This window comes from Variovorax sp. EL159 (assembly GCF_900100965.1).
Taxonomy (GTDB): domain Bacteria; phylum Pseudomonadota; class Gammaproteobacteria; order Burkholderiales; family Burkholderiaceae_C; genus Variovorax.
The window spans coordinates 1,184,856-1,241,563 of the sequence record NZ_FMUJ01000002.1 but is presented as its reverse complement, the minus strand read 5'-3'; the positions used below and the strand labels follow the sequence as shown (position 1 = coordinate 1,241,563).

General features: G+C 67.2%; 50 protein-coding genes (2 of these 50 cut by a window edge). 28 read left to right on the top strand and 22 right to left on the bottom strand.

Going from position 1 to position 56,708, the window contains the following annotated elements; genetic code table 11:
• From BLQ28_RS11950 to BLQ28_RS11940, 3 genes are all read right to left on the bottom strand, one after another.
• A protein-coding gene (locus BLQ28_RS11950) for a DMT family transporter (protein ID WP_093239276.1) crosses the window boundary here: on the bottom strand, positions 1-34 show its 5' portion. Its footprint begins 890 nt before the window's first position; only the first 34 of its 924 coding nucleotides appear in the window; its start codon is at positions 32-34; its stop codon lies beyond the left edge, outside the window.
• Between the two features lie 89 nt (positions 35-123).
• Entirely contained in the window at positions 124-1,293 is a 1,170-nt protein-coding gene (locus tag BLQ28_RS11945) for a pyridoxal phosphate-dependent aminotransferase (RefSeq protein WP_093239275.1), read from the bottom strand.
• Between the two features lie 24 nt (positions 1,294-1,317).
• The gene (locus BLQ28_RS11940) at positions 1,318-2,601 is read right to left on the bottom strand and encodes a branched-chain amino acid ABC transporter substrate-binding protein (protein ID WP_093239273.1); all 1,284 of its coding nucleotides are present in this window, start codon (positions 2,599-2,601) and stop codon (positions 1,318-1,320) included.
• A 124-nt stretch (positions 2,602-2,725) separates the two neighbouring features.
• Between BLQ28_RS11940 and BLQ28_RS11935 the strand changes: the two genes are divergently transcribed.
• Both BLQ28_RS11935 and BLQ28_RS11930 read left to right on the top strand, forming a co-directional pair.
• On the top strand, positions 2,726-3,097 hold the full coding sequence (locus BLQ28_RS11935) for an Hsp20/alpha crystallin family protein (protein ID WP_093239272.1): 372 nt from the start codon (positions 2,726-2,728) through the stop codon (positions 3,095-3,097).
• Between the two features lie 188 nt (positions 3,098-3,285).
• Positions 3,286-4,044, top strand: a complete 759-nt coding sequence (locus BLQ28_RS11930) for an alpha/beta hydrolase-fold protein (RefSeq protein ID WP_093239270.1) — start codon at positions 3,286-3,288, stop codon at positions 4,042-4,044.
• On the opposite strand, the gene tsaD is transcribed toward BLQ28_RS11930, so the two are convergent.
• Entirely contained in the window at positions 3,983-5,041 is a 1,059-nt protein-coding gene (gene tsaD / locus BLQ28_RS11925; protein ID WP_093239269.1) for a tRNA (adenosine(37)-N6)-threonylcarbamoyltransferase complex transferase subunit TsaD, read from the bottom strand. The genes BLQ28_RS11930 and tsaD overlap by 62 nt on opposite strands.
• A gap of 113 nt (positions 5,042-5,154) precedes the next feature.
• On the opposite strand from tsaD, the gene BLQ28_RS11920 reads away from it, so the two are divergent.
• From BLQ28_RS11920 to cobA, 10 genes are all read left to right on the top strand, one after another.
• Positions 5,155-6,438, top strand: a complete 1,284-nt coding sequence (locus BLQ28_RS11920; protein ID WP_093239486.1) for a nitrate regulatory protein — start codon at positions 5,155-5,157, stop codon at positions 6,436-6,438.
• A gap of 347 nt (positions 6,439-6,785) precedes the next feature.
• A complete protein-coding gene (locus BLQ28_RS11915) occupies positions 6,786-8,030 on the top strand; it encodes a CmpA/NrtA family ABC transporter substrate-binding protein (protein WP_093239267.1) in 1,245 nt (414 codons plus the stop codon).
• 10 nt (positions 8,031-8,040) lie between these two features.
• Positions 8,041-8,985 carry a nitrate ABC transporter permease gene (gene ntrB, locus BLQ28_RS11910; RefSeq protein ID WP_093239266.1) on the top strand — a complete coding sequence of 315 codons (945 nt, stop codon included), beginning with the start codon at positions 8,041-8,043 and terminating at the stop codon, positions 8,983-8,985.
• Entirely contained in the window at positions 8,982-9,791 is an 810-nt protein-coding gene (locus tag BLQ28_RS11905; protein ID WP_093239264.1) for an ABC transporter ATP-binding protein, read from the top strand. The genes ntrB and BLQ28_RS11905 overlap by 4 nt, the downstream gene beginning before the upstream one ends.
• Before the next feature lie 28 nt (positions 9,792-9,819).
• The gene (gene nirB, locus BLQ28_RS11900; protein WP_256327254.1) at positions 9,820-12,276 is read left to right on the top strand and encodes a nitrite reductase large subunit NirB; all 2,457 of its coding nucleotides are present in this window, start codon (positions 9,820-9,822) and stop codon (positions 12,274-12,276) included.
• 14 nt (positions 12,277-12,290) lie between these two features.
• Positions 12,291-13,070 carry a type IV pili methyl-accepting chemotaxis transducer N-terminal domain-containing protein gene (locus tag BLQ28_RS11895; protein ID WP_093239263.1) on the top strand — a complete coding sequence of 260 codons (780 nt, stop codon included), beginning with the start codon at positions 12,291-12,293 and terminating at the stop codon, positions 13,068-13,070.
• A gap of 9 nt (positions 13,071-13,079) precedes the next feature.
• Positions 13,080-13,484 carry a nitrite reductase small subunit NirD gene (nirD, locus tag BLQ28_RS11890; protein WP_093239261.1) on the top strand — a complete coding sequence of 135 codons (405 nt, stop codon included), beginning with the start codon at positions 13,080-13,082 and terminating at the stop codon, positions 13,482-13,484.
• Positions 13,485-13,577: 93 nt separating this feature from the next.
• On the top strand, positions 13,578-16,388 hold the full coding sequence (locus tag BLQ28_RS11885; RefSeq protein WP_093239260.1) for a nitrate reductase: 2,811 nt from the start codon (positions 13,578-13,580) through the stop codon (positions 16,386-16,388).
• A 176-nt stretch (positions 16,389-16,564) separates the two neighbouring features.
• Positions 16,565-17,470 carry a DNA-binding protein YbiB gene (ybiB, locus tag BLQ28_RS11880; RefSeq protein WP_093239258.1) on the top strand — a complete coding sequence of 302 codons (906 nt, stop codon included), beginning with the start codon at positions 16,565-16,567 and terminating at the stop codon, positions 17,468-17,470.
• A gap of 31 nt (positions 17,471-17,501) precedes the next feature.
• Positions 17,502-18,308 carry a uroporphyrinogen-III C-methyltransferase gene (cobA, locus tag BLQ28_RS11875; protein ID WP_093239257.1) on the top strand — a complete coding sequence of 269 codons (807 nt, stop codon included), beginning with the start codon at positions 17,502-17,504 and terminating at the stop codon, positions 18,306-18,308.
• 22 nt (positions 18,309-18,330) lie between these two features.
• Here the strand turns inward: cobA and BLQ28_RS11870 are convergent, their stop codons facing one another.
• The gene (locus BLQ28_RS11870) at positions 18,331-22,167 is read right to left on the bottom strand and encodes a M48 family metallopeptidase (RefSeq protein ID WP_176801068.1); all 3,837 of its coding nucleotides are present in this window, start codon (positions 22,165-22,167) and stop codon (positions 18,331-18,333) included.
• Positions 22,168-22,304: 137 nt separating this feature from the next.
• Between BLQ28_RS11870 and BLQ28_RS11865 the strand changes: the two genes are divergently transcribed.
• The 6 genes from BLQ28_RS11865 to BLQ28_RS11840 all read left to right on the top strand — a co-directional run bounded on the left by BLQ28_RS11865 (position 22,305) and on the right by BLQ28_RS11840 (position 26,807).
• On the top strand, positions 22,305-23,429 hold the full coding sequence (locus BLQ28_RS11865; RefSeq protein ID WP_093239254.1) for a sterol desaturase family protein: 1,125 nt from the start codon (positions 22,305-22,307) through the stop codon (positions 23,427-23,429).
• The gene (locus tag BLQ28_RS11860; RefSeq protein WP_093239252.1) at positions 23,429-24,217 is read left to right on the top strand and encodes a YaeF family permuted papain-like enzyme; all 789 of its coding nucleotides are present in this window, start codon (positions 23,429-23,431) and stop codon (positions 24,215-24,217) included. The genes BLQ28_RS11865 and BLQ28_RS11860 overlap by 1 nt, the downstream gene beginning before the upstream one ends.
• Entirely contained in the window at positions 24,207-25,451 is a 1,245-nt protein-coding gene (locus tag BLQ28_RS11855; protein ID WP_093239251.1) for a BaiN/RdsA family NAD(P)/FAD-dependent oxidoreductase, read from the top strand. The genes BLQ28_RS11860 and BLQ28_RS11855 overlap by 11 nt, the downstream gene beginning before the upstream one ends.
• Positions 25,452-25,562: 111 nt before the next feature.
• Entirely contained in the window at positions 25,563-25,775 is a 213-nt protein-coding gene (gene rpsU / locus BLQ28_RS11850) for a 30S ribosomal protein S21 (protein ID WP_007833691.1), read from the top strand.
• 109 nt (positions 25,776-25,884) lie between these two features.
• On the top strand, positions 25,885-26,334 hold the full coding sequence (locus BLQ28_RS11845) for a GatB/YqeY domain-containing protein (RefSeq protein ID WP_093239249.1): 450 nt from the start codon (positions 25,885-25,887) through the stop codon (positions 26,332-26,334).
• On the top strand, positions 26,334-26,807 hold the full coding sequence (locus BLQ28_RS11840) for an NUDIX domain-containing protein (RefSeq protein ID WP_093239247.1): 474 nt from the start codon (positions 26,334-26,336) through the stop codon (positions 26,805-26,807). The genes BLQ28_RS11845 and BLQ28_RS11840 overlap by 1 nt, the downstream gene beginning before the upstream one ends.
• Positions 26,808-26,820: 13 nt before the next feature.
• Here the strand turns inward: BLQ28_RS11840 and BLQ28_RS11835 are convergent, their stop codons facing one another.
• Entirely contained in the window at positions 26,821-27,576 is a 756-nt protein-coding gene (locus BLQ28_RS11835) for a sulfite exporter TauE/SafE family protein (RefSeq protein ID WP_093239246.1), read from the bottom strand.
• A 101-nt stretch (positions 27,577-27,677) separates the two neighbouring features.
• Here BLQ28_RS11835 and BLQ28_RS11830 point away from each other — a divergent pair, with 101 nt between their 5' ends.
• Positions 27,678-28,586: a LysR family transcriptional regulator gene (locus BLQ28_RS11830; RefSeq protein WP_093239483.1), complete on the top strand. Its 909-nt coding sequence runs from the start codon at positions 27,678-27,680 to the stop codon at positions 28,584-28,586.
• A 62-nt stretch (positions 28,587-28,648) separates the two neighbouring features.
• Here BLQ28_RS11830 and BLQ28_RS11825 read toward each other — a convergent pair whose 3' ends face one another.
• The 5 genes from BLQ28_RS11825 to BLQ28_RS11805 are packed head-to-tail and all read right to left on the bottom strand — an operon-like array spanning position 28,649 to position 33,893.
• Positions 28,649-29,701 carry an NAD(P)-dependent alcohol dehydrogenase gene (locus tag BLQ28_RS11825; RefSeq protein ID WP_093239244.1) on the bottom strand — a complete coding sequence of 351 codons (1,053 nt, stop codon included), beginning with the start codon at positions 29,699-29,701 and terminating at the stop codon, positions 28,649-28,651.
• 40 nt (positions 29,702-29,741) lie between these two features.
• Positions 29,742-30,857: an ABC transporter ATP-binding protein gene (locus tag BLQ28_RS11820; protein WP_093239243.1), complete on the bottom strand. Its 1,116-nt coding sequence runs from the start codon at positions 30,855-30,857 to the stop codon at positions 29,742-29,744.
• A 32-nt stretch (positions 30,858-30,889) separates the two neighbouring features.
• Positions 30,890-31,732, bottom strand: a complete 843-nt coding sequence (locus tag BLQ28_RS11815; RefSeq protein ID WP_093239481.1) for a carbohydrate ABC transporter permease — start codon at positions 31,730-31,732, stop codon at positions 30,890-30,892.
• Positions 31,729-32,607, bottom strand: a complete 879-nt coding sequence (locus tag BLQ28_RS11810) for a carbohydrate ABC transporter permease (protein ID WP_093239241.1) — start codon at positions 32,605-32,607, stop codon at positions 31,729-31,731. The genes BLQ28_RS11815 and BLQ28_RS11810 overlap by 4 nt, the downstream gene beginning before the upstream one ends.
• Positions 32,607-33,893, bottom strand: a complete 1,287-nt coding sequence (locus tag BLQ28_RS11805; protein ID WP_371126622.1) for an ABC transporter substrate-binding protein — start codon at positions 33,891-33,893, stop codon at positions 32,607-32,609. The genes BLQ28_RS11810 and BLQ28_RS11805 overlap by 1 nt, the downstream gene beginning before the upstream one ends.
• A gap of 430 nt (positions 33,894-34,323) precedes the next feature.
• Here BLQ28_RS11805 and BLQ28_RS11800 point away from each other — a divergent pair, with 430 nt between their 5' ends.
• The 3 genes from BLQ28_RS11800 (at position 34,324) to BLQ28_RS11790 (ending at position 38,355) form a co-directional block, all read left to right on the top strand.
• Entirely contained in the window at positions 34,324-36,054 is a 1,731-nt protein-coding gene (locus BLQ28_RS11800; protein WP_093239238.1) for a M4 family metallopeptidase, read from the top strand.
• A 181-nt stretch (positions 36,055-36,235) separates the two neighbouring features.
• Entirely contained in the window at positions 36,236-37,099 is an 864-nt protein-coding gene (locus tag BLQ28_RS11795; RefSeq protein WP_093239236.1) for an alpha/beta fold hydrolase, read from the top strand.
• A gap of 26 nt (positions 37,100-37,125) precedes the next feature.
• A complete protein-coding gene (locus BLQ28_RS11790) occupies positions 37,126-38,355 on the top strand; it encodes an MFS transporter (protein ID WP_093239235.1) in 1,230 nt (409 codons plus the stop codon).
• A gap of 23 nt (positions 38,356-38,378) precedes the next feature.
• On the opposite strand, the gene BLQ28_RS11785 is transcribed toward BLQ28_RS11790, so the two are convergent.
• Both BLQ28_RS11785 and pmbA read right to left on the bottom strand, forming a co-directional pair.
• Positions 38,379-39,329, bottom strand: a complete 951-nt coding sequence (locus BLQ28_RS11785; protein ID WP_093239233.1) for a helix-turn-helix domain-containing protein — start codon at positions 39,327-39,329, stop codon at positions 38,379-38,381.
• 76 nt (positions 39,330-39,405) lie between these two features.
• Entirely contained in the window at positions 39,406-40,776 is a 1,371-nt protein-coding gene (gene pmbA, locus BLQ28_RS11780; protein WP_093239232.1) for a metalloprotease PmbA, read from the bottom strand.
• A 96-nt stretch (positions 40,777-40,872) separates the two neighbouring features.
• Here pmbA and yjgA point away from each other — a divergent pair, with 96 nt between their 5' ends.
• Both yjgA and mog read left to right on the top strand, forming a co-directional pair.
• Complete coding sequence (gene yjgA / locus BLQ28_RS11775) at positions 40,873-41,529, top strand: ribosome biogenesis factor YjgA (RefSeq protein ID WP_093239230.1); 657 nt, start codon at positions 40,873-40,875, stop codon at positions 41,527-41,529.
• Between the two features lie 160 nt (positions 41,530-41,689).
• Positions 41,690-42,253, top strand: a complete 564-nt coding sequence (gene mog, locus BLQ28_RS11770; protein ID WP_371126635.1) for a molybdopterin adenylyltransferase — start codon at positions 41,690-41,692, stop codon at positions 42,251-42,253.
• 51 nt (positions 42,254-42,304) lie between these two features.
• Here the strand turns inward: mog and BLQ28_RS11765 are convergent, their stop codons facing one another.
• The 6 genes from BLQ28_RS11765 to BLQ28_RS11740 form a co-directional block, all read right to left on the bottom strand.
• Positions 42,305-42,685 (bottom strand): hypothetical protein, encoded by a 381-nt coding sequence (locus BLQ28_RS11765; protein WP_143012473.1) that lies wholly within the window; start codon positions 42,683-42,685, stop codon positions 42,305-42,307.
• Positions 42,686-42,834: 149 nt separating this feature from the next.
• Entirely contained in the window at positions 42,835-43,746 is a 912-nt protein-coding gene (locus tag BLQ28_RS11760) for a cation diffusion facilitator family transporter (RefSeq protein WP_093239225.1), read from the bottom strand.
• On the bottom strand, positions 43,736-46,948 hold the full coding sequence (locus BLQ28_RS11755) for a CusA/CzcA family heavy metal efflux RND transporter (RefSeq protein ID WP_093239224.1): 3,213 nt from the start codon (positions 46,946-46,948) through the stop codon (positions 43,736-43,738). Before BLQ28_RS11755 ends, BLQ28_RS11760 begins: the two co-directional genes overlap by 11 nt.
• 10 nt (positions 46,949-46,958) lie before the next feature.
• On the bottom strand, positions 46,959-48,365 hold the full coding sequence (locus tag BLQ28_RS11750; RefSeq protein WP_093239222.1) for an efflux RND transporter periplasmic adaptor subunit: 1,407 nt from the start codon (positions 48,363-48,365) through the stop codon (positions 46,959-46,961).
• A gap of 21 nt (positions 48,366-48,386) precedes the next feature.
• Complete coding sequence (locus BLQ28_RS11745; RefSeq protein ID WP_093239221.1) at positions 48,387-49,766, bottom strand: TolC family protein; 1,380 nt, start codon at positions 49,764-49,766, stop codon at positions 48,387-48,389.
• A gap of 96 nt (positions 49,767-49,862) precedes the next feature.
• The gene (locus BLQ28_RS11740) at positions 49,863-50,237 is read right to left on the bottom strand and encodes a hypothetical protein (protein ID WP_093239219.1); all 375 of its coding nucleotides are present in this window, start codon (positions 50,235-50,237) and stop codon (positions 49,863-49,865) included.
• A 161-nt stretch (positions 50,238-50,398) separates the two neighbouring features.
• Here BLQ28_RS11740 and BLQ28_RS11735 point away from each other — a divergent pair, with 161 nt between their 5' ends.
• Together BLQ28_RS11735 and BLQ28_RS11730 are read left to right on the top strand one after the other, a co-directional pair.
• Positions 50,399-51,076, top strand: coding sequence for a heavy metal response regulator transcription factor (locus BLQ28_RS11735; RefSeq protein ID WP_093239218.1), 678 nt, complete (start codon positions 50,399-50,401; stop codon positions 51,074-51,076).
• A complete protein-coding gene (locus tag BLQ28_RS11730; protein WP_093239216.1) occupies positions 51,073-52,398 on the top strand; it encodes a heavy metal sensor histidine kinase in 1,326 nt (441 codons plus the stop codon). The genes BLQ28_RS11735 and BLQ28_RS11730 overlap by 4 nt, the downstream gene beginning before the upstream one ends.
• 33 nt (positions 52,399-52,431) lie before the next feature.
• On the opposite strand, the gene BLQ28_RS11725 is transcribed toward BLQ28_RS11730, so the two are convergent.
• Both BLQ28_RS11725 and BLQ28_RS11720 read right to left on the bottom strand, forming a co-directional pair.
• The gene (locus BLQ28_RS11725) at positions 52,432-53,697 is read right to left on the bottom strand and encodes a cation:proton antiporter (protein ID WP_093239215.1); all 1,266 of its coding nucleotides are present in this window, start codon (positions 53,695-53,697) and stop codon (positions 52,432-52,434) included.
• 38 nt (positions 53,698-53,735) lie between these two features.
• On the bottom strand, positions 53,736-54,074 hold the full coding sequence (locus tag BLQ28_RS11720) for a winged helix-turn-helix transcriptional regulator (protein ID WP_093239214.1): 339 nt from the start codon (positions 54,072-54,074) through the stop codon (positions 53,736-53,738).
• 122 nt (positions 54,075-54,196) lie between these two features.
• On the opposite strand from BLQ28_RS11720, the gene BLQ28_RS11715 reads away from it, so the two are divergent.
• On the top strand, positions 54,197-54,784 hold the full coding sequence (locus BLQ28_RS11715; protein WP_256327252.1) for a carboxymuconolactone decarboxylase family protein: 588 nt from the start codon (positions 54,197-54,199) through the stop codon (positions 54,782-54,784).
• A gap of 249 nt (positions 54,785-55,033) precedes the next feature.
• Entirely contained in the window at positions 55,034-56,413 is a 1,380-nt protein-coding gene (gene cysS, locus BLQ28_RS11710; protein ID WP_093239212.1) for a cysteine--tRNA ligase, read from the top strand.
• Positions 56,414-56,434: 21 nt separating this feature from the next.
• Here the strand turns inward: cysS and BLQ28_RS11705 are convergent, their stop codons facing one another.
• Positions 56,435-56,708, bottom strand: the final stretch of a protein-coding gene (locus BLQ28_RS11705) for a heavy metal translocating P-type ATPase (RefSeq protein WP_093239211.1). The gene runs 2,066 nt beyond the window's last position; 274 of the gene's 2,340 nt are visible here — the last part of the coding sequence; the start codon falls outside the window, past its right edge; its stop codon occupies positions 56,435-56,437.

Sequence of the window (56,708 nt, the reverse complement as noted above, 5' to 3'; positions counted from 1 at the left end):
CGCACAGCGCCATTCCCTTGAGCCGTTCCGACATGCATGACCTTTCGCTCTCGATGAAAGAAAGGTCGAGCTTCGCGGGCCGCTCGCGCCGCGTATTGAACGAAATTGCAGCAGACGGCCGGATCAGGCCTTGCGCGGCTGCGCCGCCAGCCAGTGGCGCAGGCGCTCCACGCCTTGCACCAGCCGCTGCGGGTCTTTGGAGGCGAAGCACCAGCGCAGCCAGCCCTGCGCCTCGGGTGCGAAGGCATTGCCCGGCGCGAGGCCCAGCCCTGCCTCGACCACCAGCCGCTTGGCGACGTCGAGCGAGTCGCCAAACCCTTCGAGCCGGAAGAAGGCGTACATGCCGCCCTTGGCCGATGCCACCTGCACGCCCGGCACGGCCGCCAGCAAGGGCACCAGCGTGTCGCGGCACAGCTTCAGGTGCGCCACCACGCGCGGCGTAATCTCGCCGGTGTGCGCGATGGCCGCGATGGCTGCACGCTGCGTGAACACGCTGGCGCACGAGGTGTTGAACTCGATCAGCTTGCCGATGCCCTCGACCATGGCGGGCGGCAGCACCAGCCAGCCAAGTCGCCAGCCGGTCATGAGGAAGCTCTTCGAGAAGCTGTGCGTGACGACCAGCCGATCGTCAGGCTTCGAAATGTCGAGGAAGCTCGGCGCGCAGCCATTGGGCGTCGGCTCGAAGTAGAGGCGCTCGTACACCTCGTCGGCCAGGATCCACGTGCCGGTCTGGCGGCAATGATCGAGCACGGCCTGCTGCTCGTCGCGCGTCATGGTCCAGCCGGTCGGGTTGTTGGGCGCATTGACGATCAGCAGCTTGGTCTTCGAGGTGACTGCGGCGCGCAACGCGGCCAGGTCGAGCGTCCATTGCCCCGCCACCGGCACCAGCGGCACGGTGCGCACATGCGCCCCCATGATCGCGGGCTGCGCCGTGAGGTTGGGCCACACCGGCGTCACGGCGACCACGTCGTCGCCCGCATCGACCAGCGCCTGCACCGCCAGCATCAACGCGCTCACGCCGCCCGAAGTCACGGCGATGCGCGAGGCATCGACCGCCGGGTGCAGTGCGCTGGTGTAGCGCGCGATCGCCTCGCGCAGCTCGGGCAGGCCGAGGTTGTGTGCATAGAAGGTTTCGCCGCGCTGCAGCGACTCGATGGCCGCCTGCCGAATCACCTCGGGCGTGACCTCGTCGCTTTCGCCGAACCAGAAGGCCAGCACGTCGTCGCGGCCCATGCCGGCATTGGCGACTTCGCGAATCTTCGATGCTTCGAGGTTGTGGATGGCTTCACGCATGTCTTGTCGTCCTGTTCTTCGTCATCAAGGTCTCTTCATCTTGCACGAGGTGGGCAGTTCGGCGCGTTCGGGGGCGATGGTCTTGATCACGCGAAAGCCGTAGCCCGAGCCTTCGACATCGAACTGCACGCCCGGCTTGCCCTGCCTGTCCATCACGCCCACCACGAGCTGCTGCTGGAATTGATGGTCCGTCGCGCGCATGCGGCCGCGCTGGCCATACAGGCTGACATCGGCCTGCTCCAGCGCACGCGCCACCGCCACGGTGTCGACGCTGCCCGCACGCTCGATGGCCTGCACCAGCGACTCGATGAGCAATTGCAGCCGCATGTGCACGTAGTCGTCGGCGGGCTTCGGAAAGCGCGAGCGGAAGGCACGATAGAAAGCCTCCGACTGCGATGTCTGCACATTGGGCAGCCAGTCGGCCACCGCCACCACGCGGCCGATGCCCGCATCGCCGATGGCCGCGGGCGCACCGAGTGCATTGCCGTAGAAGGTATAGAAGCTACCGTTGAAACCCGCCTCGCGCGCGGCCTTCACGAGCAGCGTGAGGTCGTTGCCCCAGTTGCCGGTGATCACGGCCTGCGCACCGCTGGCGATGATCTTCGTGGCGTAGGGCGCGAAGTCTTTCACCTTGCCCATCGGATGCAGTTCGTCGCCGACGATCTCGACGTCGGGCCGCTGCACGCCGAGCTGTCGGCGCGACTCGCGCAGCACCGCCTGGCCGAAGCTGTAGTCCTGTCCGATCAGGTAGACGCGCTTGAGCGCCGCATCGTCTTTCAGCACGTCCATCAGCGCGGCCACGCGCATGTCGGCATGCGCGTCGAAGCGGAAGTGCCAGAAGCTGCAGCGCTCGTTGGTGAGCACCGGATCGACCGCCGCGTAGTTCAGGAAGATCACGCGCCGCGCGGGGTCGCGCTCGTTGTTCTTGTCGATGGCATCGACCAGCGCCGCGGCAGTGGCCGACGAGTTGCCCTGCAGCACGATGCGCGCGCCGTCGTCCATGGCGGCGCGCAGCGCGGAAAGCGCTTCCTCGTTCTGCCCCTTGCTGTCGTAGCGGTCCAGTTGCAGGGGCCGCGCACCGCCGGGCAGCTTCACGCCGCCGCGCGCGTTCACGCGCTCCACCGCCCACAGCAGATTGCGGAACACCGCCTCGCCCGTGTTGGCAAACGGACCGCTCATGCTTTCGATCAACGCGAGGCGGATGGGCGCCGCCTGCGGTGCCTGTGCGAGCGCCGCGAAAGGCCTCGCGCATAGCGCCAGCGCCGCGAATTTCAAGGCCTGGCGGCGCCAAATAAAGGGGGGATTCATTGTCTTGAAACGCTTGCCGATGCGCCTAGATGAGGTGTCAAGCGGCACTCACGATTGAACGGCCGCGCAGTGTAAGGGACACACATTCCTTGTCCCCATTGTGTTCATCCAGGAGCTTTTCATCATGTTCTTCGCACCCACGCTTCGCACCGCCCGCTTCACGCCCCGCGCGCATGACCACGCCTTCGAGCGCTTCGTGAACGACGCCTTCGCCGGTGCCCGCCGCTCCCCGCTCGTCGAGCAGGACGACAAGAGCTGGACCCTCTCGCTCGACGTGCCGGGCCTCTCGCGCGAAGACCTGTCGATCAGCATCGAAGGCGCCGTAATCCGCATCGACAGCAAGGTCGAAGCCAAGCGGCAGTTCAAGGCCGCCTACGAGCTGCCGCAGGACATCGACGTGGCCACGAGCAACGCCAAGATCGAGAACGGCGTGCTCACGCTCAAGCTCGGAAAACTGGTGCCGGCAAGCCAAGCCTCTCAGTTGCAAATTGACTAACTTTGCGGATGCCCACAAGAGGAAAATGTTAGTAGCGGCTTGTTTTTGACATTAAACAAGCACCCTATTCACAATAGCGCCGGATAACGTCACATGATGTGACGTTTTCTTAGTACTTTCTTCTTCGTGGGCGTCTCGTAAACGCATCGAGTTCCCGACGGTGCGGATCGGGTGCCCCCAAAGGCACCATGAAAACGCACTTTCAGCCAGCCAACGACCACCATCGTTCCGACACGCTCCTGATCTTTCTGCCTGGCGCGTACCTCAAGCCCGAAGAGTTCGAGCGCGAAGGCTTCATCAGCGCCGTGCGGGAGCGCCACCTTGCAGCCGACTCGCTGCTGGTCGACGCGGACGTTTCCTACTACTACGACCAGACGCTCAGCGAGCGCCTGCATGCGGACGTCATCGAGCCGCAACGTGCCAAGGGCTACACCTCGATCTGGCTCGTGGGCATTTCCATCGGCGGCTTCGGCGCATTGATCCACGAACTGGCGCGGCCGGGCTCGGTCGACGGCATCGTGGCGCTGGCCCCGTACCTGGGCCGCCGTGTGCTCGGCGCGGAGATCAAGAAGGCCGGCGGCCTGCGCACCTGGCAGGCGCCCACCGGGCCGCAGCCCGACGAAGAACCCGACCGCAAGCTCTGGCCCTTCTTCCAGCAGTACCTGGAGCCGCAGCCTTCCAAGGACCTGCCTCAGCTCTACCTGGGTTTCGGCCTGGCCGACCGCTTTGCCAGCAACCACAAGCTGCTGGCGGACGCCCTGCCCCCGGGGCGCGTGTTCACCACCGAAGGCGGCCACGACTGGCCCGAGTGGCGCCAGCTCTGGCGCAATGTGCTCGACGTGCTGCCGCTGCCTTCTTCGCGCGGCCGCATACGCAACCAGTCGGTTACGCGCTTTCCGGTAGCGACGCCTCGGCCGTCAGCGATGCCATCGGCCATCGCGGCCTGACGTCGAAGGCATAGCGCTCGGTGGCCTGCGACAGGCCCGACTGCAGCCGCATGGCAGCGGCCATGGCGATCATGGCGCCGTTGTCGGTGCACAGGTGCAGCTCGGGGTAGTGCACGCGCACCTTGCGCTTTGCACACGCGGCATTCAGCTGTTCGCGCAGGTTCTTGTTCGCCCCCACGCCACCGGCCACGACGAGCCGCTTGAGCCCCGTCTGGTCGAGCGCGGCGAGCGATTTCTTCAACAGCACCTCGACGATGGCGGCCTGCGTGGACGCCGCCAGGTCGGCCTTGTTCGCTTCGAGCTGATCGCCCAGCTTTTTCGCCTGCGTGAGCACGGCCGTCTTCAGGCCTGCAAAAGAAAAATCGAGATCGCCGCTGTGCAGCAATGGCCGCGGCAGCTTGAAGGCGGTGGCGCTGCCGCCTTCTGCCAGCTTCGCGAGCCAGGGGCCGCCCGGATACGGCAGGCCCATGAGCTTGGCGCTCTTGTCGAAGGCCTCGCCGGCCGCGTCGTCGATGGTTTCGCCGAGCAGTTCGTAGCGGCCCACGCCATCGACCCGCATCAATTGCGTATGACCACCCGAAACCAGCAGCGCGACGAACGGAAACTCCGGCGGATCGGCGCTCAGGAACGGCGACAGCAGATGCCCTTCGAGGTGATGCACGCCCAGCACCGGCTTGCCCAGCGCCACGCCCAGCGCGCAGGCCACGCCCGCGCCCACGAGCAACGCGCCCGCCAGGCCCGGGCCGCGCGTGTAGGCCACCACGTCGATCTCGCCCAGCGAACGGCCCGCCTCGGCCATGACGGCCTCGGTCAATGGCAGCACGCGGCGGATGTGATCGCGGCTGGCCAGCTCGGGCACCACGCCGCCGTAGGCCTGGTGCATGGCGATCTGGCTGTGCAGCGCGTGCGAACGCAGCAGCGGCAGCGCGTTGCCGTGCGACTCGACCAACGCCACGCCGGTTTCATCGCAGGATGATTCGATTCCCAACAAAAGCATGGCGCCGAGTGTAGGTGGCGCCTGCCGGGCGCGCCCGCCAAGGGACAAGCGGCGCCCGAGGCACGGATGTTGCAGTGACGCTGTGCCCCCTGCCCTTCGCGCGCTTCCCCACCATGAAATCCGGACTGAACTTTCTGATCGCCGCCCGCCGCTGCGAAATCGACGAGCTGGACCAGCTCGCCCGCACCAGCGACCTGGTCGGCGTGATCGGCCGGTTGGTCCACGCGCTGCAGCGCGAACGCGGCATGTCGAACGTGTTCCTGGCTTCGCGCGGCGGCCGCCTCGCCGACCAACGCGATCCGCAGATTGCCGAATGCCTGTCGCTCGAACAGGAAGTGCGCGCCGGTTTCGACCAGCTCGAAACCGAGGCCCGGCACCGCGCCGGCCCCGGCAACGGTGCCCGCCTCTTCAGCCGCATCGCCTGGGTGCTGCCGGGGCTGGACGCGCTGCCCGCATTGCGCCGCCGCATCGGCGCGCTCGAACTGAAGCCGGCGCAAGCCACCGCCGCCTTTGCCAAGCTCATCGCGGGCCTGCTGTCGGTGGTGTTCGAAGCGGCCGACGGCGCGACCGACCCCGAAATCTCCCGCCTGCTGGTGGCCATGTTCAATTTCATGCAGGGCAAGGAGTTCGCGGGCCAGGAGCGCGCCTTCGGCGCCGCCGCGCTGGCGGAAGGCCGCAGCGACGAGGCACAGCGCCTGCAATGGCTGCACTTGATCGAATCGCAGGAGCGCTGCTTTCAGGTCTTTACCGATTTCTCGGACGCGGCACTGCTGGTGCTCTGGCGCGAGAGCCAGTCCGATGCCACGCTGGCCGAGCTGGAACGCATGCGCCGCATGGGCGCCACGTCCGCGCCGGCAACTCCTGCGGGCATCGCCGGCACCCAGTTGAGCCAGGCATGGTTCGACTGCTGCACCCGCCGCATCGACGCCATGAAGACCGTCGAAGACCGCCTGGCCGCCGACCTGCGCGCGCTGTGCGGCCACAAGACCGCGCAGGCGCGCAGCGAGCTGCAGAAGTACCAGGAAGTGCTCGGCACCCTGGCACCGCAGGCCGACAACAGCGCCATGTTCTTCGACGACGCCGACGCGCAGGCCGCCGCGCCCGCCCAGTTCGGCCGCCACCTGGAACGCTCGGTGCTCGACATGGTCCAGGAGCAGTCGCACCGGCTGCAAGCCATGGGCGACGAACTCGAAACCGTGCGTGCCTCGCTCAACGAACGCAAGATCGTTGAACGCGCCAAGGGCCTGCTGATGGCGCACCGGCGCCTGAGCGAAGAAGAGGCGCACAAGATGCTGCGCCAGACCGCGATGAACCAGAACCGTCGCCTGGTCGACGTGGCCGAGTCGGTGCTGGCGATGGCCGACTACCTGCCGCTCGACACACAGCCCCCGCACTGAAGGCCGAAGGCGGTTCGAGTTGGTGCAGTGCACAACAAGCGTGCATCTCACATCTCAACGGGCCTCAGACCCATGTCGCCCGCAACGGCCTTGCACCGCCAGCTACCCTTTTCATAGCAAATCAGGCATCCGTCAGCTTGGCACACAGCTTGCAACACTGAAGCCATAGACCACCAGGTCTTCAGGCAGGCGACACCCAATGGCGGGTGTCACCCACCGAACCGGACAAAGGCGTCCTTATCCGCGGGGCTCGTTTTCGAGCAGCCCCGCGCGGTGAGGACGCCTTTCTTGTTTTTCGCTTTGCTTTTTCTTTGTCATCTGTCCCGCCTTCAACCGGAGCCCGCCCCATGACCGACCTGCTCAAAACCCGCCTCAGCCGACGCCGCGTCCTGCAAGCCGCCGCCATCGGCGCCGTGGGCATCGACCCCGCGCTGCGCGCCGCCGTCTGGGCCCAGGGCTCGGACAAGCCCGAAAAGGAAGAAGTGAAGATCGGCTTCATCCCGCTGACCGACTGCGCCAGCGTGGTCATGGCCTCGGTGCTGGGCATCGACAAGAAGTACGGCGTGAAGATCGTCCCCAGCAAGGAAGCGAGCTGGGCCGGCGTGCGCGACAAGCTGGCCAACGGCGACCTCGACATGGCGCACGTGCTCTATGGCCTGGTCTACGGCATGCACCTGGGCCTGAGCGGCCCGAAGAAGGACATGGCCGTGCTCATGACCCTCAACAACAACGGCCAGGCCATCACGCTGTCGAAGAAGCTGGCCGACAAGGGCGCGGTCGATGCCGCCTCGCTCGCCAAGCTCATCGCCAGCGAGAAGCGCGAATACACCTTCGCCCAGACCTTCCCCACCGGCACGCACGCCATGTGGCTCTACTACTGGCTCGCCTCGGCCGGCATCGACCCGTTCAAGGACGTGAAGAACATCACCGTGCCGCCGCCGCAGATGGTGGCCAACATGCGCGTGGGCAACATGGACGGCTACTGCGTCGGCGAACCCTGGGGCCAGCGCGCGATCATGGACGGCATCGGCATCACGGCCATCACCACGCAGGACATCTGGAAGGACCATCCCGAGAAGGTGCTCGGCTGCACCGCCGACTTCACGAAGAAGTACCCCAACACCGCGCGCGCCGTGACCGCCGCCATCCTCGAAGCCGGCAAGTGGATCGACGCCGGCCTGCAGAACAAGAACAAGATGGCCGAGACCATCGCCGACAAGAGCTACGTCAACACCAGCGTCGATGCCATCAACCAGCGCATCCTGGGCCGCTACACCAACGGCCTGGGCAAGAGCTGGGACGACCCCAACCACATGAAGTTCTACAACGGCGGCGCCGTGAACTTTCCGTACCTGTCGGACGGCATGTGGTTCCTCACGCAGCACAAGCGCTGGGGCCTGCTGAAGGACCACCCCGACTACCTGAAGGTGGCCACCGAGATCAACCGCATCGACATCTACAAGCAGGCCGCCGCCGCCACGCAAACACCGGTGCCCAAGGACGCGATGCGCACCAGCAAGCTGTTCGACGGCTCGGTGTGGGACGGCAAGGACCCGAAGAAATACGCCGATTCGTTCAAGCTCCATGCATAGGGAGAACAACATGGTCAGTGCCGTCTTTCATTCGCCCCTGGATACGTCCCTGGCGCCCCCTCTTCCGCGTACGGGAGAGGGCCGGAGCGAGGGTGTGCCCCGCGCCGAGGCCGCCCCTCACCCCAACCCCCTCCCAAAGAAGGAGAGGGAACAGAAGCAACGCGCGCCGCTCGACCTGCGTGCCTTCTGGATGCGCGTGCTGCCGCCGCTCGCCGGCTTCGGCCTGCTGGTGCTGATCTGGGAGCTGGTGGCCATGAACAGTACCACCGGCTTTCCCACGCCGTATGCCACCTGGCAACAGGCGCTCACGGTGTTCAGCGATCCGTTCTACAGCAAGGGCCCGAACGACCAGGGCGTGGGCTGGAACGTGCTGTCCTCGCTGCAGCGCGTGGCGCTGGGCTTCGGCCTGGCGGCGCTGATCGGCATTCCGGCGGGCTTTGCCATTGGGCGCTTCGAGTTTCTCTCGCGCATGTTCAACCCGCTGATCAGCCTGCTGCGCCCGGTGTCGCCGCTGGCCTGGCTGCCCATCGGCCTGCTGGTGTTCAAGGGCGCCAACCCGGCTGCCATCTGGACCATCTTCATCTGCTCGATCTGGCCGATGGTCATCAACACCGCCGTGGGCGTGCAGCGCGTGCCCAGCGACTACATGAACGTGGCAAAGGTGCTGAACCTGAGCGAATGGAAGATCCTTACCAAGATCCTCTTTCCTGCCGTGCTGCCCTACATGCTGACCGGCGTGCGGCTTGCAGTGGGCACCGCATGGCTGGTGATCGTGGCGGCCGAGATGCTGACCGGCGGCGTCGGCATCGGCTTCTGGGTGTGGGACGAGTGGAACAACCTCAACGTCGCCAACATCATCATCGCGATCTTCGTGATCGGCATCGTCGGATTGGTGCTGGAGTTCGCGCTCATCAAGCTGGCTACCGCGTTCACGTTTGAAGAGGTGAAGTCATGAACGACGACTCCAAGTACATCGAGATCCACGGCGTCGAGCAGGCATTCAAGACGCCCAAGGGCCGCTTCCTCGCACTGCGCGACATTCACCTGAACGTGGCCAAGGGCGAGTTCATCACGCTGATCGGCCACTCGGGCTGCGGCAAGTCGACGCTGCTGAACCTGATCGCCGGGCTCACCACGCCCACCGAGGGCGTGCTGCTGTGCGCCAACCGCGAGATCAAGGGCCCCGGCCCCGAGCGCGCGGTGGTGTTCCAGAACCATTCGCTGCTGCCCTGGCTGACCTGCTTCGAGAACGTGTACCTCGCCGTCGAGCGCGTGTTCGCGGCCTCGGAAACCAAGGCCCAGTTGCGCGAGCGCACCGATGCCGCGCTCGCGCTGGTCGGCCTCACGCCCGCCGCACAGAAGCGCCCCGGCGAAATCTCCGGCGGCATGAAGCAGCGCGTGGGCATTGCGCGCGCGCTGTCGATGGAGCCCAAGGTGCTGCTGATGGACGAGCCCTTCGGCGCGCTCGACGCCCTCACCCGCGCCAAGCTGCAAGACGAGCTGCTGGCCATCGTGCAGAAGACGCAGAGCACCGTCGTCATGGTCACGCACGACGTCGACGAGGCCGTGCTGCTGAGCGACCGCATCGTGATGCTCACCAACGGCCCGGCCGCCACCATCGGCGACGCGCTCTCGGTGGACATCGCCCGCCCGCGCAACCGCGTGGCGCTGGCCGAAGACCCGGCCTACGTCCATGCCCGCAAGGCCGTGATCGACTTTCTCTACACGCGCCAGGCGCATGTGGAAAAGACCGCCGCCTGAAGCCGTCCGCCCGCAGGAGCACAACACCATGGACATGCGCGTGAAGAAACAGAAGCTCGTGATGGTCGGCAATGGCATGGCCGGCGTGCGCACCATCGAGGAGCTGCTGAAGGTCGAGCCCGACCTCTACGACATCACCGTGTTCGGCGCCGAGCCGCACCCGAACTACAACCGCATCCTGCTGTCGCCCGTGCTGGCCGGCGAGCAGACGGTGGACGAGATCATCCTCAACCCCTGGAGCTGGTACGAAGAGAACGGCATCACGCTGCATGCCGGCAAGAAGGTGGCGTCGGTCGATCGCGTCAGGCGCATCGTGCGCGCCGAGGACGGCACCGAGGCCGCCTACGACCGCCTGCTGTTGTGCACCGGCTCCAACCCCTTCATGCTGCCGGTGCCGGGCGCGAAGCTCGACGGCGTGATCGCCTACCGCGACATCGCCGACACCAACCTGATGATCGAGACCGCAAAGACGCACAGGCATGCGGTGGTCATCGGCGGCGGCCTGCTCGGGCTCGAAGCCGCCAACGGTTTGATGAAGCGCGGCATGCAGGTCACGGTGGTGCACGTCATGCCCTGGCTCATGGAGCGCCAGCTCGACGAAGTGGCGGGCAAGCTGCTGCAGAAGTCGCTGGAAGACCGCGGCATGAAGTTCCTGATGGGCGCGCAGACGCAGGAACTCGTTGGCGACGCGGAAGAAGGCAAGGCCGGCCGCGTCAAGGCGATCCGCTTCAAGGACGGCACCGAAGTCCCGACCGACCTCGTCGTGATGGCCGTGGGCATCCGCCCCAACACCACGCTGGCCGAGAGCATGCGGCTGCACGTCAACCGCGGCATCGTGGTGACCGACACCATGCAGACCGTGACCGATGCGCGCATCTACTCGGTGGGCGAATGCGCGGCGCACCGGGGCATCGCCTACGGCCTCGTGGCGCCGCTGTTCGAGCAGGCCAAGGTGGCGGCCAACCACCTGGCGCTGTTCGGCATCGGCCGCTACACGGGCTCGCTCACATCGACCAAGCTCAAGGTCACGGGCATCGACCTGTTCAGCGCGGGCGACTTCCAGGGCGGTGAAGGCAGCGAAGAGATCGTGATGAGCGACCCCTTCGGCGGCGTCTACAAGAAGCTGGTCATCAAGGACGACAAGCTGGTCGGCGCCTGCCTCTACGGCGACACGGTGGACGGCAGCTGGTACTTCAAGCTGCTGCGCGACGGCCGCAGCGTGCACGACATCCGCGACAAGCTGATGTTCGGCGAATCGAACATCGGCGACACCGGCCACGAGGGCCACAGCAAGGCCGCGAGCATGCCCGACGATGCCGAGGTCTGCGGCTGCAACGGCGTGAACAAGGGCACCATCTGCAAGGCCATCAAGGACAAGGGTCTGTTCACGCTCGACGAGGTGAAGAAGCACACCAAGGCCAGCGCGAGCTGCGGCTCGTGCACCGGCCTGGTCGAGCAGATCCTGATGTTCACCGCCGGTGGCGACTACTCCGCCACGCCCAAGAAGAAGGCCGTGTGCGGCTGCACCGACGTGAGCCACCAGGACGTGCGCGACGCGATCCGCAAGGAGCACTACCTGACGCACGACGAGGTGTACCGCAACCTCGGCTGGCGCACGCCCAACGGCTGCGCCACCTGCCGCCCGGCCATCAACTACTACCTGATCAGCACCTGGCCCAAGGAGGCAAAGGACGATCCGCAGAGCCGCTTCGTCAACGAGCGCAGCCACGCCAACATCCAGAAGGACGGCACCTACTCGGTCATCCCGCGCATGTGGGGCGGCCACACCACGCCCGACGAGTTGCGGCGCATTGCCGATGCGGCGGACAAGTACAAGATCCCGACCGTCAAGGTCACGGGCGGCCAGCGCATCGACCTGCTGGGCGTGAAGAAGGAAGACCTCGAAGGCGTGTGGAAGGACATCGGCATGCCCAGCGGCTTTGCCTACGCCAAGTCGCTGCGCACGGTGAAGACCTGCGTGGGCAGCGAGTGGTGCCGCTTCGGCACGCAAGACTCCACGCAGATGGGCAAGGACCTGGAGCGCGCGCTGTGGGCCATGTACTCGCCGCACAAGGTCAAGCTGGCCGTGTCGGGCTGCCCGCGCAACTGCGCCGAAGCCGGCATCAAGGACGTGGGCGTGATCGGCGTCGATTCGGGCTGGGAGCTGTACGTGGGCGGCAATGGCGGCATCAAGACCGAAGTGGCGCAGTTCCTCGTGAAGGTGAAGACCAGCGAGGAAGTGATGGAGTACGCCGGCGCCTTCCTGCAGCTGTACCGCGAGGAAGGCTGGTACCTGGAGCGCACGGTGCACTACATCGGCCGCGTGGGGCTCGACTATGTGAAGAAGAAGATCCTCGAAGACGCCGAAGGCCGCAAGGCGCTGTGGGAGCGGCTGCAGTTCGCGCTCGACGGCGAACCCGATCCGTGGTTCGAGTCGGCGCAGGCGTCAGTCGACGTGCGGCAGTTCACGCCGATCGCGGCATGAGTGGAGTGCGTGGTTTGAAAAGACGTGTCTTCATCGCTTCCGCGGCACTGGCCAGCGTGGGGGTCCGCGCGCAGGTGGCGGACCTCAACGACGCCATCAACAGGGCGGGCCGCCAGCGCATGCTGTCGCAGCGCGCGAGCAAGGCCTATCTGGCACTGGTGCAGAACGTCGAGTCGCGCAATGCGCAGCAGGTGCTGGACCGGTCGATCGTGCTGTTCGAGCGCCAGTTGGCCGAGCTCAAGACCTTCGCGCCCAGCCCCGCCATTCGCGGCACCTACGACGCGCTCGGCGGCGCATGGAACGACTTCAAGCGCGAGCTGACCGGCACCGCACCGAGCCGCGACGAAGCCGCACAGGTCGTCAAGCTCGACGCCGCCGTGCTCGCACTCGCACACCAGGGCACCACGCAGTACGAGGCGGCCTCGGGCAAGCCGGTGGGCCGCCTGGTCAACATCGCAGGCCGCCAGCGCATGCTGTCGCAACGCATGGCCAAGTTCTACCTGGCTGGCGCCATGCGCATCGACCCGGCCGGTAGCGCGGTCGAGATCGGCAAGGCGCGCACCGAGTTCGTTGCCGCGCTCGAGCTGCTGCGCAACGCACCCGAAGCCACCGCGCAGATCAAGGAAGAACTGGTGCTGGCGGATGCGCAATGGATGTTCTTCAACCGTGGCCTGCAGCGCCTGGAAGGCGCCGGCACGTCGCCCGGCCTGATGTCCGACGTGTTCGTCACCAGCGAGAACCTGCTGGCGATCATGGACCGCGTGACCGGCCTGTACGCCGACCTCAAGACCTAAGGAGGCCCCATGAGCGAATGGAAAGTCATCTGTCGCATCGACGACATCCCGGTGCTCGGCGCACGCCGCGTGGCACGGCCCGCTGGCGTGGACGTGGCGGTGTTCCGCAATGCTGAAAACGAGGTCTTCGCGCTGCTCGACCGCTGCCCGCACAAGGGCGGCCCGTTGAGCCAGGGCATCGTGTTCGGCAACAGCGTGGCCTGCCCGCTGCACAACTGGGCGATCGGGCTGGACGACGGCTGCGCGAAGTCGCCCGACGAAGGCTGCACGCCGCGCTTTGCGGTGAAGCTGGAAGACGGCATGGTGCATCTCGATGCCTGCGAGCTGGCGACGCACGCGGTCGACCTGCCGCGCCCTGTCGCCGGGCCGAAGGCTTTCGCGGTCTTGTCCCCTCTCCCTCTGGGAGAGGGCTAGGGTGAGGGCCGCGGCGTGAGCACGGGCAACAGCGTGTCCTTGGGGCACGCCGCGAGCCCCCACCCCAACCCTCCCCCGGGAGTGGAGGGAGCGATGCGAGAGACCCGCTCCACCTGCCCTTACTGCGGCGTGGGCTGCGGCGTCATCATCGAATCGAGCGGCGACGAGATCACCGGCGTGCGCGGCGACCCCGATCACCCCGCCAACTTCGGCCGCCTCTGCACCAAGGGCTCGACGCTGCACCTCACGGCCAGCGCCACGGTCACGCGCCAGACGCGCCTGCTGCAGCCCATGCAGCGCACCGCGCGCGGCGACGCGCCGATGGTGATCTCGTGGGACACCGCACTCGACAACGCCGCCGGCAAGTTCGCGCAGGTGATTCACGACCACGGCCCCGACGCGGTCGGCTTCTACGTTTCGGGCCAGCTGCTGACCGAGGACTACTACGTCTTCAACAAGCTCGCCAAGGGGCTGGTCGGCACCAACAACATCGACACCAACTCGCGCCTGTGCATGAGCAGCGCGGTTGCCGGCTACAAGCAGACGCTGGGCGCCGATGCGCCGCCGGCCTGCTACGACGACCTGAAGCACGCGCAGTGCCTCTTCATCGTGGGCAGCAACACGGCGTGGGCGCACCCGATTCTGTTTCGCCGCATCGAGGACGCGAAGGCCGCGAACCCGGCACTCAAGATCATCGTGGCCGACCCGCGCCGCACCGACACGGTCGAGATCGCCGACCTGTTCCTGCCGATCCAGCCCGGCACCGACGTGATGCTCTTCAATGGCATGCTGCACCTGATGCTGTGGGAAGGCTGGATCGACACGGCCTACATCGCGGCCCACACCAGCGGCTTCGATGCACTGAAGGCGACGGTGCGCGAATGCACGCCCGACAAGGTGGCGCAGGTGTGCGGCATCGGCAAGGACGAGCTGCTCGAGGCGGCGCGCCTCTTCGCCACCTCGCCCGCCACGCTGAGCCTGTATTGCCAGGGCCTGAACCAGTCGTCGAGCGGCACCGCGAAGAACGCGGCGCTGATCAACCTGCACCTGGCGACCGCGCAGATCGGCAAGCCGGGCGCCGGCCCGTTCTCGCTGACGGGCCAGCCCAACGCGATGGGCGGGCGTGAAGTCGGCGGCCTTGCCAACCTGCTGAGCGCGCACCGCGACCTGGCCAACCCGCAGCATCGCGCCGAGGTTGCGGCGCTGTGGGGCGTGCCCTCGGTGCCCGAGAAGCCCGGCAAGACGGCGGTAGAAATGTTCCAGGCCGCCGCCGACGGCGAGATCCGCGCGCTGTGGATCGCCTGCACCAACCCCGCCCAGTCGATGCCCGACCAGGCCACCGTGCGCCGCGCGCTCGAACGCGCCGAATTCGTCGTGGTGCAGGAGGCCTTTGCCACCACCGCCACCTGCGCCTTCGCCGACCTGCTGCTGCCCGCCACCACCTGGGGCGAGAAGGAAGGCACCGTGACCAACAGCGAGCGCCGCGTCTCGCGCGTGCGCCCGGCCGTCGCGGCACCGGGCGCGGCGCGCAACGACTGGTCGATCGCGGTGAGCTTCGCGCGGCGGCTCGAAGTGCTGCTGGGCCTTCGCAAGCCCACGCTGTTTCCGTACGAAACCGCCGAATCGGTCTGGAACGAACACCGCGAATCCACGCGCGGGCGCGACCTCGACATCACCGGCATGAGCTACGCCATTCTGGAGGCCACCGGCCCGCAGCAGTGGCCGCTGAAGGAAGGCGAAAGCACCGGCCGCGCGCGCCTCTACGAAGACGGCGTGTTCCCCACGCCCGATGGCCGCGCCCGCTTCGCCGACACCGTCTACAAGCCGGTGGCCGAAGCGCGTGAGGCCCGCTACCCCTTCTCGCTCAATACCGGCCGCCTGCGCGACCAGTGGCACGGCATGAGCCGCACAGGCACGGCCGGCCGCCTGTTCGGACATGTGTCCGAGCCGGTGGTGCAGATGCATGCGCAGGACATGGCGCGGCGCCAGCTCAAGGAAGGCGAGCTGGTGCACGTGACGTCCAAACGCGGCTCGATCCTGCTGCCCGCACGCGCCAGCGCCGAGGTGGGCCTGAACCAGGCCTTCATCGCGATGCACTGGGGCGAGGAATACCTGAGCGGCTGTTCGTCCAGCGGCACGCGGCTGGCCGGCATCAATGCGCTGACAACGCCGGCCTACTGCCCCACGTCGAAGCAGCCCGAGCTGAAGCACACGCCGGTGAAGATCCTCAAGGCGGAGCTTCCGTGGTCGTTGCTGGGCATGGCCTGGCTGCCCGCCGACAGCGCGCTGAGCGCACACCGCGCACTGCAGCCGCTGATGGCGTTGTTTCCGTTCGCGACCTGCGTGCCGTTCTCGGGCAACACGCCGGGCGCGGAACGCAGCGGCATCCTGTTCCGCGCCTCTGCGCACGATGCGCCGGCCGATGCGCTGCTGGTGCAGATCGAAGCCCTGCTCGGCCTGCAAAGCTTCGACACCCTGCGCTACGCCGACCGCCGCCGCGGCCAGCGCCGTTCGGTGCGGCTCGTGCGCCGCAGCGACGACAGCGCGGGCCTCGAAGCCTTCCTGCTCGCTGGTGACACCAGCGCCGAAGCCTGGATCGCCACGCTGCTGCGCGAGGAACTGCCGGCACAGAGCTACGGGCGCCTGCTGCTGTCGCCCGGCGCGCGCGCGCCGCTGGCGGTGCAGTCGCGCGGCAAGCCGGTGTGCACCTGCTTCAACGTGACTGACCTGGCCATCGAGGCGGAGCTCGGCCGGTGCGGCGGCACGCCCGATGAACGGCTGGCGGCGCTGCAGGGGGCGCTGAAATGCGGCACGAACTGCGGGTCGTGTATTCCGGAACTCAAGCGGATGGTGCGGGCGACGCCGGCAAAGGCCGAAGCCGGAGCCATGGCGGTGGCGCCATGACCCCATGTCTTGCTCCCTCCCCTCCCGGGGGAGGGCCGGGGTGGGGGCAGGCGGCGCATCCATCGCGCGCCCTGCCCGCCCCCATCCCGACCTTCCGCCAAAGGGGGAAGGGGCAAGACAGAGGCATAAGCCGACTCACATTCCGGCATAAGCGTTGCAGGACAATCCGCACACCCATGGGAATCAGCCAATACATCAAGGAAATCGGCCGCGGCGCGCGAGGCGCCAAGCCGCTCACGCGCGAACAGGCCGCCGACCTGTTCGGCCAGGTGCTGGACGGCACCGTCACCGATCTGGAGATCGGCGGCTTCTGCCTGGCCATGCGCATCAAGGGCGAGACGCCGGAAGAAATGGCCGGCTTCCTCGACGCCACGCATGCGCGGCTGCACCTTATTCCCGCCACCGACCGCCCGCTGATCGTGCTGCCCAGCTACAACGGCGCGCGCAAGCTGCCGGTGCTCACCCCGCTGCTGGCGCTGCTGCTGGCGCGCGAAGGGCTGCCGGTGCTGGTGCACGGCAGCGCGAGCGAAACCTCGCGCGTGCTGGCGTCGAACGTGCTCGCGGCGATGGACATCCCGCCGCTCACGGCCATCCGCCCCATCGCACCTGGCGAAGTGGCCTTCGCCCCCACCGAACTGCTGAACCCCGCGTTGAAGCGCCTGCTCGACGTGCGCCGCGTGGTCGGCCTGCGCAACCCGGGCCACAGCGTGGTCAAGCTGATGCAGCCCACAACCGGCCCCTGCGTGGTGGTCGCGAGCTACACGCACCCCGAATACGCCCGCACCATGGGCGAGACCTTCGAGCTGATGGGCATGACCGCCCTGCTCTCGCGCGGCCTCGAAGGCGAGGTGGTGTCCGACCCGCGGCGCACCGCGCAGATCGACGGCTTCGTGCGAGGCACGCGCACCGAGTTGCAGGCACAGGCCAGCGGCACCGCCGCCGACGTGCCGGGCCTGCCGAGAGAAATCGACGTTGCCACCACGGCCGGCTACACGCGCCGCGTGCTGGGCGGCGAGCTCCCCGTGCCCGAGGCCATCGCCACGCAGGTCAGGCACATCGCGCAACTGGCATCCCACGCATGAGCACCACGGTGCGGCACACGAAGGCTATCCAATGAACACCTCTTCCGCCCTCATCACCGGACGCTGCACGCTGGTGGGCGCCGGCCCCGGCGACCCGGAACTGCTGACCCTGAAAGCCGTCAAGGCGATCCAGGCGGCCACGGTGCTGCTGGTGGACGACCTCGTGAACGACGAGATCCTGGCTTACGCGCGGCCCGGCGCGCGCATCGTGCACGTGGGCAAGCGCGGCGGCTGCAAGAGCACGCCGCAGGCCTTCATCGAGCGGCTGATGATCACCGCGGTGCGCGAAGGCGAGACCGTGGTGCGGCTCAAGGGCGGCGACCCGTTCATCTTCGGCCGCGGCGGCGAAGAGGTGACGCACCTGCGCGAAGCCGGCATCGAATGCGCGGTTATCAACGGCATCACCGCCGGCCTGGCCGCCGTGACCTCGCTGGGCGTGCCGCTCACGCACCGCGACCACGCGCAGGGCGTGGTGTTCGTCACCGGCCACGCCAAGACCGGCGCCGGTGCCGCCGAAGACCCGACCGACTGGCGCGCCCTGGCCTCGACCGCGTACAACGCGCGGCTCACGCTGGTGATCTACATGGGCGTGGCGGGTGCCGGCCACATCGAACGCGAACTGCTGCAGGGCCTGCCCGGCGACACGCCGGTGGCGGTGATCCAGCATGCGAGCCTGCCGCACCAGCGGCACATCGCGACCACGCTCGACAAGCTGCAAAGCGGCATCGCCGACGCCGGCCTTGCAAGCCCGGCGGTGATCGTGGTGGGCGACGTGCTGCGCGGGCTGGCCGCCGCGGCGCTGCCGGTGCCGCAAGCGGCGGACCGCTTCGGCACCTGACGGCGTCGGCGCGCGGCGCCGCTCAGCCGAAGTACGGGTGCTCCGCCGGAAACAACGCCCGCTTGACGAACCTGCGCCACTGCGCAGGTGCGCGATCACCCAGCACGATCAGCCCCGCGCTGTAGGCCTGGGCCCGGTACTGCACCGTCAGGCCCGCGATCGCCTCTTCGGCACGACGCGCGTCCTGCGTGGTCTTGAGCACAGTCACGAATTCACGCACCTTGCGCGCGTCTTCGGGCGACATGTACTTGAGCAACTCCATCGGCTTGTCGGCAGACCGCCCGTGCTTGATCGCCAGCCCGATGGCGGGAAGCAGCGCGTCGAAGTCGTTGACCGTGATCGAGGGAGAGGCCTCCAGCGCCTTGGCCACCTGTTTCTGGTTCGCACCGTCGGATGCGCCGATGAGCACCAGCAGCCGAACCGGCGGTTGCGTTCCCGACGTGGCGAGTCCGAAGGCCTTGTCCAACTGCCCCTTGCTCATGGCGATGTAGCCGAACGCGGAGCTGTCCGGCGGAATGTCCTTGCCGGTCTCCAGGATCTGCTGGATCTGCAGGAAGCTCGACTTGCCCCGGAGGTCGTCGAGCGATGCCGACTCACCCTGTTCGACACGCCGGATGCGCGCGAGGTCGTCAGTGGTGACGGTACTGAGGAACGGCGCCTTGGCGCCAGCGCGTTCATAGGCCCGCCGCGCTTCGGGCCAGGCCTGCTCGCCAGCCCACGCATGCCCCGCGGCATAGGCAAACCAAGCGCTGTCGGGATGCTCGGCGGCACCCTTCTTGAACGCGACGTCCTTGGCGGCTTGGTCGCTCATGCAGCGCACCACCAGGTAGCCCAGGTCGATCACGCCCGGGTTCGCCCGCGCCAACGCGCGATGCTGTTCGCAGATGCTTTCGCGCGCTTCGGGCGAGCTCGCAAGGTTCTGCTGCTCGCGCAGCGAGACAACCTCCAGCGGCGCACGCGCCACGCGCTCGGCGACGATCTGCGCATAACTCTCGGGTGCCTGCTGTTCGGCCGCCGCCAGCCATTCGAGCAGGTAGGCCGACTGGCCCGAATCCCACTTGCCGTGCGCCTCGATCAGCGCCTTGCGGTCGCTCTCGGCATCCACCATGTTCAGGTTGTTGTTGGCTGAGCGGGTTTCCGGGCCGCTGACGACCGAGCGCGTACCGCCACCACTGCCCTTGCTGGTGGTGATCTGCCGGGGCGGCGGTTCGAACAGCGCATCCGCGGACTGCGTCGACCAGCGAGGCGCGCCGAGCTTTCTCTCGGGCGGCTGGGTTGCCTGCCCATACACCGCTGTCCACGCGACCATCGGCGCAGCCCCGGCCACGTTGTAGACATAGCGCACCCCGATCAGCTCCGGGTTGGCCGAGAACGATTCGATCTCCTGCCCCTCGACCGTGCGCGCGCCCAGCGTGATCTTCTTGTCGGCCTCCACCTCGAAGGTGCGCTTGCCGCCCGGAGGCAGCGTCGCGCTGCTGCCGCCAACGCGCACCTTCACCTCGCGATCGAGCCCGTTGTAGGCAACCACGCTGGCGCTGCCCAGCGTGGTGCTGATACCCATGAGGCTCGCGATCACGCCACCGGCCACGGCCAGCCGCGCGGCGCCGGCCCACCAGCCATCGGCCGTCTGGAAGCGCGACCAGGCATCGAGCTTCTTCTGGCGCGGGCGTTCCTGCCCGTTCGTCAACGTGGCGTAGGTGCCCGGCAACACCGGCGCGGGCGGCACCTCGCCGGCTGGCGCCTGTGACAGGGCCACGTCGCCCAGCCGCGCCTCGGTGCGCAGCAGCTGGTCGAGTGCCGCGCGCCGCAGGCTGCCGAGCGCGCGCACCATCGGCCTGACCCAGCTGTCCGAGGCCTTGAGCCACTCGTTGATGTTCTCGCGCGTGGGGTAGCCGAAGTTGAATTCGCCCACCATCGCCGACCAGCTCTCGTGCCCCATGAGGGCCAGCGCGTCGGGGCCGGCCTCGATGCCGGGTGCGTCTTTCGCGATTTCGGCCATGCCGGTGAAGAGCGCGCTCGCGTTCGCCACCACGCGCTGGGCCTCGGCCTCGTTGGTCTTGCGCTTGGCGGTGACCATGGCCAGCGTGTTGAGCATGGCCGACTGCAGGTCGGTCAGGTTCGCTTCGACGTGCTCGGCGTAGTTCAGCAGCCGCAGCTGGGCCAGCCAGCCGGCCTCCCATTCGGGCCCGAGCACCGCGGCCAGCGCGCGTGCGGTGGAGCGGCAGAGGCGATCGTGCGTTTCGAGTTCGCGCTCGGCCTCGGTGATGTCGCGCGCCACTTCGTCGATGGCGCCCGCCAGCTCGCGCTTCTTGATGGCCTTGCCGCGATGCTCCAGGCGCGGCCCTTCGCTGCGGGCGATGCCGTCCTGCACCGCCACCAGCGCGGCCCGCTCGTGCAGCAGCGCATCGAGCCGTTCGAGCGCGCCCGACAGCGACTCCGGATAGAGCCCCGGCAGCGCAGCCGCGGCTTGCGATGCGCCGATGCGGTCGAAGAGCTGTTCGGCCGTGTGCTGCGAACGGGTGACGGCCCGCCCGAGGTACACGCCGCGGTAGCGCCGCTTGTACGACTCGCGGTTGTATTCGGCGTCGAGCGCCTCCTGCATGGCTTCGCGCGTGGCGGTCTCTGGCGGCGGAACGACGTGGCTGATGAGCTCGCGGCAGTTCCGCTCGCGAAAGGCCTGGGCTTCGTCGAACAGCGCCCAGGCGGAGTCTTCGCAGGCCTCGGCCGCCAGGTAGACCTTCTTCGCGTTGTCCTCGCGCTCGTGGCTGGCCGGGTGCGTGGCCCACATGCGCGACACCGACACCCGGTCGCGCTTGAAGATGCGATGCGCCGCGGGGCCGTCCGCCGGCACGGGTGGCGGCACGCCGTAGCCAGGGTCGTCGTAGATCACCCGCAGCTTCTGCAGGATGGTCGACTGGAGGTCGTAGAGGTCTGGCGCCGCGCGGCCCTTGTGCAACTGCTGGTTGGCGAATTCGAGGGTCCGGTCCCAGGCGGTGTCGGCGGCCTGCATCTTGTAGAGCGCATCGATCAGCGCATCGCTGCCCGCCAGGCTCACCGACACGCGGTCGGCCTGGAACTCCATCTCGCGCGACAGGGCGCGGTCGGCCAGCACCACGACGCGGAACAGGCTGTCGACCACCGAGCGGATCGACCACACCAGCAGCGAGAACAGCCAGCCGATCCAGGCAATGCGCACGTCGGTGCGCGAAAGGCCTTCGAGAAAACGATCAAGCCCGTCGCGCTTGGCCACGATGTGCGCCGCGATCTGCTGCGCCAGGTACACCCAGCGGCCGACCGCCATGCTGCGCTGCGCGAAGTGCCCGAACTCGTGTGCCAGCACCGCCTTGAACTCGGAGACGGTCAGCACGTTCACCAGCGGCAGGCCGATCTCGAGGTTCTTCTTCGACGGAAGAAAGAAGTTGAGCAGCGAGAGGTCGTAGAACACCGCCGCATTGACCCGCGACGACACGTACACCTTGGCGGGCCGCGGTGCGCGGGCTTCGTCGGCGAGCCGGTGGAGGAAGGCAAAGAGCCGGGGCTGCTCGGCCGCCGTGATCTCGGTCAGGCCGCCCATCTGTCCGCGCCGCACGAACACCAGCGCCTTCAGCATGAACACCGCGAGGAACGCCGCGCCCAGGCCCACGAGCGTCAGAAGCATTCCGTCGCGCGAGCCGTAGATCGAGGCACGTATGGAAAAGTACGCTTTCCAGGCCAGCCAGCCCGAGAACAGAAGATAGGCCAGCACGAACGCCAGCAGCGCCACCATCGCAAACCAGGCATGCCGCCGGTAGGCGGGCGATGCTTTGGCGAGCTGATTCCCTGCGTCGGCGGGGCCCGCCGGATAAAGCTGATCCACCATGTGTTTTCCCTCTTCCTCGCACAACAAATCGTCGTTCTTCGGACCTGTGGATCGCATCGCTGGTCCATGCCACCGATAATTCCACTTCGCTGTGTGCGGATTCTTACATCCGCAAAAGAAACAAATAGAGGGGAAAAGTGCTCGAGAAACTCAATGAATTCACGGAAAGCCACGGCGAACTGCGCCGCGGCCAGGGGCTGGTCACAGGAACGATTGCGCTGAGCCTGGGCATCCTGTGTTTTCTGGGTGTACTGGCCTTCCACTTTCCGCAGTACCTGACCACGCCGGAGTTGCGCAAGAGCTACAACGTCGACGTCATGCGCTACATCCTGCTGGTGGCCCTGGTGATCTCGGGCGGGCTGTCGCTGGTCAACATCATCTTCAACCGGTCGCGCTGGCTCTCGTCGGCGGCCTTCCTGCTGGTGGCGTCCTCGGCGCTGCTGGGCGGGCACAAGGTGCCGGTGCACGACTTCGCAGACCACACGCCGTACATCGGCCTGGACTGGTTCATCCTCGACCTGCTGGGCTCGTCGCTGATCTTCATCTTCATCGAGAAGCTGTTTGCGCTGCGCAAAGACCAGCCGGTGTTCCGCGAGGAGTGGCAGACCGACTTCCATCACTTCGTGGTGAACCACATGATCGTGGGCTTCGTGCTGCTGGCCACCAACCTGCTGGTGCACAAGCTCTTCGGCTGGGCCGCCAACGACGGCATCCGCGGCTGGATCGGCAACCTGCCGTTCTGGGCCGGCCTGCTGTCGATCATCCTGGTGGCCGATCTCGTGCAGTACTGGACGCACCGCGCGTACCACGAGGTGCCGGTGCTGTGGCGCCTGCACGCGGTACACCACAGCGTCAAAAGCATGGACTGGATGGCGGGCTCGCGCCAGCACATCCTCGAGCTGCTGATCACGCGCACGCTGGTGCTCGCGCCCATCTACGTGCTGGGCTTCAGCAAGGAAGTGATCGACGCCTACATCGTGGTGGTCGGCTTCCAGGCCGTGTTCAACCACTGCAACGTGAGCGTGCGGCTCGGGCCGCTGCGCTACATCATCGTCACGCCCAACTTCCACCACTGGCACCACAGCCAGGACCAGGAAGCGCTCGACAAGAACTACGCGGCGCACTACGCCTTTCTCGACTATCTCTTCGGCACCGCCGTCAAGAGCACCAAGCTCTGGCCCGAAAAGTACGGCGTGCTGGGCGACTACGTGCCCAACGGCTTCTTCAAGCAGCTGAAGTTTCCGTTCGTCTGGAAGGGATGATGCGCGCCGCTCTCAAGACCGCCGCGGTCGTCCTCGCCGCGGGCGCCGCCCTGCTGCTCACGGCCTGCGCCACACGCCTCGAACTGCCCACCAAGGACGCCGGCCTGCGCCTGCGGGTGCAAAGCTCGGTCATCGCGCCGGGCAACGGCGGCGAGCTCATCGCAGCCGATGCACTCGAGCCCGGCGACATCCTGCTGACCTCGATCGCCACGGTCAATTCCTTCGGCATCCGGCTGGGCACCTTCTCGCCGGTGAGCCATGCAGTGCTCTATCTGGGCGACGGGCAGATCGCCGAAGCCGTGGGCACGGGCGTGCGCGCGCGGCCGCTGGCCGAGGTGGTGGACGAAGAACAGATGGTCGTGGCCTTTCGCGTGCCCGGCGTCGATGCCGACAGCGCGGCGCGCATGCGTGCCTGGGCACTGTCGCAGGTCGGCGCGCGCTACAACACCGTGGGCGTGCTGCTCAATGCACCGTTCGTGCTGAACCGCCGCCTGTGCGAGTTGCCGCTGGTGCCGGCCTCGGTCAGCAGTTTCTGCATGAGCGGCATGGCCATGGTGCAGCTGGGCGCGAGCCGCAACGACCAGTTCTTCTGCTCGCAGTTCGTGCTCGAGGCCTACAGGCAGGCCGGCCTGCCGATCACCAGCGCCGATCCGCGCTGGGTGAGCCCGGCCGACCTGCTACACATGCGCGAAGGCGACGTGCCCTCGATTGCCGCGACACAGCCGCTGCGCTACATCGGCCACCTGAAGTACAACCCGCCGCCGGTGCTGGCGTCGGATGGTCCCTGACTTGAGCGCGCCCGTTCAATTCGACGTCGTCGTGATCGGCGCCGGCGCCGCCGGGCTGTTCTGCGCCGGCGTGGCCGGCCAGCGCGGGCTCAAGGTGTTGCTGGTCGATCACAGCGAAAAGGTGGGCGAGAAGATCCGCATCTCGGGCGGTGGCCGCGCCAACTTCACCAACCGCGATCTCGACGTGCGCGCGCCGCAGCGGCATTTCATCGGCGACAACCCGAATTTCTGCCGCTCCGCCCTGTCGCGCTACGCGCCCCAGCAGTTCATCGATCTGGTGCAGAAGCACGGCATCGCCTTCCACGAAAAGCACAAGGGGCAGCTGTTCTGCGACGGCTCCTCGCAGCAGATCGTCGACATGCTGTTGGCCGAATGCGACGCCGGTGGCGTCGAGCGCTGGCAGCCGTGCAAATTGGGGAAGATCGCGTTTTCTGCCCCATCCGCTGATGGAACGGTCGCCGGAAGCTATCAAATAGATAGCAATCAAGGCCTCATCGAGACCCCGAAGATCGTGGTCGCCACCGGCGGCCTGTCGATTCCGCAGATCGGCGCCAGCGACTTCGGCTACCGCATCGCCGAGCAGTTCGGCCTGCGCGTCGTCACACCCCGGCCGGCGCTGGTGCCGCTGACTTTCGGCGGCGACGCCTGGGCGCCGTACGCCGAACTGGCCGGCCTGGCCCTGCCGGTGCGGATCGAGACCGGTGCGAAGAAGGAAAAGATGGCCTTCCTCGAAGACCTGCTCTTCACCCACCGGGGCCTCTCGGGTCCGGCGGTGCTGCAGATTTCGAGCTACTGGAAGCCCGGAACCCCCTTGACCCTCGATTTCGCACCCGGCGTGGACGTGGCCGAAGCCCTGGGCGAGGCCAAGCTGCGCTCGAAGAAACGCATCGCCAACGAACTCGCCACGCTGGTGCCCTCCCGGCTGGCGGACGCCTGGGTCGGGCAAGACCCGGCCCTGCAGCGCCCCGTCAACGAGGCGGCCGACAAGGCGCTGGCGGCGCTTTCCGAGCGGATCGCCCGCTGGCAGATCACCCCGAGCGGCACCGAGGGCTACAAGAAGGCCGAAGTCACCGCCGGTGGCGTCGACACCCGCGACCTGTCTTCCCAGACGATGGAATCGAAGCAGCCGGGCCTGTTTTTCATCGGCGAAGTGGTCGATGTGACGGGTTGGTTGGGCGGATACAACTTTCAATGGGCATGGGCTAGCGCCCATGCGTGCGCAACCGCGCTATAATCGCGGGCTAACTTTTGGCCTTCCCTCAACGGCCGCAAAAATTTTTCAGTTGAGGAACCCCGGCTTTGGGCCTCGATCTCCCTGAGCCAACTTCAGTTCAACGAATCATCAATGACCACCATCCGCGTTAAAGAAAACGAGCCCTTCGACGTCGCTCTGCGTCGCTTCAAGCGCACCATCGAAAAGCTCGGCCTGCTGACCGACCTGCGCGCCCGCGAGTTCTACGAAAAGCCGACGGCCGAGCGCAAGCGCAAGAAGGCAGCCGCCGTCAAGCGCCACTACAAGCGCGTGCGGAGCATGCAGCTCCCCAAGAAGCTGTACTGAGCAAGCCCCAAGGCAGCTGGCCTTTGACGCAAGTCACCGCCAGCGCCCGGTTGCTACGGCCGCGCCAGGGAAACCTGCCGCGGCTTTTGTTTTTTCCAAAGGATCCCCAATGACCCTCAAAGAACAGATCACCGAAGACATGAAGACCGCGATGCGGGCCAAGGACTCCGAACGCCTGGGCACCATCCGCCTGCTGCTGGCCGCGCTGAAGCAAAAGGAAGTCGACGAGCGCGTCGAGCTCGACGACGCCATGGTCATCGCCATCGTCGACAAGATGGTCAAGCAGCGCAAGGACTCGATCGCCGCGTTCACTACCGGTGGCCGTGCCGACCTGGCCGACAAGGAAAGCGCCGAGATCAAGGTGCTCGAGGTCTACCTGCCCCAGCGCATGAGCGCCGAAGAAGTCGCCACCGAAGTGAAGGCCATCGTGGCCGAACTGGGCGCCTCGGGCCCCGGCGACATGGGCAAGGTGATGGGCGCGGTCAAGACCCGCCTGGCCGGCAAGGCCGACATGGGCCAGGTCAGCGCTGCGGTCAAGGCCGCTCTGTCGGGCGCCTGATGAGCGACAGCAGCAACCCCTCGGTCACGATCCCCAAGGCCTGCGCCTGCCTGGTCGACGCCAGGGGCCGGCTGCTGGTCTTTCGCCACCCCGAAGACGGCAACATGCAGTTGCCCAAGGGCACCATCGAGCCCGGCGAATCGCCCGAGGTGGCAGTGCGCCGCGAGCTGCTCGAAGAATCGGGCATTGCCTACACCGGCGCGCTGCATTCGCTCGGTACGCTCGATCGCGAATGCGAAGCCGGTGTCGAAGGCAACACGCACCGCCATCCGCAGCTGTGGCACCTGTTCCTGATGCGCGCCGACAGCGCACTGCCCGAAACCTTCGAGCACACGGCCACCGGCAGCCCTGAAGAAGAAGGCCTGGTGTTCCTGTTCAGCTGGCTCAACGCCGGCGACTCCATCGAGGACTTCGCCCTGCCTTACCGCCAGACCATCGCGCGCGTTCGCGCCGCCCTGCTCCAGGCGGCCTGAACCCCGGGGCTGCTCAGGCCATGGCGCGAACCGCCATGTACAGCCCCAGCAGCGCCAGCCCGATCAGGAAGCAGCGCCGGAACACCGCCACCGACAGCCGCTGCCGCAGCCAGGTCCCGAACACCATGCCGACGATGGCCGGCACCAGCATCGCGACCGACCCGCCCACCGCCGACGCCGGATAGCTCCCGTTGCCCGCCAGCCCGATGGCCAGCACCACGGTCGAGGTGGTGAATGAAATCCCCATTGCCTGGATCAGCGAATCGCGCTGGAACCCCAGCGCCTGCAGATACGGCACCGCCGGCACCACGAACACGCCGGTCACCGCCGTCACCAGGCCCGTCGCGGCGCCCACCAATGGCCCCATCCAGCGTTCATGCGCCGGCGGCACATGCAATTGCCGCCCGGCCAGTCCCCAGAGCGCGTAAGCCACCAGCGCCGCCCCGAGCGCCACCGAAGCCCACGCCCCAGCCGGCACGCCGAGCCACAGCGCGCCACCCAGCGTCCCCACCACGATCCCGACCTGCATGCCGCCGATGCGCCGAAGCACCGGCATGAAGGTCGCCCGCGGCCCGGTCTGCCAGATGTTCGTGACCAGCGACGGCACGATCAGCAGCGCCGCCGCGCGCACCGGCGCCATCCACAGCGCGAGCAGCGCCATCGACACCGTCGGCAGCCCCAGTCCGATCACGCCCTTGATCACGCCAGCCAGCAGAAAGACGGCGGCGGCCGCGGCCCAGTGGCTCATCCATTCGTTTGAAATCGTCATTTCCGGGAAGTCTGCCGACCGGCGCCGCGCCTGAAAATGCGGAACTCGCACAGCCAGCCTCAGGCACAGACTGAGGCTGCCGTGCTACCTTGCGGCCCATCATGCGATTCGATCTCACCGACCTGCGGCTCTTCCTCCACGTCGTCGAGGCCGGCAGCCTGACTGCCGGCGCACAGCGCTCGCACATGACGCTCGCCTCGGCCAGCCAGCGGGTGCGTGGCATGGAAGACGCGCTCGGCACGCCGCTGCTCACCCGCCACGCACAGGGCGTGCGCCCCACCGAGGCCGGCCGCACGCTGCTGCACCATGCGCGCGTCGTGCTGCAGCAGATGGAGCGGCTGCGCGGTGAACTCGGCGAGTACGGCCAGGGCCTGAAGGGCCACGTGCGCTTCATGTGCGGCACCTCGGCGCTGACCGAGCACCTGCCCGAGGTGCTGAGCCGCTTTCTCGCGGAGCACCCGCGCATTTCGGTCGACCTCGAAGAACGCGCCAGCCCCGACACCGTGGAAGCGCTGCGAGGCGGCCTGTGCGACATCGGCATCGTCTCCGACGCCATCGACAGCGAAGGCCTCGAATGCCACCCCTTCCGCCGCGACGACCTCGTGCTGGTCATGCCACGCGGCCACGCGCTGGCCGCGCGCCGGCGCGTGCAACTGGCCGATGTGGTCGACTGCGAATTCGTGGGCCTGCCCGCCGACAGTGCGCTGCAGCAGTTGATCACGCAGCACGTGCGTGCGCTCGGCAAGCATCTGGCCTACCGCGTGCGGGTTCGCAACTTCGAGGCCGTGTGCCGCATGGTCGAGTACGGCATCGGCGTGGGCATCGTGCCGCAGACCGCGGCCGAACGCTGCGCCCGTTCGATGAAGATCGCGCGGGCCTCGCTCACCGATGCCTGGGCCGAACGCACGCTGATGGCCTGCGTGCGCTCGTCGGAGGACCTGCCGCTCAATGCCCGGCGCATGCTGGAGCACCTGATCGCGGCGCCTCCGGAAGTCATCACGAAGAAGTGACAGGCCTCCCGGGTGCACCGCGCCTTGCGCGAGGTGCACACGTTGAACGGACGCTGAAGAAATCAGGCCGCCACCGGCTCTTCCGGAAACTCGATCTGGATCTTCACATCGGTCGCCCGCCCCGCGGCCGCCTCCTCGAAGGCCCGAACACCATCGTCGAACGCGAAGGTGCGCGAGATGAACGGCTTCACATCGACCTGCCCCGACGCAATGAGCGCCAGCGCTCGCGGGAAGATGTTGGCGTAGCGGAACACCGACTCGATGCGCACCTCTTTCGCCTGGATCGCCACGATGTCGAAAGGCACCTTGGTGGCGGGGATGCCCACCATCACGAGGCAACCGCCCGGGCACAGCAGGTCGAAGATGTTGTCGAAGGCGCGTGCGCTGCCACTGGCCTCGAACACCACGTTGGCGCCCCAGCCATCGGTCAGGGCCTTCACGGTTTCGGCGAGGTTCGCGTCGCGCACGTTGACCGTGGTCACGGCCGGGTTGCCGGCGAACAGCGCCAGCTTCTCGGTCACGAGGTCCGCCAGGATCACGCGCGCCGCGCCACCCGCAAGTGCGGCCAACGCGGTCATCGCGCCGATGGTGCCGGCGCCGATGACGACCGCCACGTCGCCAGGCTTCAGCGCCGCCTTCTTCGCGGCCTGCAGGCCGATGGCCAGCGGCTCGACGATGGCACCCTCGCCGAAGCTCACGTTGTCGGGCATGCGGAAGGTGAAGGCTGCCGGGTGCACCACGAAGGGCGTGAGGCAACCATGGATGGGCGGGGTGGCCCAGAAGCGCACCGCCGGGTCGAGGTTGTAGATGCCTTCAAGGGTGGCGCGCGAATCCATCTGCGGAATGCCCGGCTCCATGCACACGCGGTCGCCGGGCTTCAGGTGCGTGACCTCGGCGCCCACTTCCGTCACCACACCCGAGGCCTCGTGGCCCAGGATCATGGGCGCGTCCACGACGTAGGGGCCGATGCCGCCGTGCTGGTAGTAGTGCACGTCGCTGCCGCACACGCCCACGGTGTGCATGCGGATCTTCACGTCGCGCGGGCCCACGTGCAGGGGCACGTCGATGTCGCGCAGCGCGAGCTCGTGCGCCTTTTCCAGAACCAGTGCTTTCATTTCCATCTTTCCGTTGTCCTTGGGATTGGTGTGTGGTGCGTCAATGCAAAGCGGCGTCGCTGCGCAGCAGCGAGGCGCCGGTGTCGATGTCGAACAGGTGCACCTGCGCCGGATCGGCGACAAAGCCCACGCGGTCGCGCACGCGCGGGCATTGCGCGGACGGCATCAGCGCGGCGATCTCGTCAACCTCCTTGTCCTGGCCGGGGCCAAAGCTCACCAGCACTTCGTTGCCGAGGTATTCGATGAGCTGCATCTCGCCGAAGAAGCCGCCGCCCCGGCCACCTTCGGTGTCGACCCGCAGGTGCGCGGGCCGCACGCCCAGCGTGACGCGCTCGCGGCCCGCGAGCGCGAAGCGGCGTGCGTCCACGTGCACCGTGCCCCCTGCGCCCGCCAGCTCGAAATGCCCGCCCACGTCGCGCACCGACATCTCGACCAGGTTCATCGGCGGCGTGCCGATGAAGCCGGCCACGAAGGCCGAGCACGGCCGCTCGTAGATCTCGCGCGGAGAGCCGACCTGCTCGATGCGCCCGTCGCGCAGCAGCACGATGCGGTCGGCCAGCGTCATGGCCTCGTGCTGGTCGTGCGTCACGTACACGGTGGTGGTCTTCAGCGACTGGTGCAGCTTGGCGATCTCGATGCGCATGTGGTTGCGCAGCTTGGCGTCGAGGTTCGACAGCGGCTCGTCGAACAGGAACACCTTCGGCGTCTTGATCATGGCGCGCGCAATGGCCACGCGCTGCTGCTGGCCGCCCGACAGCTCGGTGGGCTTGCGCTGCAGGTAGCGCTCCAGGCCCAGCGTGTCCGACACCTCCTTGATGCGCAGGTCGATCTCGGGCTTGGGCACCTTCAGGCGCTTGAGCCCGAATGCGATGTTGTCGCGCACGCTCATGTGCGGATACAGCGCGTAGTTCTGGAACACCATGGCGATGCCGCGCTCCTGCGGCGGCAGGTCGTTCACGCGCTGGCCGCCGATCAGCAGGTCGCCACCCGAGATGTCTTCCAGGCCCGCGAGCATGCGCAGGATGGTCGACTTGCCGCAGCCCGAAGGGCCCAGGAACACGACGAACTCGTTGTCGGCCACGTCGAGGTCGAAGGGGTGGACGACCTGCGTGTCGCCATAGCGCTTGATGATGTTGTGACAGCTGATTGCGGACATGTTGTTCTTTGAAGAAAAAGGAATCGCCTGGCTCAGGCCGCGTCGCGCTTGCGCTTGAAGGCCGCATTGAGGAAGCCGCTGAGCACGCCGACCATCAGGAGCGGCGGCAGCGACAGCAGAATGACCGAGGCGTTCAAGATGCCCCAGGGCACGTCGCGCCCGAGCTGGCTCAGCTCCGAGGCCACGATGGGCAGCGTCTTCGCGTCCGACGTGGTGAGCATCAGCGCGATGAGGAACTCGTTCCACACCAGCACGAAGCCGAAGGCGATGGCCCCGAGCAGCGAGCGCGCGGCAATGGGCAGCGCCACCTTGAAGAAGATCGCGTAGGGCCCGTAGCCGTCGACCCGGCCCGCCTCTTCGACCTCCTTCGGCACGGCCTTGAAGGCGGGAATGGCGAGCCAGATCACCGTCGAGAGCGTGAGCAGCGTGTAGGTGACGATCAGCGCGAAGCGGGTGTCGTACAGCTCCAGCTGCAGCCAGATGACCATGAGCGGGATCGCCACCGCCACCGGCGGCAGGAAGCGCATCGACAGCACGAAGAACTGGATGTCGTTGGCCCAGCGCAGCGGGTAGCGTGCCAGTGCGTAGGCGGCGGGCAGCCCGAGCACCGCACCGGCAACCACGGCCGCACCGACCACGACGATCGAGTTGAGCAAGCCCTGCGCCACCGCTTCGCGGCTCAGCACGTAGACGTAGTTTTCCAGTGTCGGCGTGAAGATGAACTTCGGCACGGCCGAGACGATGTCGACCCGGTTCTTGAACGAGTTGAGGAAGGTCCAGAGCACCGGCACCAGCGCGGAGAGCCCGGCGCCGACGAGCACCAGCCGCGCGAGCAGCGTGCCGAAAGAGAACGGTTTTTTTCTCGAGATGGTCATGAGGGCCGCGTCCATTTCCAGATGTAGGTGAACGCCACGGTCGAGGCGACCATCATCAGCACCGCCATGCTCGATGCATACGAGATGCGGCCCGACTCGATGAAGCCCTGCGAGAAGGCGTACATGTCCAGCGTTTCGGTCGAGATGCCAGGGCCGCCGCGCGTCATGACATAGATCAGGTCGAAGGCCCGCAGCGACTCGACCATCTTCACGAAGGTCAGGCTGATGAGTGGCGCCTTCAGCATCGGCAGCGCGACATAGGCATAGACCTCCCATGTCTTCGCGTGGTCCATGCGCGCGGCCTCGAAAGGCTGTGGCGGCAGTGTTTCGAGCAGCTTCAACACGATGACCGCGAAGAACAGGCCCCACTGCCACACGTCCACGAAGGCCACCGTCAGCAGCGCGGTGAGCGGGTTGGCCAGGAGGTCGAGCGGCTCGCCCGTGATGGCCTTGTACGGCCAGGTGAGCAGGCCGAACAACGGGTGAAAGGCGAACTTCCACACGAAGGCGGCCGACACGCGCGGCAGCAGCACCGGCACGATGAACAGCATGCACAGCAGGTTGCGCCAACGCGCCGTGGTGCACTGGAACAGCAACACGCCCAGCAGCACCGCCAGCACCATCGTCGCGCTGACCGTCACCACCTCCCAGGTGAGCGACACGCCCACCGAGTTGATGAAGCGCCGGTCGGAAAACAACTGGATGTAGTTGGCGAACCAGACCCAGCCCGAATCGGCCTGGCCCAGTTCGCGGTCCTGCAGCGAGATGCCGATCGCGAACAGCGTCGGCACCAGCGCCAGGACCGCCAGCACCAGCAGGCCCGGCCCGATGAAGACGACCGGCAGCCTTGTTTTTCTTCTCTCCCTTGCAGCCATTACTTCTTGCGCCGTGCGATCAGCTGCTTGGCGTAGGCGTCGAGTTCGTCGAGCCCGCCCTGGATGTCGGTACGCGAGCCGGTGATGAGTTCTTCCAGGATGATCCCCCAGCGGTCGCCGAGGTCGGGCCATGCGGCGTCCTGCCAGAAGTTCACGGCCGTGACCTTGCCGGTGTCGGCCAATGCCTTGCCCAAGTCAGCGCCGTAGCGCTTGGCGAACTCGGGGCTGCCCAGCACGCTGGTGCGGTTGAGTTCACCGAACTGGCCTTCGGCAAGGCGGCGCTGCTCCTGCTTCTTCGAAGTGGCCCAGGCGATGAAGAGACCGGCGCACTGCTTCGCCTCTTCGGTCTTGTTGGCCTTGGTGCCGATGGCCAGGCCGTGGCCGTAGCCGCCGCCGGTCAGCGGCGTGGGTGGCGGCAGGTAGGCGACCTTGCCGATCACGGTCGACATCTTGGGGTCGAGCGCATTGCCTGCCAGCGGCGTCGACTCGACCAGCATCGCGACCTTGCCCGCCAGGAAGGCACCGGTGGATTCGTCCCAGCCGCCGGTCTTGGTGCCGGGCGCCGAGTACTTGAACAGTTCGAGGTAGGTCTGCGTGGCCTTCACCGCGGCGGGCGAGTTGAAGACCGGCTTGTCGCCGTCGAACCATTGGCCGCCATAGCCGCGAAAGAACGGCATCCAGCGCCACACGTTGGCGCCCGAGCCGCGCTGGCCGCGCAGGGCCACGCCGTAGACGCCGTTGGCAGGGTCGTTGAGCTTCTTCGCGGCGGCGACGAATTCGTCGAGCGTGGTCGGCGGCTTCACGCCGGCCTTCTCGAGCAGGTCCTTGCGGTAGACCAGCAGGTCGCCGCCACCGGTGAGCGGCGCAAACCACGCCTGGCCGGCGAAGGTCGCGACCTTCTGGCGGCCCGGGTCGAAGTCGGCGTAGTCGTAGTCCGCCGGGTAGTACTTGGCCAGCGGCACGATCCACTTGGACTGCGCGAACAGCGGCACGTTGGCCTCGTCGACGTAGTACACGTTGTACTTGCCGACGGTCGAGGCGTCGGCGCGCGTCTTGGTGCGGCGGTCGTTCTCGTTGAGGTTGTCGATGTTGAACGAGACGCCGCTCAGGGCCTTGAACTCGTCCTTGTACTTCTCGAGCAGAGTCAGCCCGTCACGGGGCTGGGACAGGACGCGCACGTCCTCCTTGCAGACCTGTTGGGCCTGGGCCGCGCCGCCCCATGCGGCCAGTGCCGCGATCAGCATCGCGCAGCCCACCATCCGGTGCCGGTTTTCTTGAACAGCCATCGCTTCGTCTCCTTTGAGCCTGTCGTGGATTGCCGGCAAATCGCGGCAGGAACAGGTGGCACGAAGCGTAGGCACCGGCAGCGCGGCGCCGCGTACACGCGAGCCGGAGCGCTGGTATTTTCATGACCACCCGGCTCGGGGTTTTGCCGGAGGCAGATGCGTATCGGTCGCCTCGCGGCGCGGGCCAACCGCATAGGGTTTGCCCAATGCAGTTCCCTTCCATCGCGCCTGTACCTCCTTCGTATCGATAGCAAAACGAAGGTGTGAAAGCCGCACGCGCGCACGCAGAAAACCTGCGGTATCGACTACTTCCCGCGTATCGACGCTCCATGGCATCCCGGCTGTAATGCACGCGGCCAATGACCGCTGTCACAAGCGGCGGTCGGGCCGGTATGTGTCTACCCCTTACATCACCTTTTGTGGAATGCCTATGAAAACCAGACTCAGAGTTCTCGTTGTCGCCCTGCTGACCGTGGCGGGTCATGTCGCCTTCGCCGCCGAGGCGGACCGACAGGCGGCCGTCGACCGTGCACTGGCGTTGATCCAGAGCAACCCGTCGAGCTTCAACGTCGCGGCGCCCCCTGCGGCCTCTCCGTCACCCTCGGGCCGGTCGATGGCATCCGGCGCAGCCGCCAAGCCGGCACTGCCTGGCAGTGGCGATCAGTTCAAGGCACGCGACGTGATCGTGGACAAGGACGGCACCGAGCACGTGCGCTTCGACCGCTATCACGACGGCCTGCGCGTGATCGGCGGCGACGTGATCGTGCATTCGAGCCAGGGCCGGCTGCTCCAGTCCGACCTGACGCAAAAGAGCGCCATCCGCCTGCCCGAGACGCTGGGCAAGGTCGGCGGGCGCACCGTGATCCAGAACGCGCCCGACATCGGCGCCGAGCGCGCAAAGAGCATTGCCGCGCAGAGCTTTGCCAGCGCGGTGATGCGCTACGGCACGCCCGAGCTCGTCGTCTTCGCGCGCGACGAGACACCGGTGCTTGCCTATGCGGTGCGCGTGTACGGCAGGGCCACCGCGGCGCACGGAAGCGCCGTCGTCTACTACGTCGACGCGCGCGACGGCAAGCTGCTGGACGCCGAAGACCTCGTGCACACCGCGGCTGCGATGGGGACCGGCAAGTCGCTGTACTACGGCGACCTGCAGATCGCCACCGACCAGACCGGCAACAACGCCTATCGCATGGTCGACCCGACGCGCGGCGGCGGCGAAGTGATCGACGGGCGCGACGCGGTGTACACCGACCTTGCGGACTCGCCCGACCTGGCGCCGTTCACCAGCCCCGACAACAAGTGGGGCAACGGCACCACCACCGACCGCAAGACCGTCGCGGTCGACATCAACTACGGCCTGGCCAAGACCTGGGACTACTACAAGGACACCCACGGCCGCAACGGCATCTTCAACGACGGCAAGGGCGTGCAGAGCTACGCGCACGTGCTGTTCCTCAACCAGGACGGCTCCACCACGGGCGCGAATGCCGCATGGCTGAGCGAGGGCCGCATGATGGCCTACGGCGACGGCGAGGCAGGCACCTCGCTGCCGAAGCCGGTGGTGTCCATCGACGTCGCCGGGCACGAGATGAGCCACGGCGTGAACCAGGCCACCGCGAACCTGGCCTACTCGCGCGACGCCGGCGGCCTGAACGAAGCGAACTCCGACATCTTCGGCACCCTCGTCAAGTTCTACGCGAACAACGCGAACGATCCGGGCAACTACGTCATTGGCGCAAGAATCCTGGCCGGCGGCCTGCGCAAGATGTACAAGCAGGACGTCGACGGGCGCTCGTACGTCTGCTATCCGCAGGGCGGCTTCAAGAGCACGCAGGTGAATCCCCGGCACGACCCGCACCTCACGTCCGGCGTGGGCAACCGCTTCTTCTACCTCCTGGCCGAAGGCGCGGTGGTGCCCACGGGCGAAAGCAGGCTGACCAAGAGCGACCTGGTGTGCAACGGCGACACGAGCCTTGCGGGCATCGGGCGCGACAAGGCCGGCAGGATCTGGTACCGCGCGCTGACCGTGTACCTCAACTCCAGCTCGACCTACCCGAATGCCCGCGCGGCATCGATCCGCGCGGCCACCGACCTGTACGGTGCCAACTCGGCAGAGCAGGCGGCCGTCGCCCGCGCGTGGAGCGCGGTGTCGGTGCAATGACCTCCTGATGTGATGCGATGAAGCGAAAGCCGGCGCGGCATTGCGCCGGCTTTCGTCGGAACGCGTGTGCGACGCATGCCTGCGGCATGGCTTTGCCCTCATTGGTTGCAATATAAAACTAGATCACTAAAATCAATCTGGTCTTTTTTTGCAACCACAACCGGCCACCGCCGCACGTTCCATGACCCACTACCGCACCACCACCATCGACGGCCTGAAGATCTTCTACCGCGAGGCAGGCGACCCCGCGCTGCCGGCCCTGCTCCTGCTGCACGGCTTTCCGGCCTCGTCCTTCATGTACCGGGAGCTGATCGAGCGACTGGCCCACCGCTTCCACGTCATCGCACCGGACTACCCCGGCTTCGGGCACAGCGAGGCGCCGTCGGTCGCGGAGTTCAGCTACACCTTCGACAACCTCGCGGACGTCGTCGGCAAGCTCGTCGACCAACTCGGCCTCAAGAGCTACGGCCTCTACATGCAGGACTTCGGCGGCCCCGTCGGATTCCGGCTGGCCACGCGCCGGCCGGACAGGATCGACTTTCTGGTGGTGCAGAACGCCAATGCCTACGAGGAAGGCCTGCCGGACGATTTCTGGGGGCTGGCCCGCGCGTTGTGGAAAGACCCGTCGACGGCCAACTACGCCAGGGTCCGCGAAGCCGCCATGTCGGACGAAGCCCTGGCATGGAACTACACCCACGGCGTGAAGGACGTGGAACGCATCGACCCCGACAACTGGCTGCTGCAGCGCGCCCTGCTGGCACGCCCCGGCAACAAGGACGCAATGGCCGCGCTGCTGTACGACTACAAGAACAACCTGCCGCTCTACCCCGTCTGGCAGGCCTACTTCCGGCAGCACCAGCCGCCGACGCTGGTCGTCTGGGGCGCCAATGACGCGATCTTTCCGCCATCGGGTGCCTACCCTTACCAACGCGACCTCAAGCGGGTCGACTTCAAGCTGCTCGACACCGGCCACTTCGCGCTCGAAGAGCTCGGGGAAGCCATCGCCGTTCACATCGCGCGTTTCCACGATGCGCTGAGCGCCTGAAGTCCACGCCTCCAGGAAACATCGCCATGGACTTGAACGTCGACTCGGCAACGGCCGGGGCCCATCGCTGCCCCGCGCCATCGATATCGGGTGCGCTCGCGCTGCTGTTCGCAATCGCCTGCGGACTCGCGGTGGCCAACGTCTACTACGCCCAGCCGCTGCTGGACACGCTGGCCGACACCTTCGGCATCCGGCCCGCCACGGTCGGCGCGGTCGTCACCATCACCCAGGTCGGTTATGGCCTGGGGCTCCTGCTGGTCGTGCCGCTGGGCGACCTGATCGACCGGCGGCGATTGATCGTCGGACAGTTGCTACTGTCGGTGGTCGCATTGCTGTGCGTCGCGCTGGCGCCGCGCGCGGCGATTCTGTTGCCGGCCATGGCCACCGTGGGCGTGCTGGCGGTCGTGACGCAGGTGCTGGTGGCCTACGCGGCCAGCATGGCCCCACCGGGCGAGCGCGGGCGCATGGTCAGCACCGTGACCAGCGGCATCATCCTCGGCATCCTGCTGGCGCGTGCCGTCTCGGGCAGCCTGTCGGATCTCTTCGGCTGGCGCGCGGTGTACCTCGCGTCCGCGGCGGCCACGCTGGTGGTGTCCGGGCTGCTGTGGATGGCGCTTCCGAGGCACGCGCGGCCGGCCACGGGCATGTCGTACCTGCAGCTGATCCGCTCGGTGTTCACGCTCTTCGCGCAGGAGCCGGTGCTGCGGGTCCGCTCGGTGCTCGCGATGCTGATCTTCATGGCCATCACGATGATGCTCACGCCGATGGTGCTGCCGCTGACGGCGCCGCCGTTCTCGCTCTCGCACACGCAGGTGGGCCTGTTCGGCCTGGCGGGCGTTGCCGGCGTCCTGGGTGCCGCGCGAGCGGGCCGTCAGTCGGACCGCGGACGCGCGCAGCGCATCACCGGCATCGGGCTTACGGCGATGCTGCTGTCGTGGGCGCTCATCGCCTTGTTGCCGTGGTCCATCTGGGCGATGGTGGCCGGCGTCGTCATGATCGACTTCGGGCTGCAGTCGGTGCACGTGGCCAACCAGAGCCTGATCTATCGCGTGCGCCCGGAAGCCCAGAGCCGGCTGACCGGCGGCTACATGATCTTCTATTCCATCGGCTCGGCCACCGGGTCGATGGCCTCGACGATGGTGTACGCCCATGCGGGCTGGAACGGCGTCTGCGCAGCGGGGGCGCTCGTCAGTGGGCTCGCGCTGGTGTTCTGGACGGTGACCCGGCACCTGACGCCGCAGGATTCAGAGCCCTGAGGCCGCTGCTACGGCGGCGCGGTTCAGGCCGTGGTGGCAAGCGGCGTGTTCTGCGCCGTGCGCAAGCCGAAGCGGTCCTGCGCCTGGTGCCGGTAGGCCGAGGGTGTCATGCCCTTGAGCTGCAGAAAGCGCCGGTTGAAATTCGCCAGGTTCGAGAAGCCCACCTCGTAGCAGATGTCGCTCACCAGCTGGTCGGACACCTGCAGCATCTCGCAGGCCTTGGCGATGCGCAGCCGCGTGACGAAGTCGGTGAAAGTGGCGCCCATGTGCTTGTGGAAGTAGCGCGAGAAGCTGCTTTCGGCCATGTTGGCCACGGCGCACACGGCCGGCAGCGAAAGCTCTTCCGTCAGGTGCTGGTCGAGGTAGTCGAGCACGCGGCGCATGCGGGTATTGGCGCTCGGGTCTTCGCCCGCCGGCTCGGCGGCGCTGGAAATCTGGCGCCAGTCGGGCCAGTTGGCCAGTTCGTGCAGCAGGCCGATGAACTCGGAGAGCCGCGCCATGCCCTCCTGCGCCTGCACGCGCCGGAAGCGCTCGCGCACCAGGTCGCCGATGCCGAAGAACTCGACGCCGAGCCGGGCCCGGTCGAGCAGCGGCACCACCGCCTCCAGTTCGGAGAACAGGCCCACGCCCTTGCGCAGCGGCTCGTCACGAAAGTGGATGACCATGCTGCGCTCGGCAATGCCCTCGGGCGGCACGTCGTGCGAGATCCAGGTGTGCGGCAGCCGCGCGCCCACCAGTGCCACGTAGCCCGGCTCGAAACGGCCGATGTGGTTGCCGACGAAGGCATCGCCGCTGCTGCGGTTGATGCATTGCAGCTCGTACTCGTCGTGGTAGTGCCAGCAGTCGAAGGGCCAGGGCACACCGTGGTGCAGGCACCGCACCGAACCGCCGCGTGCCGGCTCGAAGCCCAGCCGCGGGTCGCGCAGAAGCTCGTGCTCGAGTTCGGGTTTGCGTGCGGCGTGGTGTCTGCTCATCCTGAATGTCCCTGCCTGAAACGAAGCCGGGGTCTTTCGGGTCAGCGCCGCAATCGCAGTGGGCTGTGGCGCCGGCTCAGGCGCCGGCCACCTTCATGCGGTTCACCAGCACCGACCCCGTGGTCTTGGCACCGAAAGTGTAGGCATCCGCGCCGATGGCTTCAATGCCCATCAGCATGTCCTTGAGGTTGCCGGCAATGGTGATCTCCTGCACCGGGAAGGCGATCTTGCCCTTCTCGACCCAGAAGCCGCTGGCACCGCGCGAGTAGTCGCCGGTCACGTAGTTCACGCCCTGCCCCATCAGCTCGATCACGAAGAGGCCAGTGCCCAGCTTGGCGAGCATCGCGTCGAGGTCGTCGGTGTGCTTCGTCAGGCGCGAGCTGAGCGTCAGGTTGTGCGAGCCGCCGGCGTTGCCGGTGGTCTTCATGCCCAGCTTGCGGGCCGAGTACGTCGAGAGGAAGTAGCCTTCGAGCCGGCCGGCATCGACCACCTTGCGCGCGCGGGTGACCACGCCTTCGTCGTCGAAGGGCGAGCTGCCCTTGCCGCGCAGGATGTGCGGGTCTTCGGCGATGTCGATGTGCTTGGGCAGCACGGGCTTGCCCAGCGAATCGAGCAGGAAGGTGCTCTTGCGGTAGAGCGCGCCGCCGCTCACGGCCTGCACCAGCCCGCCCAGCAGGCCCACGGCCAGGGGCGACTCGAACAGCACCGGGCATTCGGTGGTCTTGATCTTGCGCGACTTCAGGCGGCTCAGTGCCCGTTCGGCGGCGTAGCGGCCCACGGCCTGCGGGCTGGCCAGTTCGTCGGCGGCGCGCATCGAGCTGTACCAGGCGTCGCGCTGCATGCCGTCGCCCTTGCCGGCGATGGGCGCCACCGAGATCGAATGCCGCGAGCTGGCGTAGCCGCCGCGAAAGCCGTGCGTATGGGCGCTGAAGAAATGGCTCTGCTGGGCCGAGACGCCCGCGCCTTCGCTGTTGGTGATGCGCTTGTCGGTCGACAGCGCGGCTTCTTCGCACTCCAGCGCCAGCCTGGCGGCCTGCTCGCTCGTCACGTCCCAGGGGTGGAACAGGTCGAGCTCGGGGTAATCCTTGGCGATGTCTTCCTCGTCGGGCAGGCCGCTCACCGGGTCTTCGGCCGTGAAGCGGGCGATGTCGTAGGCCGCTTGCACGGTCTGCTTGATCGCGGCTTCGGAGAAGTCGGAGGTGCTGGCGTTGCCGCGGCGATGGCCCACGTAGACCGTGATGCCGAGCGACTTGTCGCGGTTGCGCTCGACGTTCTCCAGCTCGCCCTTGCGCACCGACACGCTCAGGCCGCAGCCCTCGGAGGCCTCGGCCCCGGCGTCGGTGGCACCGAGCTTCTTGGCATGCGCCAAGGCGGTGTCGACCAGGTTTTCGAAGAAGGAGCGGCTGTAGGCGAAGCCGGAATCGGCGCGCGAGGAGGATGTCGTCATGTGGTGGCTATGATACTTGCGCCTCCTATTTCTCGTTTTCCCACTGTCTGTTGCGCACATTGCAACGCCGCACGGTGCGGCCCAGAATCCAACTCCATGTCCCGCAAACCCAAAAAAGGCTATTTCGTCCGTGGCCAGTTCGTTGCCGAAGGCAGCGAACTCGACCTTGAACTCAAGCGCGAGCTCAAGGGCACCGACGATGCCAGCCGCACCGACCTCAAGCGCGAGAGCGACGAACTGCAAAAGCTCGGCACCGAGCTGCTCACCCTGCGCGCCGCCCTGTTCGATGCCCTTCCGCTGGACGAAAAGCTGGTCGACGCCATTGCCGAGGCCAAGCGCATCACCAATTTCGAGGGCAAGCGCCGCCAGATGCAGTTCATCGGCAAGCTGATGCGCAAGCTCGAACCCGAAGTGCTGGAAGCCGTCAAGCTCGCCCTGACCGAGCAGAACACCGTGCCGGCCGCCGAAACTGCCGCGCTGCACGAAGCCGAGCGCTGGCGCGACCGCCTGATTGCCGACGACGACGCACTCGGCGGCTGGATCGAAACCCACCCCGCCACCGATTCCCAGCAGCTGCGCGCGCTGGTGCGCCAGGCCCGCAAGGACATGAAGACCGGCCCCGCCGGCGAAGCGCCGCGCCAGGGCAAGGCCTACCGCGAGATCTTCCAGCTGGTGCGTGCGCAACTGGCGGTGCATGGCGGCGCCGACCATGCGGCCGCAGCCGCCGCGCAAGACCGGGAAGAAGACGCATGAGCCCCCTGTCTTTCTCCCTCCCCTTCCGGGGGAGGGCCGGGGTGGGGGCACGACGGCCTCTGATCGTGCGCAGTGCTTCATCGAAGGCCGAGTGCCCCCGTCCCCACCTTCCCCCGGAAGGGGAAGGCGCAAGACCATGAGCGCGTTCGACCCCGTCCGCATCGGCATCGTCTCGATCAGCGACCGCGCCTCAAGCGGCACCTACGAAGACAAGGGCCTGCCCTCGCTGAAGGAATGGCTCGGCCGGGCGCTGAAGAACCCGATCGAATTCGAGCCCCGCCTGATTCCCGACGAGGCCGCTGGCATCAGCGCCGCGCTGATCGAGCTGGTCGACGCCGGCTGCTCGCTGGTGCTCACCACCGGCGGCACCGGCCCCGCCCTGCGGGACGTGACGCCCGAAGCCACGCTGGCCGTCGCCCACAAGGAAATGCCCGGCTTCGGCGAGCAGATGCGCCAGATCAGCCTGCGCTTCGTGCCGACCGCGATCCTGTCGCGCCAGGTGGCGGTGATCCGCGACAAGAGCCTGATCATCAACCTGCCGGGGCAGCCCAAGTCGATCGCGGAAACGCTCGAAGGGCTGAAGGATGCGGACGGTACGCAGCTCGTGCCGGGCATCTTCGCGGCGGTGCCGTATTGCATCGACCTGATCGGCGGGCCGTACATGGAAACCGACGACGCGGTCTGCAAGGCCTTCAGGCCGAAGTCGGCGATCCGCTCACGCTGAGGCGAACGGCCTCCGGCGAAGACAAGAGATGGGGGCGAACGCCCCCTTTTTTCATGGCGCCGGAGCGCTCCGGGCCTCGACGTCCTTCAGGCAGGCGTTGATCGCTGCGTTCGACGTCTGCTCATAGCAATGCGCGGCGGCCGCCCGCATGGCTTTCTCCTGCACGCGGCGCGCTTCCGCGCTGTCGATCTGGTAGCTCATGAGCCACTTCATGGCAAACGCCAGGACGATGCCCATGCCGATGGCCGCGCCGACCAGCGTCGATCGCCAGGTTCGGACACGGGGCTCGCGAGGCGCGGGGGCGGCATGCGCGGCGGCATCGAACAAGGCCATCGGCGGCTGCGACGCCGAGCCGCCATGGACCCTTCGGCGCTGCTGGGGCGGCGCTTCCGTCCTGCGCGCCCCGGTTGAAGATTGGTTGTAGTTGCCCATCGATCTGTCGTTGTGAATCGGGCCGCCAGCCCGTTGCATGCACAACGAGACGTGCCCTCTTCCAACGCAGATTCATGCGCCTTGCGGAAGGCCGCGGCCCACCGGATTCTCGCCGCAGAAACCGCTGATCGATGCGGCCAGGTTCGCGCTCAGGCCAGCGCCGGCCCGAACCCGTGGCTGTCGGCCGCCTGCTCGCACGGCACGCGCTCAACCTGCACCGTCGAATGGTGGATGTCGAACTTCTCGGCCAGCATCGCGCGCAGCTGCAGCATCAGCGGCGCCATGTCGCCCACCTCGGGCGTGCACACCACGTGCACGCTCAGGCTCACCTTGCCGCTGGACAGCGCCCACACGTGCAGGTCGTGCAGGCTCGCCACGCCCGCGCTGCCGGCCAGCGCACGCTCGACTTCGGGCAGGTCGACGTCGTCGGGCACGCCTTCGAGCAGCACGTTCAGGCTTTCGCGCAACAGCCGCCAGGTGCGCGGCAGCACCCACAGGCCAATGGCCACCGCGATCACCGAGTCGACCCAGGCCCAACCCGTGAAGCGGATCACCAGCGCCCCGACGATCACGCCGACCGAACCCAGCATGTCGGCCCATACCTCCAGGTACGCGCCCTTCACGTTGAGGCTCTCGTCCTTGCCGGACGCCAGCAGCCGCATGCCGATGAGGTTGACGATCAGCCCGCCGATGGCCACCACCAGCATCATGGTCGACTGGATCTCGGCCGGTGCCGAGATGCGCCGGTAGGCCTCGTACAACACGTAGATCGCCACGAAGAACAGCAGCACCGCGTTGAGCACCGCCGCCAGGATCTCGAAGCGGTAGTAGCCGAAGGTGCGCCGCTTGTCGGCCGGCCGCTTGCCGATCCAGATGGCCGTCAGCGAGATGGCCAGCGCCACGGTGTCGGTGAACATGTGGGCCGCATCGGACAGCAGCGCCAGGCTGCCCGAGACCAGCCCGCCGATCACCTCGGCCACGAGGTAGGTCCCCGTCAGCAGCAGCGCGATGCGCAGTGCCTTTTCATTGCCACCGACAGCGTGTGAATGCTCATGTGCCATTGGAACCCCGCAGTGAAGGATCGAGTGGCGCGCCGTGGCTCCGGTCTTCGCTCGCCTCCTCCTGCACCTCGTCTTCGTCGCGCCGGTGCGCAATGCGGTAGAGCAGCGGAAGCACCAGCAGCGTCAGCGCGGTCGACGAGAGGATACCGCCGATCACCACCGTGGCCAGCGGCCGCTGCACTTCGGCGCCCGTGCCGGTGGCAATGGCCATCGGCACGAAGCCCAGCGACGCAACCAGCGCGGTCATGAGCACCGGCCGCAGGCGGGTGAGCGCGCCTTCGCGGATCGCCGCATCGAGCGGCAGGCCGCCTTCGCGCAGGTTGCGGATGAACGAGATCATCACCAACCCGTTGAGCACCGCCACGCCCGACAGCGCGATGAAGCCCACCGCCGCCGAGATCGACAGCGGAATGCCCCGCATCCACAGCGCCACGATGCCGCCCGTGAGCGCGAACGGAATGCCGGTGAACACCAGCAGCCCGTCCTTCAGGTTGCCGAACATCGCGAACAGCAGCGTGAACACCAGCAGCAGCGACACCGGCACCACCACCTGCAGGCGCTGCGTGGCCGAGGCGAGGTTCTCGTACTGGCCGCCCCACACGGTCCAGTAGCCGGTGGGAATGGTCACCTGGCGCATGGCCTCTTCGGCCTCGGCCACGAAGGAGCCGAGGTCGCGGCCACGCACGTTCGCGCTCACCACGATGCGGCGCTTGCCGTTCTCGCGGCTGACCTGGTTGGGCCCCGGCGCCAGCTCCAGCGTGGCGACCTCGCCCAGCGGAATGAAGCTGGTGCGCTGCGCCTCCGCGCCCGCGCCCTTGGGCAGCGCTACCGGCAGGCGCTTGATGGCCTCCAGGTCGGTGCGCAGGTTCTCGGGCAGCCGCACGATGATGTCGAAGCGCCGGTCGCCGTCGAACAGCGTGCCCGACTCGCGCCCGCCCACCGCGATGGAAATCGCGTCCTGCACATCGCCCACGTTGAGGCCGTAGCGCGCGGTCTTGCTGCGGTCGATGTTCACGGTGAGCATCGGCAAGCCCGTGGTCTGCTCGACCTTCACTTCGGCGGCGCCGGCGATCTTGCCCAGCACGCCCGAGACCTCGGTCGCGGTCTTGTTGAGCACGTCCATGTCGTCGCCGAAGATCTTCACGGCAACGTCGCTGCGCACGCCCGAGATCAACTCGTTGAAGCGCAATTGAATGGGCTGCGAGAACTCGTAGTTGTTGCCCGGCAGCTTCTCGACCTCTTCCTGCACGGCCGCAAGAATCTCGGCGCGCGTGCGCTTTGGCTTGGGCCATTCGCTCTCGGGCTTGAGCATGATGTAGCCGTCGGAGATGTTCGGCGGCATCGGGTCCGACGCGATCTCGGCCGTGCCGGTGCGCGCGAACACGCGCTCGATCTCCGGAAATTTTTCTTTCAGCGTGCGTTCGAGCTGCTTTTGCATCTCGACCGACTGCGTGAGGCTGGTGCCCGGAATGCGCAGCGCCTGAATGGCGAAGTCACCCTCGCTCAGGCTGGGCACGAACTCCGTGCCCAGGCGCGTGGCCAGCAGGCCCGACAGCAGCACCGCCACCACGGCCGTGGTGATGACAAACGGCTTGGCGTTCATCACGCGCGTCAGCAGCGGCTCGTAGCCACGCTTGGCCCACTGCATCAGGCGGTTTTCCTTCTCGCCGACCTTGTTGCCGATGAACAGCGCCACGGCCGCCGGAATGAAGGTGATAGACAGGATCATCGCGCCCAGCAGCGCGATCACCACGGTGAAGGCCATCGGGTGGAACAGCTTGCCCTCCACGCCCGTGAGCGCAAAGATCGGCAGGTACACGATCATGATGATGAGCTGGCCGAACAGCAGCGGGCGCCGTGCCTCCTGCGAGGCCGCGAACACTTCATGAAAGCGCTCGCTGCGCGTGAGCGGCCTTCCATACTTGGCCTGCGCATGGGCCAGCCTTCGCACGCAGTTCTCCACGATCACCACTGCGCCGTCGATGATGATGCCGAAGTCGAGCGCGCCCAGGCTCATGAGGTTGGCGCTGATCTTCTGGTTCACCATGCCGGTGAAGGTGAAGAGCATCGACAGCGGAATCACCAGCGCGGTGATCAGCGCTGCGCGGATGTTGCCGAGGAACAGGAACAGGATCGCGATGACCAGCACCGCGCCCTCGAACAGGTTCTTCTTGACGGTGGCGATGGCCTTGTCGACCAGCACCGTGCGGTCGTACACCGTCACGGCCTTCACGCCGGCGGGCAGCGTGCGGTTGATCTCCTGCATCTTCTTGTCGACGGCCTGCGACACGGTGCGGCTGTTCTCGCCGATCAGCATGAACACCGTGCCCAGCACCACTTCGCGGCCGTTGTCGGTGGCGGCGCCCGTGCGCAGTTCCTTGCCGATGCCGACCTCGGCCACGTCCTGCACGCGCAGCGGCACGCCGTTGGCATTGCCCAGGATCACGTTGCCGATGTCTTCCGCCGACTTGACCTGTCCCGGCGCGCGAATGAGGTATTGCTCGCCGCGCTTTTCGATGTAGCCCGCGCCCACGTTGGCGTTGTTGCGCTCCAGCGCGGTGACCAGGTCGGTCATGGTGAGGCCGTGGGCCAGCAGCTTGGCCGGATCGGGTGCGATCTGGAACTCCTTGGCGTAGCCGCCGATGGAGTTGATCTCGGTCACGCCCGTCACGTTGCGCAGTTGCGGCTTGATGATCCAGTCCTGGATCTCGCGCAGGTCGGTCGGGGTGTAGGGCTTGCCGTCGGCCTTCTTCGCGCCCTCCTCGGCCTCGACAGTCCACAGGTAGATCTCGCCCAGGCCGGTCGAGATGGGTCCGATCACGGGCGACACGCCGCGCGGCATCTTCTCGCGCGCCGACTGGATGCGCTCGTTGACGAGCTGCCGCGCGAAGTAGATGTCGGTCCCGTCCTCGAAGATCACCGTCACCTGCGACAGGCCGTAGCGCGAGAGCGAACGGGTCTGCTGCAGGCCGGGCAGGCCGGCCATGACGGTTTCGATCGGGTAGGTCACGCGCTGCTCCGCCTCCAGCGGCGAGTAGCCGGGCGCGGCGGTGTTGATCTGCACCTGCACGTTGGTGATGTCGGGCACCGCATCGATGGGCAGCTTCTGGTAGCTGAAGACACCGAGCGCGGCCATGCCGAGCACGGCCAGCAGGATCAGCCAGCGCTGCTCTATCGAGAAGCGGATGATTCGTTCGAACATGCGGGCGTCCTCAGTGGGTGTGCGTGGCCGAGCTCTTGCCCTGCTGCGACTTCACGACGAAGCTGCCGCTGGCGGCGTAGGCGGTGCCGGGCTTCAGGCCGCTCACGATCTCGATGCGCTGGCCGTCGCTGCGGCCGGTCTGCACGTGCTGCGGCAGGAAGCCGCCGGGTACCTTGAGGAAGACGGTGGGCTTTTCTTCCACCGTCTGCACCGCGTCCGCCGCCACGGTGATGGGCACCTGCGCCTCGGACGACACCAGCTCGACATTCACGAACAGGCCCGGGCGCCAGATGCGCTGCGGGTTGGTCAGCGTGACGCGTGCGGTGGCGGTGCGCGTCTGCGCGCCGATCAGCGAGCCCACGTACGACACCGTGCCGCTGGCCGTCTGGTCGAAGGCACTCGAACGGATGCTCACCGGCTCGCCGATGCGCACCAGGTTCAGGTTGTTGGCGGCCACGCTGATCTCGGCCCACACGGTCGAGAGGTCGGAGATGGTGAAGACGTTGACCGCCTCGCCCACCGACTCGCCGAGCGAGATGTGCTTTTCGACCACCATGCCATCGAAGGGCGCGCGCAGCTCGTAGCGGCCGAGGGCCGACGCGCCCGGCGTGGCGCCCAGTGCCAGCAGCTTCTGGTTGGCATTGGCCACGGCAATCTGCGACTCCTGCATCGCCTGCTGGGCGGCCAGGTAGTCCTGCTGCGGAGAGATCTTTTCTTCCCACAGCTTCTTCTCGCGTTCGTAGGTGGTGCGCGCCAGCTCCAGCCGGCGCTGGGCCGACTGCAATGCGCTGCGCTGCTCCGACAGTGCCGGGCTCGACAGCACGGCCAGCACCTGGCCGCGCTTGACCTCCTGCCCCAGGTTGGCCGACACGCTGTCGACCACGCCCGCCACGCGCGGCACCACGTGCGCCGTGCGGTCTTCGTTGAACTTGATCTCGCCAGGCAGTTGCAGCGACGACTTGATGCGCGCGGGGCCGGCGTTCTCGATCGCCATGCCGGCGGCCTTGATCTGCTCGTCGGTAAAGGCGATGGTTTCTTCGTCTTCCTTGTGCTCGGCGGAGGCCTTCGCGGGCTCACCCGCTTCCTTGCCCTGCTCGGTCTTCTCTGCCTTCGGTGCCTCGGCACCCTTCTCTCCCGCAGCCTCCTCGTGATGCTCCTTGTCGGCATGCCCCTTGGCCTCGGCGTGGCTGTGGTCGTGGTCCTTGCCCTCTTCCTTGCCTTGCTTCCCGCCCTCTTCGTGGTGCTCGCCGTCGCCGTGTCCGGCCGCTTCCGAATGGCCGGCCGCCTCGGGCTTGGCGGGCGCCGTGCGCAGGATCAGCGCGCCGACGCCGAGCCCCACGACAAGCACCGCCACGATGGCGAGCCACTGCTTCTTGCCGACGCGTTCGGCGAGCGATTGACGTTCTTTTGTGTTCATGGTCTGTTGGTTCCTTGTCGGTCAGCGCGCGGGTGGCGTCGCGTTCGGTGTTTCGTCGCCTTCGGTGCCCAGCAGCCGGTCGAGATCGCCGGACGCGCGGTAGGCATCGGCCAGCGCGACCAGGTACTGCGTGCGCACCTGGAACAGCGTGCGTTGCGCATCCAGCGCTTCGAGAAAGCTGAACTTGCCCAGCTCGAAGCCCTTGGTGGCGGCCTTGAAGGCGGTCTCGGCACCGGGCAGCGCGTCGCGCTGCAGGGTCTCGGCGGTGGCGCGCGCCGAGCGCAGGCGCTCGATGGCCTGCGCCACGTCGGCACCCAGTTGCAGCTCGGCGGCGGCGAGGTCGTCGCGTGCCTTTTCCTCGCGGCTCAGGGCTTCGGCCAGGTTGCCCCGGTTGGTGTCGAAGATCGGCAACGGAATCGACACGCCCACCACCACCTGGTTGCGACGGCTGCTGCTGGCGTTGGCGCCTTCGGTTTCGGTGGGTGCCGGCACCCGCTTGACGCCCAGCGACACCGTGACGTCAGGCACGCGCTTGGCGCGCTCCAGGCTCGACAGCGCCTCGCGCCGCTCGATCTCGAGCCGCGCCTGCCGCAACACGGGCGCCGCGAAGAAGCGGCCTTCCACGTCCTTCGACGTCGCGACCACCGGCAACTGATCGACGGTGCCATCGGCCAGCGTGAAGCGCGGGTTCGGGTTGCCCCACAGCGCAGCCAATTGCTGGCGCGCCGAGCGCAGCGTGCCCTCGGCCTGCAGCAGCTCGACACGCGTGCCGGACTCGGCCACGCGCGCCCTGGTTTCTTCCAGCGGCGAGACCTTGCCGGCCGCCACGCGGTTGGTGGCGGCGCGGGTGGCGGTTTGTGCAAGGCCCAGGGAATCCTGCGCCAGCCGCAGGCGCTCCTGGGCGGTGAGCACGTCGAAGAAGGCCGTGACGGTCAAGGCGCGCAACTCGGAGCGCCGCGCGACCAGCGCCGACGCGGCCTGGTCGCGCGCGCGTTCCGCCGCCGTCACGCGGGCCGCGCGCTTGCCGCCCAGCTCGATGGGCTGGCCCAGCTGCACGGTGGTGGTCCGGTTGTCGCGGCGCAGGTCTTCCACCTGTGCGCTCAACACCGGGTTGGGCCAGGCGCCGGCCTGAACGATGGCGCCTTCGGTGGCTTCCTGCTCGCGCACGGCGGCGGACAGGCTGGGGTTGGACTGCAGCACCATCGAAACGGCGCTGTGCAGGGTCAGCGGGCCCGCGGGCTCCAGCGTCCTGGCGGCTGGCCGGGACGATGGCTGGGAAGACTGGGTGCCGGCAACAGTCGAGGTCTGTGGCTGCAGTGACTGTGACGACTGTGGCGACTGTGAATAGGCCGGGGGTACCGCCAAGGCCAAGACGGCCAGCGGCACGAAGAGCGTGCGCATCGAATTCTCCTGGGTTGCGAAACAACGGACGGACGAATTCGGCGAGAGCTCAGCTGATGAAAAAGACGATCAGTGGGGTTGTGTTCTCTCGCCGAATCAGACGGCAAGAGACCAGTCGGGACGGACCGGAACGTCGGAGATGTGCGAGACGAAGGCCTCGGCGGTCAAGGCACGCGGAAGCTGCGAGAGCCCCGGCAGCGCGGGCAGTTCGCCCGCGGTCAGGTCGGTGTGCTGGGCGTGGCCGAAATGGCTGACCGTGCAATGGCCGGCCGCCGCGCCCGGCTGGGTGCCGGTGTCTTTCTTGGCACCGTCGCCAGTGTGCGTGCGATCGGTGCCGCCCCGCTCGTCTTCGTGGTGGCCCCAGTGCTGGGGCTGCGTGTCGCGCTCATGCTGGCAGTACGCCGCCGACGCCGCCCAGCTGAGCTGGAACGGGAGCAGGAACAGCAGGAAGATCAGAAGCCAGCGGCGCATGGAGTCAAAAAGTATATCGATGGCCTGTGACGCGGCCCTGGGCAAAGGCCCTGCAATGTGCGGGCCTGGCGCAATGTATGACACGCACCCGAGGCCTTGTCCGTCAATAGGATTACTAAATCGTAACCTCCGTATCAAGAGGGGTTCGGTACCATCCGGCGATGCGCATTCTTGTCATTGAAGACGAGCCCAAGCTGGGCGATTACCTGAAAAAGGGGCTCGAAGAGAACGGGTACGTGGTCGACATCGCCCGTGACGGCATCGAGGGGAGATACCTTGCCACCGAAGGCGACTACGCACTCGTTCTGCTCGACGTGATGCTGCCGGGCATCGACGGCTTTGCCGTCCTGCAGGCCATACGGCGCACCAAGAACGTGCCGGTCCTGGTGCTCACCGCGCGCGACAAGGTCGAAGACCGCGTGCAGGGGCTCCAGCAAGGCGCCGACGACTACCTCGTCAAGCCCTTCTCCTTTTCCGAATTGCTGGCGCGCGTGCAGGCCCTGCTCCGGCGCGGCAAGCCGCAGGAGTCGACCGTGCTGCGGCTGGCCGACCTCGAACTCGACCTTGCCAGCCGCAAGTGCTTTCGCAACCGCGTGCGCCTGGACCTCACGGCCAAGGAGTTCACGCTGCTGGTGGTGCTGCTGCGCCGGCGCGGCCAGATCCTGTCGCGCACCACGCTGGCCGAGCAGGTCTGGGACATGAACTTCGATAGCGACACCAACGTGGTCGAAGTGGCGATCCGCCGCCTTCGCAGCAAGCTCGACGACCCGTTCGAGGTGAAGCTGCTGCACACGGTGCGCGGCATGGGCTACGTGCTGGAAGACCGCTCCTGGGCATGAGCCCCCGGCCGCACTCGATACAAAGCCGGCTCTCGCTCTGGTTTGCCGCACAGACCCTGTTCGGGCTGAGCGTGATCTGTCTTGCGATCTACCTCGTCACCGCGTGGAACTTCGCCCAGAAGCAGCAGGACGAACTCGACCATAAGGCGGTGCTGGTGCTGCATCTCCTCGAAGAGGCAGAGAAAGGCGGCGACCTCGTCTTTCTGCGGCACAAGCTGAACGACTTCTTCTCGATGCAGGACGACGTGTCGCTGTCGATCTCGCATGCGGGCAGCGAGCTTTTTCAGTCGACACCCGCACCGGGCGGCCGCTGGATGCGGCGCGAGCTGGAAGTGCCCTGGCACCAGGGCGGCAACACGACGCAGCTGTCGGTGCAGATCGGCGTGAACATGGCGCAAGAGGCGCGCCTGCTCGAACGCCTGGCGTGGACGCTGCTGGGCGCCGTCGTGCTGGGCACGGCGCTGGTGTCGCTCACCGGCACGTGGCTGGTGCGGCGTGGCTTGCGCCCGTTGAAGGCGCTGGCCGAACGCACCGCGGCGATGGCCCCCGACAAGGCCAACCGGCCCATCGACGCGATGGCCTTCGCCGAAGAGCTGCGGCCCTGGATCACGCAGTTCAATGCCCTGCTGCTGCGCGTGCAGCGGGCCTACGTGCAGCTCGAATCCTTCAATGCCGACGTGGCGCACGAACTGCGCACGCCGCTGGCCAACCTGATCGGCTCCACCGAACTCGCGCTCACGCGCCCGCGCAGCAACGAAGAGCTGCAGACCGTGTTGGCGTCGAACCTCGAAGAAGTCGGCCGGCTCTCGGGCATCGTCACCGACATGCTGTTTCTTTCGCAGGCCGACCGTGGCGTGCCGATGCGCACACGGGCCGCCGCGAGCCTGGCCGTGCAGGCTGGCAACGTGATCGACTTCTACGACGCCATGCTCGAAGAAGCCGGCCTGCGTGCCGAAGTGAGTGGCGACGCGATGGCCGATGTGGATGCCGCGCTGATACGGCGCGCGCTCTCCAACCTGCTGGGCAATGCGATCCGCTTCGCGACGCCGGCTTCGACCCTTCGCATCGAGATCGCGCAGGACGGCGACGAGTTCACCATCGCCGTCATCAACCACGGCGAACCGATCGACCCCGCCGCGTTGCCGCGCCTGTTCGAGCGCTTCTACCGTGCTGCCCAGGCCCGGGACAGCTCGACCCGGCACCACGGCCTGGGGCTGTCGATCGTCGAGGCCATTGCGCGCATGCATGGCGGACGCGTGTTCGCGGCCAGCCAAGGCGGCAAGACGCGCATCGGGTTCACGGTGTTGCGGCGCGCCGGCTGACGGGGCTGCGCGGCCCGTCAGTCGCCGCGCCGTTCAGGGCTTGGCGGGAGTGCGGTGGGCATCGCCCGCATCGGCCATTGGTGCTTTGCGCCCGATGAACAGGTTGATGAGCGGCCCCGTCATCGCGGTAGTCACCAGCGCCATCACCAGCAGCATCGTGAACAGCTCGGGGCCGATCAGGCCGGCGTCGAGGCCGATCTTCATCACGATCAGTTCCATCAGGCCGCGCGCGTTCATCAGCGAGCCCGTGGCCAGGCTGTCGCGCCAGCCGTAGCCCGCCATGCGGGCGCCGACCGCGCCGCCGGCGATCTTGCCGACCGTGGCAACGCCCACGATCAGCAGCATCGCCCCCATGCTCGCGCCCGAGAAGGCATTGGAGGTGGTGCCCAGCCCCGCCAGCGCAAAGAACAACGGCATCAGCACGACAATGGAAATCGGCTCGATGCGCTCGGTCAGCGACTTCAGCAGCCGGTCGTCGCGCGGCAGGCAGGCGCCGAACAGGAAGGCACCGAACACCGCGTGCAGGTGCAGCCATTCGGTGACCAGCGCGCACAGCAGCAGGCCGATCATCAGCGACGCCATCACCGTGGTCGAAGGCTCGCCATCGGGCGCCTTCACGCGCAGCAGCCAGGCAAAGGCCGGCTTGAGCCCGAAGAACAGCGCGCACAGCACCACCGCCATGCCCACCGTGGTCTTGAGCAGGCCGGCATAACCCTCGCCCGCCCCGACCAGCGCCACCACGAAGGCCAGCAGGATCCAGGCGAACACATCGACCACCGCCGCCGCGCCGAGCGACAGCTGGCCGAATGGCGTGCGCGTCATGCCGCGGTCCTTGAGGATGCGCGCCATCACCGGAAAGGCCGTGATCGACAGCGCGGCCGCCATGAAGAGTGCGAACGGCCAGAAGCCGACGCCCTTGGGCGCGAGCGCCGGATACAACGCCGGCGATATCGCGATGCCCAGTGCCAGCGGCACCACGACGCTCAGCACGCCCACGTAGCCCGCGGAGCGCAACTGCTCGCGCATGGTTTTCGTGGAACGCAACTCCAGCCCGACCACGAACATGAACAGCACCAGCCCCAGTGTCGAGAGCGAAGACAGCCCCTGCAGCGATTCCTTCGAGAACAGCTGCGCGTGCAGCGAGGGAAAGAGCGCCCCCATGACCACCGGCCCGAGCATCAGGCCCGCCGCCATTTCGCCCACCACCGATGGCTGCCCCACGTGGCGCAGGACCCAGCCGCAAACACGCGCGGTCGTGAGGATGACGATCAGTTGAAGCAGCAGGGACGTGGCGGACATGGACCGGATCGCGTGAACAGAAAAGTGTGGCGGCGATGTTAGTCCGGGCCGCCCTCCTCCAGCCATCGCTTCGCCCATTGGTTGAGCGGCGTCAGGCGCTTGACCAGCTCGGCGCCCGATTCGGTGAGCTGATAGCCCGCGTCCGCGAGCACGACCACGCCCGTCGCGCGCAGTTCCTTGAGCCGGTCGTTCAGCACCGACGGCGACATGTCGTCGGTACTCACGCGCAGCGCCCTGAAGCTTTGCGGCAGGCCGTCGCGCAACTCCCAGAGGATGCGCAGCGTGCCCTTGCGGCCCAGTTGCTCCAGCAGCCGCATGATGGGTCGCCGCGACACGACGGGCGTGGCCTGCTGGGCGGTGGTTTCTTCGTCTTCCATGACGCTCTTTCGGTGAAGGTTCGGCAGCATGCCTTGCGCTACGCATTTCGTAGCGATAGACTGCGCCAGATCGCTACGCAATCCGTAGCGATTTCCGTCGCATTCTATGAAAGGAACCGCCCGTGATCCACCCCGCCTCCGAAAGCCTGGACCCGAACCCCGCGCCGAGAATCCCGCCGCTCGCGCCGCCCTACCCCGAACCCATCGGCGAGCTGCTGACGCGCATGACGCCGCGACAGGCGCCCGAGATCCTGGCGTTGTTCCGCGTGATGGCCGTGAACCCCGCTCTGACCGAACACACGATGGGCCTGGGCCGCTACCTGCTGGGCCGCAAGGCGGCCATCAGCCTGCGCGAACGCGAGATCGTGATCGTGCGGGTCTGCGCCCGTTGCGGCGCCGAATACGAATGGGGCGTGCACTGGACCGGCTTTGCCGACGCTGCCGGCTTCAACGAAACCGACCGGCGCGTGATGGCCTCGGCCGATGGCGACCTCTCGCTGCTGGCGCCGCGCGACCGCCTGCTGGTGTCGATGGTCGATCAACTGCACGACACGAGCGATGTCGACGATGCGCTGTGGGAGGCCCTGAACGCGCATTGGAGCCACGCGCAGCTGGTCGAGCTGATGATGCTCGCCGGGTGGTATCACTCGGTCAGCTATGTGTGCAACGCGGCGCGCGTGCCGCTCGAAAAATGGGCGGCGCGCTGGTGATTGCAGCGCCTCGCAAGGCGCCCACGTTTGACCGATCTCGGGGCCGACGCTAGCATCGATCCCATGGTCGCCCGCTCTCCTTCCCTCTCCCTGCTTGCCAGCGCATGCTGTCACGGTCGGCCTGGGGGAGCCTGCGGCTAGCGCCTGCATCACGCCCGCATCCCCGATGGCCACCCGTTGAAAGACCGGTGGCTTTTTCTTTGCCTCGACGCTTCAACCCGCACGACAACCCACAAGAAAGAAGTCCGCATGCCTCTGGCCCTGTACGACACCTGGTCGCGCTCCGTGCGCCCCTTCGCTCCCTTGCAACCCGAGCACGTGGGCCTGTACTGCTGCGGACCGACGGTGTACGACTACGCGCACATCGGCAACCTTCGAACCTACGTGTTCGAGGACGTACTGCGCCGCGTGCTGATGCTCAACGGCTACCAGGTGCGGCATGTGGTCAACATCACCGACGTCGGGCACCTCGTCTCGGATGCCGACGAAGGCGAAGACAAGATGGAGAAAGGCAGCCGCCGCACCGGGCAATCCGCCTGGGCCATCGCCGCGCACTACACGGAGGCCTTTCAGTCCGACTGGCGGGCCTTGAACCTGCTGGAGCCCACGGCGTGGCCGCGCGCCACCGACCACATCCCCGAGCAGCTGGAATTCATCGCCGAACTGCAGCGCAACGGCTACACCTACCAGACGTCTGATGGTGTGTACTTCGACACGACCCGGCAGGACGACTACGGCCACCTGGCCCGCCTCGAACGCGCAGGCCTGCGCGCCGGAAAAAGGGTGGCGATGGGCGAGAAGCGCGACGCCTGCGACTTCGCGCTCTGGAAGTTCAGCCCGGCCGACTCCCAACGACAGATGGAATGGGACAGCCCCTGGGGCCGGGGCTTTCCCGGCTGGCACATCGAATGCTCGGCCATGTCGGCCAAGTACCTGGGCCCGTGGTTCGACATCCATTGCGGTGGCGAAGACCATGTTGGCGTGCATCACAGCAACGAGATCGCGCAGACGCAGGCACGCCACGGCACGCGGCTCGCGAACTTCTGGATGCACGGCCACTTCCTCACGCTGGACGACAAGAAGATGACCAAGGCGGATGGCGATTTCGTGCGGCTGCAGACGCTGATCGACCAAGGCATCGACCCGCTGGCCTACCGGTACCTGTGCCTTACCGCGCACTACCGGAGCACGCTGCGCTTCACCGAAGAAGCGATCGGCGGGGCGCAGTCGGCGCTGGACCGGCTGCGCAAGGCCTATGCAAGTTGGCCCGTGGGCGGGACGGCACACGAGGATTTCGTGAGCCGCTTCAACGCAGAGGTGAACCAGGATCTCAATGTGCCGCGCGCATTGGCGCTGTTGTGGGAGCTGGTCCGAAGCGATGTGCCTGCGGCGACCCGACGGGCCACCGTCGATCATTTCGACACGGTGCTGGGGTTGCGGCTGGACGATTGGCAGGCGCCGGTACAGCAGGTACCAGCGGACATCGCCGCCCTGCTCGCGTCACGTCAGGAGGCGCGAGCCGCCGGGGACTGGGCAGAAGCCGATCGGCTTCGGAATGCTCTGCGCGACCAAGGCTGGCAAGTCGAGGACAGTGCGGACGGACAGCGGTGGAGCCGGTGCGAGAAGTAGCTTCGGCTCGCACCGGGCTGCTCACTTCTCGGTGCGCATCAGCCGCAACCCGTTCGCCACCACCAGCAGGCTCGCACCCATGTCCGCGAACACCGCCATCCACATGGTCGCGCTGCCGAACACCGCAAGCACGAAGAACACGCCCTTGATGCCGAGCGCCAGCGTGATGTTCTGCCACAGCACCGCATGCGCACGGCGCGACAGGCGGATGGTCTCGGGAATGCGGCGCAGGTCGTCGTTCATGATGACCACGTCGGCCGCTTCCATCGCGGTATCGGTGCCCGCGCCCCCCATC

Bases quoted from the DNA above. Each gene is read 5' to 3' on its own strand.
- BLQ28_RS11945 (WP_093239275.1), bottom strand. From the start codon at position 1,293: ATGCGTGAAGCCATCCACAACCTCGAAGCATCGAAGATTCGCGAAGTC.
- BLQ28_RS11940 (WP_093239273.1), bottom strand. From the start codon at position 2,601: ATGAATCCCCCCTTTATTTGGCGCCGCCAGGCCTTGAAATTCGCGGCG.
- BLQ28_RS11935 (WP_093239272.1), top strand. From the start codon at position 2,726: ATGTTCTTCGCACCCACGCTTCGCACCGCCCGCTTCACGCCCCGCGCG.
- BLQ28_RS11930 (WP_093239270.1), top strand. From the start codon at position 3,286: ATGAAAACGCACTTTCAGCCAGCCAACGACCACCATCGTTCCGACACG.
- tsaD (WP_093239269.1), bottom strand. From the start codon at position 5,041: ATGCTTTTGTTGGGAATCGAATCATCCTGCGATGAAACCGGCGTGGCG.
- BLQ28_RS11920 (WP_093239486.1), top strand. From the start codon at position 5,155: ATGAAATCCGGACTGAACTTTCTGATCGCCGCCCGCCGCTGCGAAATC.
- BLQ28_RS11915 (WP_093239267.1), top strand. From the start codon at position 6,786: ATGACCGACCTGCTCAAAACCCGCCTCAGCCGACGCCGCGTCCTGCAA.
- ntrB (WP_093239266.1), top strand. From the start codon at position 8,041: ATGGTCAGTGCCGTCTTTCATTCGCCCCTGGATACGTCCCTGGCGCCC.
- BLQ28_RS11905 (WP_093239264.1), top strand. From the start codon at position 8,982: ATGAACGACGACTCCAAGTACATCGAGATCCACGGCGTCGAGCAGGCA.
- nirB (WP_256327254.1), top strand. From the start codon at position 9,820: ATGGACATGCGCGTGAAGAAACAGAAGCTCGTGATGGTCGGCAATGGC.
- nirD (WP_093239261.1), top strand. From the start codon at position 13,080: ATGAGCGAATGGAAAGTCATCTGTCGCATCGACGACATCCCGGTGCTC.
- BLQ28_RS11885 (WP_093239260.1), top strand. From the start codon at position 13,578: ATGCGAGAGACCCGCTCCACCTGCCCTTACTGCGGCGTGGGCTGCGGC.
- ybiB (WP_093239258.1), top strand. From the start codon at position 16,565: ATGGGAATCAGCCAATACATCAAGGAAATCGGCCGCGGCGCGCGAGGC.
- cobA (WP_093239257.1), top strand. From the start codon at position 17,502: ATGAACACCTCTTCCGCCCTCATCACCGGACGCTGCACGCTGGTGGGC.
- BLQ28_RS11870 (WP_176801068.1), bottom strand. From the start codon at position 22,167: ATGGTGGATCAGCTTTATCCGGCGGGCCCCGCCGACGCAGGGAATCAG.
- BLQ28_RS11860 (WP_093239252.1), top strand. From the start codon at position 23,429: ATGCGCGCCGCTCTCAAGACCGCCGCGGTCGTCCTCGCCGCGGGCGCC.
- BLQ28_RS11855 (WP_093239251.1), top strand. From the start codon at position 24,207: ATGGTCCCTGACTTGAGCGCGCCCGTTCAATTCGACGTCGTCGTGATC.
- rpsU (WP_007833691.1), top strand. From the start codon at position 25,563: ATGACCACCATCCGCGTTAAAGAAAACGAGCCCTTCGACGTCGCTCTG.
- BLQ28_RS11845 (WP_093239249.1), top strand. From the start codon at position 25,885: ATGACCCTCAAAGAACAGATCACCGAAGACATGAAGACCGCGATGCGG.
- BLQ28_RS11840 (WP_093239247.1), top strand. From the start codon at position 26,334: ATGAGCGACAGCAGCAACCCCTCGGTCACGATCCCCAAGGCCTGCGCC.
- BLQ28_RS11835 (WP_093239246.1), bottom strand. From the start codon at position 27,576: ATGACGATTTCAAACGAATGGATGAGCCACTGGGCCGCGGCCGCCGCC.
- BLQ28_RS11830 (WP_093239483.1), top strand. From the start codon at position 27,678: ATGCGATTCGATCTCACCGACCTGCGGCTCTTCCTCCACGTCGTCGAG.
- BLQ28_RS11825 (WP_093239244.1), bottom strand. From the start codon at position 29,701: ATGAAAGCACTGGTTCTGGAAAAGGCGCACGAGCTCGCGCTGCGCGAC.
- BLQ28_RS11820 (WP_093239243.1), bottom strand. From the start codon at position 30,857: ATGTCCGCAATCAGCTGTCACAACATCATCAAGCGCTATGGCGACACG.
- BLQ28_RS11815 (WP_093239481.1), bottom strand. From the start codon at position 31,732: ATGACCATCTCGAGAAAAAAACCGTTCTCTTTCGGCACGCTGCTCGCG.
- BLQ28_RS11810 (WP_093239241.1), bottom strand. From the start codon at position 32,607: ATGGCTGCAAGGGAGAGAAGAAAAACAAGGCTGCCGGTCGTCTTCATC.
- BLQ28_RS11805 (WP_371126622.1), bottom strand. From the start codon at position 33,893: ATGGCTGTTCAAGAAAACCGGCACCGGATGGTGGGCTGCGCGATGCTG.
- BLQ28_RS11800 (WP_093239238.1), top strand. From the start codon at position 34,324: ATGAAAACCAGACTCAGAGTTCTCGTTGTCGCCCTGCTGACCGTGGCG.
- BLQ28_RS11795 (WP_093239236.1), top strand. From the start codon at position 36,236: ATGACCCACTACCGCACCACCACCATCGACGGCCTGAAGATCTTCTAC.
- BLQ28_RS11790 (WP_093239235.1), top strand. From the start codon at position 37,126: ATGGACTTGAACGTCGACTCGGCAACGGCCGGGGCCCATCGCTGCCCC.
- BLQ28_RS11785 (WP_093239233.1), bottom strand. From the start codon at position 39,329: ATGAGCAGACACCACGCCGCACGCAAACCCGAACTCGAGCACGAGCTT.
- pmbA (WP_093239232.1), bottom strand. From the start codon at position 40,776: ATGACGACATCCTCCTCGCGCGCCGATTCCGGCTTCGCCTACAGCCGC.
- yjgA (WP_093239230.1), top strand. From the start codon at position 40,873: ATGTCCCGCAAACCCAAAAAAGGCTATTTCGTCCGTGGCCAGTTCGTT.
- BLQ28_RS11765 (WP_143012473.1), bottom strand. From the start codon at position 42,685: ATGGGCAACTACAACCAATCTTCAACCGGGGCGCGCAGGACGGAAGCG.
- BLQ28_RS11760 (WP_093239225.1), bottom strand. From the start codon at position 43,746: ATGGCACATGAGCATTCACACGCTGTCGGTGGCAATGAAAAGGCACTG.
- BLQ28_RS11755 (WP_093239224.1), bottom strand. From the start codon at position 46,948: ATGTTCGAACGAATCATCCGCTTCTCGATAGAGCAGCGCTGGCTGATC.
- BLQ28_RS11750 (WP_093239222.1), bottom strand. From the start codon at position 48,365: ATGAACACAAAAGAACGTCAATCGCTCGCCGAACGCGTCGGCAAGAAG.
- BLQ28_RS11745 (WP_093239221.1), bottom strand. From the start codon at position 49,766: ATGCGCACGCTCTTCGTGCCGCTGGCCGTCTTGGCCTTGGCGGTACCC.
- BLQ28_RS11740 (WP_093239219.1), bottom strand. From the start codon at position 50,237: ATGCGCCGCTGGCTTCTGATCTTCCTGCTGTTCCTGCTCCCGTTCCAG.
- BLQ28_RS11735 (WP_093239218.1), top strand. From the start codon at position 50,399: ATGCGCATTCTTGTCATTGAAGACGAGCCCAAGCTGGGCGATTACCTG.
- BLQ28_RS11730 (WP_093239216.1), top strand. From the start codon at position 51,073: ATGAGCCCCCGGCCGCACTCGATACAAAGCCGGCTCTCGCTCTGGTTT.
- BLQ28_RS11725 (WP_093239215.1), bottom strand. From the start codon at position 53,697: ATGTCCGCCACGTCCCTGCTGCTTCAACTGATCGTCATCCTCACGACC.
- BLQ28_RS11720 (WP_093239214.1), bottom strand. From the start codon at position 54,074: ATGGAAGACGAAGAAACCACCGCCCAGCAGGCCACGCCCGTCGTGTCG.
- cysS (WP_093239212.1), top strand. From the start codon at position 55,034: ATGCCTCTGGCCCTGTACGACACCTGGTCGCGCTCCGTGCGCCCCTTC.